51 protein-coding genes and 2 pseudogenes (1 of these 53 running past the window's edge) are annotated in these 56,108 nt (G+C 69.7%); 28 read left to right on the top strand and 25 right to left on the bottom strand.

Annotated elements, in window-relative coordinates:
* A protein-coding gene (locus WME85_RS40455; RefSeq protein WP_437829033.1) for a protein kinase domain-containing protein crosses the window boundary here: on the bottom strand, positions 1-1,250 show its 5' portion. It extends 259 nt beyond the left edge of the window; 1,250 of the gene's 1,509 nt are visible here — the first part of the coding sequence; the start codon lies at positions 1,248-1,250; the stop codon falls past the left edge of the window.
* Positions 1,251-1,806: 556 nt separating this feature from the next.
* On the opposite strand from WME85_RS40455, the gene WME85_RS40450 reads away from it, so the two are divergent.
* Together WME85_RS40450 and WME85_RS40445 are read left to right on the top strand one after the other, a co-directional pair.
* Positions 1,807-2,853 carry a hypothetical protein gene (locus WME85_RS40450; protein ID WP_437829030.1) on the top strand — a complete coding sequence of 349 codons (1,047 nt, stop codon included), beginning with the start codon at positions 1,807-1,809 and terminating at the stop codon, positions 2,851-2,853.
* 338 nt (positions 2,854-3,191) lie between these two features.
* Entirely contained in the window at positions 3,192-4,127 is a 936-nt protein-coding gene (locus WME85_RS40445) for a hypothetical protein (RefSeq protein ID WP_437829027.1), read from the top strand.
* Between the two features lie 115 nt (positions 4,128-4,242).
* Here WME85_RS40445 and WME85_RS40440 read toward each other — a convergent pair whose 3' ends face one another.
* Positions 4,243-4,593 carry a 4Fe-4S binding protein gene (locus tag WME85_RS40440; RefSeq protein WP_437829024.1) on the bottom strand — a complete coding sequence of 117 codons (351 nt, stop codon included), beginning with the start codon at positions 4,591-4,593 and terminating at the stop codon, positions 4,243-4,245.
* A gap of 34 nt (positions 4,594-4,627) precedes the next feature.
* Positions 4,628-5,218 (bottom strand): hypothetical protein, encoded by a 591-nt coding sequence (locus tag WME85_RS40435; protein ID WP_437829021.1) that lies wholly within the window; start codon positions 5,216-5,218, stop codon positions 4,628-4,630.
* A gap of 321 nt (positions 5,219-5,539) precedes the next feature.
* Between WME85_RS40435 and WME85_RS40430 the strand changes: the two genes are divergently transcribed.
* Complete coding sequence (locus tag WME85_RS40430; RefSeq protein ID WP_437829018.1) at positions 5,540-6,304, top strand: hypothetical protein; 765 nt, start codon at positions 5,540-5,542, stop codon at positions 6,302-6,304.
* Positions 6,305-6,347: 43 nt separating this feature from the next.
* On the opposite strand, the gene WME85_RS40425 is transcribed toward WME85_RS40430, so the two are convergent.
* Positions 6,348-6,944: a Mut7-C RNAse domain-containing protein gene (locus WME85_RS40425; protein ID WP_437829016.1), complete on the bottom strand. Its 597-nt coding sequence runs from the start codon at positions 6,942-6,944 to the stop codon at positions 6,348-6,350.
* 120 nt (positions 6,945-7,064) lie between these two features.
* Here WME85_RS40425 and WME85_RS40420 point away from each other — a divergent pair, with 120 nt between their 5' ends.
* On the top strand, positions 7,065-8,000 hold the full coding sequence (locus tag WME85_RS40420; protein ID WP_437829014.1) for a matrixin family metalloprotease: 936 nt from the start codon (positions 7,065-7,067) through the stop codon (positions 7,998-8,000).
* A 116-nt stretch (positions 8,001-8,116) separates the two neighbouring features.
* Here the strand turns inward: WME85_RS40420 and WME85_RS40415 are convergent, their stop codons facing one another.
* A complete protein-coding gene (locus WME85_RS40415) occupies positions 8,117-9,424 on the bottom strand; it encodes a PAS domain-containing protein (RefSeq protein WP_437829011.1) in 1,308 nt (435 codons plus the stop codon).
* Positions 9,425-9,444: 20 nt separating this feature from the next.
* A complete protein-coding gene (locus tag WME85_RS40410; RefSeq protein WP_437829009.1) occupies positions 9,445-10,275 on the bottom strand; it encodes a hypothetical protein in 831 nt (276 codons plus the stop codon).
* Positions 10,276-10,548: 273 nt separating this feature from the next.
* Here WME85_RS40410 and WME85_RS40405 point away from each other — a divergent pair, with 273 nt between their 5' ends.
* Together WME85_RS40405 and WME85_RS40400 are read left to right on the top strand one after the other, a co-directional pair.
* Entirely contained in the window at positions 10,549-12,168 is a 1,620-nt protein-coding gene (locus WME85_RS40405) for a glycoside hydrolase family 30 protein (RefSeq protein WP_437829006.1), read from the top strand.
* A 143-nt stretch (positions 12,169-12,311) separates the two neighbouring features.
* A complete protein-coding gene (locus WME85_RS40400) occupies positions 12,312-12,926 on the top strand; it encodes a hypothetical protein (protein WP_437829004.1) in 615 nt (204 codons plus the stop codon).
* A 5-nt stretch (positions 12,927-12,931) separates the two neighbouring features.
* Here WME85_RS40400 and WME85_RS40395 read toward each other — a convergent pair whose 3' ends face one another.
* Positions 12,932-13,495, bottom strand: a complete 564-nt coding sequence (locus WME85_RS40395; RefSeq protein ID WP_437829001.1) for a hypothetical protein — start codon at positions 13,493-13,495, stop codon at positions 12,932-12,934.
* Positions 13,496-13,790: 295 nt separating this feature from the next.
* On the opposite strand from WME85_RS40395, the gene WME85_RS40390 reads away from it, so the two are divergent.
* The 5 genes from WME85_RS40390 (at position 13,791) to WME85_RS40370 (ending at position 17,816) form a co-directional block, all read left to right on the top strand.
* Complete coding sequence (locus tag WME85_RS40390; protein WP_437828998.1) at positions 13,791-14,534, top strand: TetR/AcrR family transcriptional regulator; 744 nt, start codon at positions 13,791-13,793, stop codon at positions 14,532-14,534.
* A 14-nt stretch (positions 14,535-14,548) separates the two neighbouring features.
* Positions 14,549-14,974, top strand: a complete 426-nt coding sequence (locus WME85_RS40385) for a VOC family protein (RefSeq protein ID WP_437828995.1) — start codon at positions 14,549-14,551, stop codon at positions 14,972-14,974.
* A 21-nt stretch (positions 14,975-14,995) separates the two neighbouring features.
* Positions 14,996-15,265 carry a hypothetical protein gene (locus tag WME85_RS40380; protein WP_437828992.1) on the top strand — a complete coding sequence of 90 codons (270 nt, stop codon included), beginning with the start codon at positions 14,996-14,998 and terminating at the stop codon, positions 15,263-15,265.
* A gap of 128 nt (positions 15,266-15,393) precedes the next feature.
* Complete coding sequence (locus WME85_RS40375) at positions 15,394-16,074, top strand: sigma-70 family RNA polymerase sigma factor (protein ID WP_437828990.1); 681 nt, start codon at positions 15,394-15,396, stop codon at positions 16,072-16,074.
* Positions 16,047-17,816 carry a serine/threonine-protein kinase gene (locus WME85_RS40370; RefSeq protein WP_437828987.1) on the top strand — a complete coding sequence of 590 codons (1,770 nt, stop codon included), beginning with the start codon at positions 16,047-16,049 and terminating at the stop codon, positions 17,814-17,816. The genes WME85_RS40375 and WME85_RS40370 overlap by 28 nt, the downstream gene beginning before the upstream one ends.
* A gap of 45 nt (positions 17,817-17,861) precedes the next feature.
* Here the strand turns inward: WME85_RS40370 and WME85_RS40365 are convergent, their stop codons facing one another.
* The 3 genes from WME85_RS40365 to WME85_RS40355 form a co-directional block, all read right to left on the bottom strand.
* Positions 17,862-19,295 carry a sigma 54-interacting transcriptional regulator gene (locus WME85_RS40365; protein WP_437828984.1) on the bottom strand — a complete coding sequence of 478 codons (1,434 nt, stop codon included), beginning with the start codon at positions 19,293-19,295 and terminating at the stop codon, positions 17,862-17,864.
* 428 nt (positions 19,296-19,723) lie between these two features.
* The gene (locus tag WME85_RS40360) at positions 19,724-21,232 is read right to left on the bottom strand and encodes a PPC domain-containing protein (protein WP_437828982.1); all 1,509 of its coding nucleotides are present in this window, start codon (positions 21,230-21,232) and stop codon (positions 19,724-19,726) included.
* Positions 21,233-21,502: 270 nt separating this feature from the next.
* Positions 21,503-21,661 carry a hypothetical protein gene (locus tag WME85_RS40355; RefSeq protein WP_437828979.1) on the bottom strand — a complete coding sequence of 53 codons (159 nt, stop codon included), beginning with the start codon at positions 21,659-21,661 and terminating at the stop codon, positions 21,503-21,505.
* A gap of 176 nt (positions 21,662-21,837) precedes the next feature.
* Between WME85_RS40355 and WME85_RS40350 the strand changes: the two genes are divergently transcribed.
* On the top strand, positions 21,838-22,128 hold the full coding sequence (locus tag WME85_RS40350; protein WP_437828976.1) for an esterase/lipase family protein: 291 nt from the start codon (positions 21,838-21,840) through the stop codon (positions 22,126-22,128).
* A gap of 33 nt (positions 22,129-22,161) precedes the next feature.
* Positions 22,162-23,397 carry a formylglycine-generating enzyme family protein gene (locus tag WME85_RS40345; protein ID WP_437828974.1) on the top strand — a complete coding sequence of 412 codons (1,236 nt, stop codon included), beginning with the start codon at positions 22,162-22,164 and terminating at the stop codon, positions 23,395-23,397.
* Positions 23,398-23,567: 170 nt separating this feature from the next.
* On the opposite strand, the gene WME85_RS40340 is transcribed toward WME85_RS40345, so the two are convergent.
* From WME85_RS40340 to WME85_RS40320, 5 genes and pseudogenes are all read right to left on the bottom strand, one after another.
* Positions 23,568-23,924, bottom strand: a complete 357-nt coding sequence (locus WME85_RS40340; protein ID WP_437828971.1) for a RidA family protein — start codon at positions 23,922-23,924, stop codon at positions 23,568-23,570.
* 139 nt (positions 23,925-24,063) lie between these two features.
* On the bottom strand, positions 24,064-24,885 hold the full coding sequence (locus WME85_RS40335; protein ID WP_437828173.1) for an ExeA family protein: 822 nt from the start codon (positions 24,883-24,885) through the stop codon (positions 24,064-24,066).
* Entirely contained in the window at positions 24,872-26,263 is a 1,392-nt protein-coding gene (locus tag WME85_RS40330) for a DDE-type integrase/transposase/recombinase (protein WP_437828968.1), read from the bottom strand. The genes WME85_RS40335 and WME85_RS40330 overlap by 14 nt, the downstream gene beginning before the upstream one ends.
* 123 nt (positions 26,264-26,386) lie before the next feature.
* Entirely contained in the window at positions 26,387-26,950 is a 564-nt protein-coding gene (locus WME85_RS40325) for a DUF6431 domain-containing protein (protein WP_437828168.1), read from the bottom strand.
* 472 nt (positions 26,951-27,422) lie between these two features.
* Positions 27,423-27,566: pseudogene (locus WME85_RS40320) on the bottom strand (RidA family protein); the annotation flags it as partial.
* Positions 27,567-28,593: 1,027 nt separating this feature from the next.
* Between WME85_RS40320 and WME85_RS40315 the strand changes: the two are divergent.
* Together WME85_RS40315 and WME85_RS40310 are read left to right on the top strand one after the other, a co-directional pair.
* The gene (locus tag WME85_RS40315; RefSeq protein ID WP_437828965.1) at positions 28,594-30,018 is read left to right on the top strand and encodes an AAA family ATPase; all 1,425 of its coding nucleotides are present in this window, start codon (positions 28,594-28,596) and stop codon (positions 30,016-30,018) included.
* A 14-nt stretch (positions 30,019-30,032) separates the two neighbouring features.
* Positions 30,033-30,638, top strand: coding sequence for a hypothetical protein (locus tag WME85_RS40310; protein ID WP_437828962.1), 606 nt, complete (start codon positions 30,033-30,035; stop codon positions 30,636-30,638).
* 388 nt (positions 30,639-31,026) lie between these two features.
* On the opposite strand, the gene tnpC is transcribed toward WME85_RS40310, so the two are convergent.
* Genes tnpC through tnpA form a run of 3 tightly spaced genes read right to left on the bottom strand, consistent with a single transcriptional unit; the run spans position 31,027 to position 33,454 of the window.
* The gene (gene tnpC, locus WME85_RS40305) at positions 31,027-32,703 is read right to left on the bottom strand and encodes an IS66 family transposase (RefSeq protein WP_437828959.1); all 1,677 of its coding nucleotides are present in this window, start codon (positions 32,701-32,703) and stop codon (positions 31,027-31,029) included.
* A complete protein-coding gene (tnpB, locus tag WME85_RS40300; protein WP_437828956.1) occupies positions 32,700-33,122 on the bottom strand; it encodes an IS66 family insertion sequence element accessory protein TnpB in 423 nt (140 codons plus the stop codon). The genes tnpC and tnpB overlap by 4 nt, the downstream gene beginning before the upstream one ends.
* On the bottom strand, positions 33,116-33,454 hold the full coding sequence (tnpA, locus tag WME85_RS40295; protein ID WP_437828953.1) for an IS66 family insertion sequence element accessory protein TnpA: 339 nt from the start codon (positions 33,452-33,454) through the stop codon (positions 33,116-33,118). The genes tnpB and tnpA overlap by 7 nt, the downstream gene beginning before the upstream one ends.
* A gap of 317 nt (positions 33,455-33,771) precedes the next feature.
* On the opposite strand from tnpA, the gene WME85_RS40290 reads away from it, so the two are divergent.
* Positions 33,772-34,641: an SDR family oxidoreductase gene (locus WME85_RS40290; protein ID WP_437828950.1), complete on the top strand. Its 870-nt coding sequence runs from the start codon at positions 33,772-33,774 to the stop codon at positions 34,639-34,641.
* Between the two features lie 145 nt (positions 34,642-34,786).
* Here the strand turns inward: WME85_RS40290 and WME85_RS40285 are convergent, their stop codons facing one another.
* Complete coding sequence (locus tag WME85_RS40285; RefSeq protein WP_437828948.1) at positions 34,787-34,951, bottom strand: hypothetical protein; 165 nt, start codon at positions 34,949-34,951, stop codon at positions 34,787-34,789.
* A 596-nt stretch (positions 34,952-35,547) separates the two neighbouring features.
* On the bottom strand, positions 35,548-36,291 hold the full coding sequence (locus WME85_RS40280; protein ID WP_437828945.1) for a TVP38/TMEM64 family protein: 744 nt from the start codon (positions 36,289-36,291) through the stop codon (positions 35,548-35,550).
* Between the two features lie 298 nt (positions 36,292-36,589).
* On the opposite strand from WME85_RS40280, the gene WME85_RS40275 reads away from it, so the two are divergent.
* From WME85_RS40275 to WME85_RS40245, 7 genes are all read left to right on the top strand, one after another.
* Positions 36,590-37,846, top strand: coding sequence for a cytochrome P450 (locus WME85_RS40275; protein WP_437828942.1), 1,257 nt, complete (start codon positions 36,590-36,592; stop codon positions 37,844-37,846).
* Between the two features lie 210 nt (positions 37,847-38,056).
* Positions 38,057-40,471 (top strand): type VI secretion system Vgr family protein, encoded by a 2,415-nt coding sequence (locus WME85_RS40270; protein WP_437828939.1) that lies wholly within the window; start codon positions 38,057-38,059, stop codon positions 40,469-40,471.
* A gap of 82 nt (positions 40,472-40,553) precedes the next feature.
* The gene (locus WME85_RS40265) at positions 40,554-43,670 is read left to right on the top strand and encodes a DUF2169 family type VI secretion system accessory protein (RefSeq protein WP_437828936.1); all 3,117 of its coding nucleotides are present in this window, start codon (positions 40,554-40,556) and stop codon (positions 43,668-43,670) included.
* Complete coding sequence (locus tag WME85_RS40260; protein ID WP_437828933.1) at positions 43,663-44,754, top strand: pentapeptide repeat-containing protein; 1,092 nt, start codon at positions 43,663-43,665, stop codon at positions 44,752-44,754. Before WME85_RS40265 ends, WME85_RS40260 begins: the two co-directional genes overlap by 8 nt.
* 25 nt (positions 44,755-44,779) lie before the next feature.
* On the top strand, positions 44,780-45,412 hold the full coding sequence (locus WME85_RS40255; RefSeq protein WP_437828930.1) for a DUF3540 domain-containing protein: 633 nt from the start codon (positions 44,780-44,782) through the stop codon (positions 45,410-45,412).
* A gap of 6 nt (positions 45,413-45,418) precedes the next feature.
* Positions 45,419-45,793, top strand: coding sequence for a DUF4150 domain-containing protein (locus WME85_RS40250; protein WP_437284680.1), 375 nt, complete (start codon positions 45,419-45,421; stop codon positions 45,791-45,793).
* An 80-nt stretch (positions 45,794-45,873) separates the two neighbouring features.
* Complete coding sequence (locus WME85_RS40245) at positions 45,874-46,344, top strand: hypothetical protein (RefSeq protein ID WP_437828927.1); 471 nt, start codon at positions 45,874-45,876, stop codon at positions 46,342-46,344.
* A 35-nt stretch (positions 46,345-46,379) separates the two neighbouring features.
* On the opposite strand, the pseudogene WME85_RS40240 reads toward WME85_RS40245, so the two are convergent.
* Positions 46,380-46,511 (bottom strand): annotated as a pseudogene (locus WME85_RS40240) (SDR family oxidoreductase); the annotation flags it as partial.
* A gap of 35 nt (positions 46,512-46,546) precedes the next feature.
* Between WME85_RS40240 and WME85_RS40235 the strand changes: the two are divergent.
* Positions 46,547-46,924, top strand: a complete 378-nt coding sequence (locus tag WME85_RS40235; protein ID WP_437842495.1) for a helix-turn-helix transcriptional regulator — start codon at positions 46,547-46,549, stop codon at positions 46,922-46,924.
* 71 nt (positions 46,925-46,995) lie between these two features.
* Here WME85_RS40235 and WME85_RS40230 read toward each other — a convergent pair whose 3' ends face one another.
* From WME85_RS40230 to WME85_RS40220, 3 genes are all read right to left on the bottom strand, one after another.
* Entirely contained in the window at positions 46,996-48,189 is a 1,194-nt protein-coding gene (locus WME85_RS40230; protein ID WP_437828924.1) for a hypothetical protein, read from the bottom strand.
* A 147-nt stretch (positions 48,190-48,336) separates the two neighbouring features.
* Positions 48,337-48,699, bottom strand: a complete 363-nt coding sequence (locus WME85_RS40225) for a DUF1330 domain-containing protein (RefSeq protein ID WP_437828921.1) — start codon at positions 48,697-48,699, stop codon at positions 48,337-48,339.
* Positions 48,700-48,921, bottom strand: a complete 222-nt coding sequence (locus tag WME85_RS40220) for a hypothetical protein (RefSeq protein WP_437828919.1) — start codon at positions 48,919-48,921, stop codon at positions 48,700-48,702.
* 11 nt (positions 48,922-48,932) lie between these two features.
* Between WME85_RS40220 and WME85_RS40215 the strand changes: the two genes are divergently transcribed.
* The 3 genes from WME85_RS40215 (at position 48,933) to WME85_RS40205 (ending at position 52,504) form a co-directional block, all read left to right on the top strand.
* A complete protein-coding gene (locus WME85_RS40215; protein WP_437828916.1) occupies positions 48,933-49,847 on the top strand; it encodes a LysR family transcriptional regulator in 915 nt (304 codons plus the stop codon).
* A 298-nt stretch (positions 49,848-50,145) separates the two neighbouring features.
* Positions 50,146-51,357: a hypothetical protein gene (locus tag WME85_RS40210; protein WP_437828913.1), complete on the top strand. Its 1,212-nt coding sequence runs from the start codon at positions 50,146-50,148 to the stop codon at positions 51,355-51,357.
* A gap of 517 nt (positions 51,358-51,874) precedes the next feature.
* Positions 51,875-52,504 (top strand): DUF7674 family protein, encoded by a 630-nt coding sequence (locus tag WME85_RS40205; RefSeq protein ID WP_437828910.1) that lies wholly within the window; start codon positions 51,875-51,877, stop codon positions 52,502-52,504.
* Positions 52,505-53,576: 1,072 nt separating this feature from the next.
* Here WME85_RS40205 and WME85_RS40200 read toward each other — a convergent pair.
* Positions 53,577-54,329, bottom strand: a complete 753-nt coding sequence (locus tag WME85_RS40200; RefSeq protein ID WP_437828907.1) for an SDR family oxidoreductase — start codon at positions 54,327-54,329, stop codon at positions 53,577-53,579.
* A gap of 124 nt (positions 54,330-54,453) precedes the next feature.
* On the opposite strand from WME85_RS40200, the gene WME85_RS40195 reads away from it, so the two are divergent.
* On the top strand, positions 54,454-55,368 hold the full coding sequence (locus WME85_RS40195) for a LysR substrate-binding domain-containing protein (RefSeq protein ID WP_437828905.1): 915 nt from the start codon (positions 54,454-54,456) through the stop codon (positions 55,366-55,368).
* Positions 55,369-56,108: the final 740 nt, after the last annotated feature.

Below are 56,108 nucleotides of genomic sequence, written 5' to 3'. Positions count from 1 at the left end.
GGCGTCACGCTCGGCGGAGGCTCAGCCAGCGCCTGCGGCGCTGCCGGCGGCCCGCCCGCGGTCCGCTCCGGGGCGTGCGGCTCTGCCGGGGCGACCTCCGCGCGGCGCTGGCGATCCTCGTCGGGCGCGCTGCCCCGGCTCACGGTGGCGGTGATGCCGGCGGCGAGGAGCACCGTCGCCGCGACGGCGAGCGCCAGCAGCGCGCGCGAAGGCCTCTGCGGCACGGCCTCCTGCGCCGTCGACCCGGCGCCGGTCAGGGTCCCGGGCCTCGCCGAGCGCGGCGCCGCCGCCGGCGCGCTGACCTCCACGGCGTGCAGCGGTATCGTCCCGCTGAACTTCGGCCGGGACGAGGTCGGGTTGCCCGACGACAGCTGAAGGTCCGGGATCGACGGCGACGCCATGCCCGCGAGCCGGCGGAGCTCGCCGAGCATCTCCCCGATCGACTGGAAGCGCTGCGCCCGGTCGCGCGCCAGCGCCCGCGCGAAGAACGCGTCGGTCCCCGGCGGGAGTTCGGGCGCGAGCTGAGACGCGCTCGGCAGCGGCGCGACAAGGATGTTCGCGATCACGGCGCCGAGCTGATCGCCCTGGAAGGGCAGCTCGCCGGTGACGGCGCAGAAGAGGATGACGCCGAGCGACCAGAGATCGCTGCGCTGGTCGATGTCCTTTTCGCCCCGGACCTGCTCGGGGCTCATGTAGTGGGGCGAGCCGAGCAGCTCGCCGGTGCGCGTCACCTCGTCCTTGAGGTGGGCGCCGGTCTCCTTGACGATCCCGAAATCGAGGACCTTGACGATCTCGTCCTGCTCCTCCTCCACGCGCACGAGGAAGAGATTGGCGGGCTTGAGATCGCGGTGAACGAGGCCGGCGTCGTGCGCCCGGCGGATCGCCTTGCCCGCCTGCATCAGGAGCAGCGCGGCGTCCGCGAGGGAGAGGCGGCCGACGCGCTCGAGGCGCGTGCCCAGATCCTCGCCCTGGAGCAGCTCCATCACGAGGTACGGGGTGTCGTCGTCGATGCCATAGTCCTGAACGTAAACGACGTGTGGACTCTGCAGGCTCGCCGCGATCCTGGCCTCGCGCTCGAAGCGGGCCAGGAACGTGGATGACGCCGCATACGTCGGGGCCATGAACTTGACCGCGACGAGCGAGCCCAGGTTGACGTGCCGCGCCACCCACACCGAGCCCATCCCGCCGCGCGAGAGCGGACGCTCAAGACGGTACTTCCCACCTACGACGGAATCCGGGGCGTGATGCATGGCGATGGCTTCCTCCTGAGCGCCAAGGGAAGTGGGATGAGGGTACAGGATAGGAAAGGTTCAGGCCATGATGAGCCGGGAGATGTAGAGAGATTGTCCTTGCGCGCGCGACGTTCCGGGCACCATTGCGCTCCACACAGCGGCGCGGTGACTGGCACGTTGAGCGAGCGCCGGGAGCGGGAGCGGTGCTCCGGCGCGACCCCGAGCCGGGCAGTCGGGGGAGACCCGATCGACTCAGGCGCTGCTTCCGTCGCGCTCGCTGGACTGCGTGCGTCCGCGCCGTCCGAGGCGGCCGTTCGCCGCTGTGGAGCTCTCGAGGCGGGGCGAGCGCGAGATCCGGGGCGAGGGGGGGCCCTCGATGCAGCGATGCAGGTCCCGACCTCCGCGGCCGGCAGGCCGATGCCGCGCTGGCGCAATGCAGCACGCCGGCGTGGCCGCTCCGCGGAGGTCGCGGCGCGACCACGCCGAGGTCGAGGCGCGACGCCTGCGCGCCAGCACGAGACCGTCCGAGAGAGCTATTGCGCTCGTCTGGCCGCCGCCTAGAATCCATGATGCCATGATAAAATCTTTGCACCATTCAAGTGTTTTTGCGCTCGGGCTCGCCCTTGTCCTTGGCGGCGCGGCGTGCGGCGGCGACAGCGACGCGGGCGGCACGGGCGCGGGCGGGTCGACCGCCGGCACGGGCGGCGGAGCGACCACGGGCACGGGCAGCCCATCGACCACCGGCACGGGCGGAGGAGCGACCACGGGCGGAGGAGCGACCACGGGCACGGGCAGCCCATCGACCACCGGCACGGGCAGCACGCCGACCACGGGCACGGGCGGCGATCCCAACCCCGATCCCGCGAACGCGCGGACCTTCGACCACCGGCACGGGACGCTCGAGCAAATTCCGGGGAGCTGTGTCGACGCGCTCAAGTCGGGGGACTTCCTCTTTCATTACGCCCATCGCTCGCACGGCTCGCAGATCATCGTCGGCGCCGAGAGCATCGAGGCGCAGAGCCCTGCTCACGGCTTCGAGGCAGAGTATTGCGACGCCCCCGCCGAGACCGGCGTCTTCCGGATGTGGGACGGGATGCTCGACACCAACCTCGTCGAGGGCGATCAGTACTGGGCGACGGGGGCCGGGGTGGGCGAGCTGCGCGCCATCCTGCGCGATCACCCGGAGATCCGGTACTCGATGTGGGCGTGGTCGTTCGAGATCTCCGAGCAGACCGAGGAGAGCGTGCAGCTCTACCTGGACACGCTCGACGCGCTCGGGCAGGAGTTCCCGGAGGTCACGTTCATCTACATGACCGGCCCCGGGGACGAGGAATACAACGGCGTGAACCGCGCGAAGCGCAACCAGCAGATCCGCGACTTCTGCCGCGACCACGGGAAGATCCTCTACGACTTCGAGGACCTCGACGCCCACTGGAACGGCGAGCGGCACACCGTGCAGGTGGACGGGGTCGAGATCCCGATGGAGCACCCGCATTACGACGTGGATACGTCCGGCAACTCGGAGTATGAGTACACGCACACGACGCAGGAGAGCTGCGAGCACAAGGCCCGCGTCTTCTGGCGCATGATGGCCGAGCTCGAGGGGTGCAGCGTACAGTAAGCGTCGGGCATGGGCGCGCGCGGGCGCGCACGACGGTGCGCGACGGTGACGGCGTGGTGAGCTCCTGGTTCGCGCGCTCCTCTCGCTGTCCGCGCGCCGCGCGCCGCGCGCCGCGCGCCGGGCCATCGCGGCCAGCGCCCGGCCGCGGCGACGACCTCGCGAGCCGATGTCTTTCCTGTCGGTTAAGTCCCGGTTTCCGGCCGTGAACGCGGCTGTCTCGCGGTGCGCGCGCCTTGCGGGCCGCCTCGGGCCCATGCTACGCGCATAGCGCAAGGGCGCGCATCCCTCGCGTTTCTCTCGCGCAGGGGCGCCGCCTGGCAGCCGATCGGAGGCGGGCGATGGACAGCGCGATACCGCTCGGGAAGAAACAGATCATCGACGGCCAGCTGCGGGTCTATTACTACGGCTACTGGATCAAGGCGTACGAGGCGCCGGCCGATACGCTGCTCGCGAAGAAGCGCCTCATCGAGGCGCTGACGCGGCGCCTCTTCAACCACGTCGAGCACGGCATCAACGTCCCCGGCAGGCGGCTGGACGAGGCGCGGCGCGCCTTCGAGTCCGAGGCCGATCCGCAAAGAAAGCGCGTGAAGGGCGCGATGCTCGCGGGCGCGATCTTCAATCGGGCGGCGGATATCTTCACGAAGCTCGTGGAGATCCAGGAGCTCGGCGTCACCATCGAGCCCGACAACGCCCTCATGCGCGAGTGCGGAGAGCACCTGCTCGAGGCGCTGACGCTCGGGAAGATGGTGCTCCATCGCAGCGGGGAGGAGGGGCTCGACGAGCTCTGGGGAGAGCCGTTCAAGGCGTTCTCCTTCCCCGTCGAGGCGTTCTACAACAGCCGGTATGTGAAGATCGCGCAGAGCATGAGGGCGATCGACGGCATCCGTGACGAGATGATCTCCACCTTCGGCGGCGCGCCGATGTTCGCCGGGATGGACCGCCTGGCCCGCGAGTTCGCGCACGCGGCCAAGGTCAAGTGCGAGACGCTCCGCACCGACCCCGACATCTTCGAGGTATGGACTTCCTTCGTCGTGTCCGCGGAGAAGCTCGCCGCCTTCCAGCCGCAGCTCGGCCCGGACGCCTCGCCCGCCGAGCGGGAGCAGGCGGCGCGGGGCGTGGAGCTCATCGTCCGCGGCAAGAACGTGATCTCGTACATCACCCGCGCGCGCGTGCCGATGCCCAAGACCACCTGTGAGCTCGTCGAGCGGTACGGGCGCTACCGCGCCACGTACAGCGCCGCGCCCGCGTCCGGGCCCGCGCGCAGCGTCGCTTGAGCCGCCCGCGCGACCCTTGCCGGGCGGCGTCAGGCCCTGCAAGCGTCGGCCCGGGTACCCGCCGGCGCCCTGAGCCCAGGCGGGCAGGCGGCGTGCGCCCGCGGGCCGCCTGCGCTCACCCCGCCTGCGGCGCCGCCACGAGCTGGATCGCCTCCTCCGGGCAGGCGACGACGCAGAGGCCGCACGCCTGGCACTGCGCCGCGTTCGGCGTCATCGCCGTCTTCCGGCCGTGGACGAGCGACTTGAGCTTGCCGCGCAGCGACAGGGCATCGAAATCGGCGCTCGCGATGCGGGCGATCTCGAAGACCTGATAGGGGCACACCTCGACGCAATCGCCCTTCGCCTCGCACCGGTTCCGGTCCACCACGGGCCGGAAGGCGCCGGGCTCGGCCCGGCACTTCTCTCCAGGCCTGTCCGGGTGCGCGGCCGCGCGCCGCGCCTTCTCCTTGTTCAACGACTCTGCCATGTGCGTGCCTCCCGCCGCCGCCCGCGCGGGGCGCTCAGAAACAGCTCGAGCGCGCCTCGAAGCGCGCCGCGTAGTTCGACCCGAGGTTGCTGTCCCACGCGCCGTGGGACTCGGCGGCCACCTCGATGTCCCAGGCGTTCATGTGGCCGTATTGATCGTAGGCCCAGAGGAAGAGGTCCTCCTCGGTCGCGGTCGGCTCGTTGCACACCCAGGTGCCGCTCGAGGTGGGCGGGAGCGGCGCGCCGCCGCAGATGCGCTGGCCCGAGGCGTCGGGCGGCGGCGAGCACCACCGGCAGTCGCGGGGCGCGTTGCTGACGAGGACGTAGGCGTCGCCGTGCGCGCCCGCGCTCGCCGGGAGGAACGCGTCGCTGCCGTTCAGCCGGAGATAGAGGTTGATCTCGTGGTCCGGATACAGGTCGCGCAGGTAGCCGCGGTAAGCCACGGTCAGCTTCGCGGAGTCGCTCCGGACCGGATCCTGGATGATCTCGAACGGCCCGGCGTGCGCCGTGGTGGTGGGCCCGCAGTAATCGTAGCTCGGCGGGTAATTCGACGCGGCGCCCTCGCGCGCCACCGCGGAGAGCGCGAGCGCGAGCGGGAGAGCAGCGGCGAGCGTCTTGCGGAACATGCGTGGACCTCCAGGAGCGTGTCGGCGCCGGGGCCGCGCGCAGCGCGAACGCGCGGCGGCCCGGCCATGGTGGCTACCAGCTCCGCCCACGCCGGTCAACGCGCCGCGGGCGGCGGCCGGTCAACGCGCCGAGGGCGGCGGCCGGTCAACGCGCCGCAGGCGGCGCGGGGGCGTGGCGCCGCGGCGGTCGAGCGACTCCGCCGCGGGCCGGCGCGCCGCTTCCAGCCGAGCTCGCGAGCCGCCTGCGCCCGGCTCCGCCCCCACCGGACGAGGCGGCCAGAGCCGCTCCTCTCCGGCGACCGGTCATGGCATAGTCGGCCGATGAACCGCGAACTCCTTGGCTCAGCGCTCCTCGGACTCTTCATCGCCGCCTGCGGCGACGCTGCCGTCGAGCCGCAGCCCGGGGGCGGCGGGGCCGGCGGCGAGGGCGACGCCAGCTCGACCGGCGGGGGTGGGAGCGGCGGCGGAGGGCCGGTCGCCTGCGGGGGGGAGGGGGAGAGCTGCGGCGAGGCGCAGTACTGCGATAGGGGCGAGGCGGCCGACGCGTGCGCCGGAGAGGCGCTCGGCGAGTGCGCCGCGAGGCCGAGGCCCCAGGATTGCCCCGAGGAGTGCCCGGGCGTCTGCGGGTGCGATCAGCGCCTGTATTGCAACGAGTGCCTGGCCCACGCGGCCGGGGTGAACGCGTCGAAGGACGCGTCGTGCACCAGCGCGGACTACGAGATCGGCGAGCGTGACCGCGTCTTCGTGCACAGCGCCGATCTGGAGGCGAATCGGTGCCTGACGCTCTCCCTCGCCTGGCCGGCCGAGAGCGGTCCGCGCTTCACCGGCGTCGCGCTCCCGGAGCACTGGGCCCTGCTGGATGTGTGGCTCACCGGGCAGATGCGCGATTGCACCGCGGGGCGCAGGCCGAGCGACGATGGGCTCTATGTCGTGACCGGCGCCACCGGCACGATGTCGTGGGAGTCCGAGCCGGACACCGGGATTCCGTGCGTCATCGACATGGACCTCACCGTCGCGCTCGAGGGCGAGCCGGGGACCGAGCACGTCCAGGTGACCGGGGTGATCGTCGACAATACGTGCCTGTAACGTCGGGCGGCCGAGCCGGTCGGCCGCTGGCCGGGAGCGCGCCTCACGGTGAGGGCTTCCGGCCGCCTGGCGCTGGCGCAAGCGCCGTGGCGCCCGCGTCCACGCCGACGCCCGCGCCCGCCGCGCCCGCCGCCGCGGTGGCCACGCCGGCGACGATGCCCTCCCAGTGGCTGCCCTTCCACAGGACCTTGCCGCAGCGCTCGCACCGCCAGAACTCGTCGTAGCGCTCCACCACCAGCGCCGGCACCGCGCCTCGCAAGGTGTCCTTCGGCGCGGCCGCGAGCGCGCCGCCGCACGCCATGCAGCGCGGATCCCGCACGGGCAGCCCGAGCTCCCGCAGCACGAAGCCCGCCTGCTCCATCGGCCGGAGCCCGCGGGGCACGTAGAGCCCGCGCACCGCCGCGGTGCGCAGCGGGCGCCGCTCGAATACCCCGGCGTCGGAGCTCAGCAGCACCCGGCCGGTCCGCTGCGCGAGGCGCACGAGCTCGCCGTCGTCGATGCCGTGCTCGAACGCCGCGTCGTACCCGGCGCCGCGCAGCCAGCGCGACAGGCCGCCGAGCATCGCGTCGCACAGGAAGCTCGGCCCCGCCGCCGCGTCCGTCGCCGGGCCCGCCCCGCCGCCCGCCTCATCCACGAGCACGCCCCATGCGCTCAGGATGGCGCCGGGCCCACGGGCAGCAAGGCGCCGGACGCGAAATCCCCACACCTCGCTCGCGCGCTGGTACCTTCGCCATACCGTCTCGCGACGGTGGAGGAGTCGATGTCGACGATGGGTGCGAGGTGCTCCGGCGCGGCGCTCGCGCTCGCCGTGCTGGCGAGCGCGCAGCAGGCTTTGGCCTACTGCCGCTCGAACACCTGCAAGGATACATCGCTGTGCCTGCAGGACGACCAGCCGGTCGGGTTGTGCAAGCCGCTCCGCTGGACGGGCGACTGCATCGGCTTCGCCCTCCAGCAGGACGCGTCGAGCCAGGTGTCGTACCAGGAGATGTCCGACCTGCTCGACGCCGCGTTCGGCGCGTGGCAGCAGGCGCCCTGCGGCGCGGGGACCCCTGGCATCCGCGTGCAGAACCTCGGGCCGGTGAGCTGCGGCGCCGTGGAGCTGAACGCGCGGGACGGCAAGACGAGGGTCGTCGACGGGCTCGTGCCGGGCAACGCCAACGTGGTCGTCTTCCGCGACATGGACTGGCTCGCGGCCGGCGGGCACAGCTCCGAGATGCTCGCGCTCACCACGGTGCAGTTCGACAAGAAGACCGGTGATCTCTGGGGGGCAGACATGGAGATCAACACCGATCTTTACGCCATGAGCGTCGGGGACGACTCCGCCACGCCGAGGGAGGATCTCCTCGCCATCGTCACGCACGAGGCCGGGCATTTCCTGGGGCTCGACCACACGATGGCCGGGCCAGAGGCGACCATGCACTACAGGTACGACAGGTTGGATCCGACGAACTTCCGGACGCTGCACGCGGACGACATCGCGGGCATCTGCCAGATGTACCCGCCGCGGGATCTCTCGGCCTCGGCCTGCAACCCCATCCCTCCCCATGGGTTCTCCGAGGAGTGCGCGGAGGACCAGCAGATCGGCTGCAGCGCGGCGCCGCCCGCCGCCGGCGGCCCGGGGCCGAGCGCGCCGCTCGCCGCGGTCGCGATCGGCGCGGCCGCATGGCTCCGCGCGCGCCGGCGCGGTCGGCCCTGACCGGCGGGCGTGGCCCTGACCGGCGGGCGTGGCCCTGACCGGCGGGCGTGGCCCTGACCGGCGGGCGTGGCCCTGACCGGCGGGCGTGGCCCTGACCGGCGCGCCCGGGCTGCGGGCTACGGCGCCGCGCCGCGCTGCTGGGTCCGGCGGGAGAGCGCGTAGGCGACCCCCCGCTCCAGCGTCCCCTTCGTGACGATGCCCCCGAGATCCGCCTCGAGGCCCACGAGCGCCTGCGCCACGCTCGGCCGGATCCCGGTGATCACGACCTCGGCGCCGAGGAGCCGCACGCTCCGGGCCGCGCGGACCAGCGCGTCGGTCACCTCCTCCCCCGCCTCGGGCATCCCGGTGACGTCGAGGAGGGCGATCCTGGCCTGCTGGTCCGAGATCCCGTGGAGGAGCACCTCGATGACCTGATCGGCCCGCTCGCGGGTCATGGTGCCGACGAGCGGCATGACCAGCACGCCGGCGGCGATCGGCAGGAGCGGCGTGGAGATGGACCGGAGCGTCTCCTCGCGGACGCGGAACATCTGCTCGTGCAGCCGCAGGTTCTGCTCCTCGGCCCGCACGCGCTCGGTGATGTCCGCCGACATCCCGCAGACGCCCGTGGCCTTGCCCTCGTCGTCGTGGAGCGCGAACTTGGTGGTCATGTACACGTGCGCGCCGTCGGGCATCTCCACCCGGTCCTCGAGCACGAGCGGCGCGCTGGACCCGAGGGCCTCGCGGTCCTGCGCCGCGAACCGCTCGGCCAGCTCCCTGGACACGAAATCGTGCGAGGTCCGCCCCAGGATCGCGCTCCGGGGTCTGCCGAGCGCCGCCTCGAGCTGGCGGTTCACGACGGTGTAGCGGCCCTCGGTGTCCCGCGCGTGGATGAGCAGGGGCGCGTTGTCGATGATGGTCTCCAGGAGCGTGGCGCTCTGGCGCTGCCTCGCCTCGGCCTCCTGGTGCGAGGTGACGTCGCGGGTCAGCGCCACGACGTGGCGGACCCCGGACTCGTCCCGGAGCGGCAGGTAGGTCACCTCGAGCCAGCACCGGCGGCCCTGCTGCTCGTCGATCACGTAGGGGGTCGCCGGGAGCGTGACGACCTCGCCGGCGACCGCGCGCAGGAAGGGCGCCGCGAACCCCCGCGCCACGGACTCGGGGTCCTTGAGGAGGTTGAACGCGCCCACCACGCGCGCCCGCTCGGTCTTGAACCACGCGACGCTGGCCTCGTTGATGGCCGCCAGCAGCCCGTCGGTGCGGTAGACGAAGATGGGCACCGGCAGCGCCTCGAAGAGCGCCTCGTACGAGAGGCGAGCTTCGCCCGCGGAGCCCCGCGCGCCCGGCGGCGGCGCGCCGTCGCCGAGCCGGCGCTCCAGCTCGTCCACGCGGGCCCGCAGGCGCGCGTTCTCTGCCGCGATCGGGTCGTTGCCCCCCTCTGTGCTCATGGTTCCTCCCGTGTCGGTGCTCACGCCGTCCGAGGGCGCTCGACGCGGAGCTCGGTCCAGGGTGAGGTCTGCTCGGCCAGGGTACGATAGGCGAGCGCCGCGGCGCCGACGAAGAAGAGGACGAGCGCCGCCGGGCCGACGTCGATGCCGCGGGTCGCGCCGAGACCGCCCAGGACGCTCGCATGGAACGGGAGAAACAGCCCGAGGTGCAGCGCCGCGAGCGCAGCGCCGAGCGCGAGCGCCCAGCCGCGGTGGAAGCGCGCGCGCCGGGCGTGGTGGGCGATCACCGTGTCGGAGGAGACGCAGAGGTTGCCGTGCGCCGGCGCCCGGAGCACCCACGCCTGCGCGGCGTCGCGGTACCCCTTGCCGGCGGCGCTCGGGTCGATCTCGCGGCGCACGGCGCCCGCGATGTAGATCGCGTCGCCCGGGAGGACCTCGGACACGTAGACGGGCGCGCCGCCGCGGCTCGCCGGGACGAAGGTCGTGTCGAGGGTCAGCCTGCCGCTCGCCGGCTCGACGCGCACCGCGGCGCCCGAGGGGAGCCGGAGCGAGAACGCGCGCGCCCGGGTCTGCCACGCGCCCGGCGCGGCGCCGGAGGCCTGGCTGCGGCACGAGATCTCGACCGAGATCACCGCCTCATCCGGCGCGGCGTCCTCGGCGCCCACCTCGCCGCGGAGCAGGGCGAACCCCTCGCGCATCGCGTCCGGCGAGGCCGCAGGGCCCCGCGCGTAAGCAGCGACCTGCGAGCGCCGCTGGTGGTGGAGCCAGCGCGCGATCGCGATCGCGACCGCGGCGCCCAGCGCCACCCCGGCGACCCCGTACACGATGAGGAGACTGACGACAAAACCCATCTCGCCAGCCTAGACGTGCGGCCCCGACGCGTCGAGATGGGCTGTTCGCAAGGGCCGCTCGCGCCCGGCGCCCCGGCTTCGCCCGGCGTCTCGGCTTCCGCCCATGGCGCCTCGCTCAGCTACCCGCGTGGCGGGGCGATACCCACGTTCGTGTCGGCGAGGACCACTCCCGGGGCGCGCGAACGCCCAGGAGCGGCTCATCGCGGACGCGCTCGAGCCCGGCCGCTCGCGAGGGACCCCGCGCGCGCCTCCCTGAAGTAGCATCGCGTCGCCATGCGCAAGACGACACGCCTCGAAGCCGCACGCTCCTCCCTGAAGTATCGCGCTCTCGTCGCGTCGCTCGCCGCGCTCACCGCGGCCGTGTCGTGCTCTCCGAGCGCTCCGGGCCCTTCCGTGGACGCCGCGGCGGCGGGGAGCGGCGGCCAGGGGGGAAGCGGAGTCAGCGCGACCGCGGGCACGGGGGGCGGATCGTCGAGCGCCGGCGCGCCGGGTGGGAGCGGGGGCTCGGGGGGGAGCGGGGGCTCACCGAGCGAGCCACGCCCCACGGTGACCGCCGCTCCGGGCACGGAGCTCGTCAGGATCGACACCAGCGTGCTCCACCAATCGTTCGAGGGCTGGGGCACGAGCCTGTGCTGGTGGGCCCATCACGTGGGCGGATGGGCGGAAGCGAAGCGCAATGCCGTGGTCGAGGCGGTCGTCGATCCGGTGAGCGGCCTCGGCTACAACATCTTCCGCTACAACATCGGTGGAGGGGAGAACCCGTCCCACGAGCACATGGAGAAGCACCGCGAGATGCCGGGGTTCCAGGGCGCCGACGGGACCTTCACGTGGGAGAACGACGCCAACCAGCGCGCCGTCCTCCTGCGCATCGCGGCGCGCGGGGCGGATCTGATCTTCGAGGCGTTCTCCAACTCTCCCCCGTACTGGATGACGAGCAGCGGCTGCGCCTCGGGCAGCGGGAACGGCGGAGACAACCTCAAAGCCGACCGCTACGACGACTTCGCCCACTACCTCACGGAGGTCGTGCGCCACTACAGGGACGAGCACGCGATCACCTTTCGCACGCTGGAGCCGCTGAACGAGCCTCACGCGAACTGGTGGAAGTCGAACGGCTCCCAGGAAGGCTGCCACTTCGACCGGGCGAGCCAGGAGAAGATCATCCAGGAGGTGGCCAAGCAGCTCGCGAGCAAGGGCCTCAGCGACACGGTGGTCAGCGCATCGGACGAAAACAGCATGGATGATGCGGTCCGGAACATCGGCGCATTCAGCTCGGAGACGCTCGCTGCTTTCCAGCAGATCAACGTCCACTCCTACGCGGGCACCCAGCGCGAGGAGCTCCGGCGGCTGGCGACCGAGCTCGGAAAGCGGCTGTGGCAATCGGAGTCGGGCCCGCTCGGGCAGAGCCTGAGCGACGACACGGACGCGGCGCTGTTCATGGCGGAGCGCATCATCCGGGACCTGCGTGAGCTGAGGGCGGAGGCCTGGGTGGACTGGCAGTCGGGCGATCCGTCGCGCAGCTGGGCGAGCTTCACGCTGAACGACGGCGAGCAGTCCTACACTCCCATCAAACGCTTCTACATGCATGCTGGCTTCAGCCGTTACATCCGGCCCGGCGCGACCTTCGTCGAGGTCGACAGCGAGGACATGGTGGCCGCGGTCAGCGCCGACGGGGGCTCTCTCACGCTCGTGGTCCGCAACGGCGATCGCGACGCGAGCCGCGGCTACACGTTCGATCTCACGCGGCTCCCGACGGTCGGTCGCGCGGCGGAAGCGCACCGCACCTCGCGCACGGAGGACCTCGAGCGGCTCCCCGACACGGCGATCGAGGACTATCGCATGACGGTCACGGTGCCGGCCTTTTCCGTCACCACCTTCGTCATCCCGATGCCTTGATTTCCCCTGCGGTGCTGTCCCCCGGTGCGGGGCGGCCAGTCGAGGCCCTCTCGGGCCGGCGTCGGGCTCCTCGGAGCGGGGGCGCTCGTGAGCGCGATCGGATCGCCGGGCGCCGCGCGGCAGCTCTGCTAGAAGCAGCCTCCATGGCCGGCACCGACGCGCAACCCCCGAACAGCGACTACCTGGACCGGCTGATGCGAAGGGGCTCCTTCGAAGCGCTGTGGCCCTTGTTCGCGAAGGCGACCAGGCCCGCCAAGGAGATGACCGAGAGCTACTCTGCCCTCTGCCATCTCCGGCCCCTCTTGACGAAGGGCCGCCCATGTCGCGTCATTCACGTCGGGGACGGGGCCCACGCGAGGACCGGAGCCCTCTTCTCGCTGAAGAGCGAGGCGGACAACATCAGCGTCGATCCGCTGCTCAACGTGGCCCTGGTGGAGGCGTGGCGCGATCGCTTCGGGATTCGCCGCCTGGCGTGGCACAAGGCCAGCATCGACGACGTCGCGGATCAGCTCAACGCGCTGCCCCCGATGCCGGTGTTCGTGACGTTCGTCCACGCCCACGTGCACGTGGACAGGGTGCTCGATCGGCTGCGCTGGGACGCTGCCTTCACCCTCGCGTGTTGCTTACCCGGCCACCAGCTCACCCAGACGCGCGTACCGCTCGAGGAGGGCGTCGATCCGAGCGTGCTGTCCACGGGACGCCAGTACCAGGTGCTCGTGAACCCCAGCGCCTCGGCGTCGCGCGGCCGACCTGGATGAGGCGGCTACGGGAGCTCCCAGTCCCGCGCGTCCCCTCGGCACGCAGGCCCGCACGCTTCGCCGTTCGGATACGAGGTCTGGTACTCGGGGGTGAAGCTCCGCTCCCCGACGACGGCGCCGTCCCGCCGCACCACGACGTCCACGCGCGCGGGCGTGCCCTGGATCTTGATCCCCTGCGCGAGCTGCCCGGGGATCGGGGTGCATGACTGCGAGACGGAGTCGCCGTCCGACGTCTCCGTGCATCGCATGAATGTCTCGATCGAAACAGTGACCGTCGGGCTGCACGGGACGAACATGCCGCCTCCACCGGCCTGCGGCATGTTCGTCCAGGTATACGAGCACGACACCTGTTCACCGTCCACCGAGAGCTCCAGCGCGTACTCTCCCGCTGCCCAGCTCTTGTCCGCCGTCGTGGTGATGATGGAGAAGCTGTCGTCGCAGCCTACCTCCGTGCATTCCAGGGGCATGCAACCGTACGCGGCGGCGATCGTGGCCAGCCCGGTCACGAGCGCGACGGCTTTGCGCGCGAAGGGTCCGGGTCGAACGAGGCGAGAATTGGATCGAATCATGGGGACCATCCTCTCTCCGGCGGAAGCGCCGTGGATCGACGCGCAGGCGTAGCAACGGGCAGGCCATCGGTGCGGACGTAAAACACCGGCCTCCGGGCATCTTGCGCCGAGCGCGCCCGCGCGCCGCCGCATGACACGCGCGTCACGCCGAGGTCCGCCGACCCCTCCGGCGTCCCGGTGCTCAGCGTCCAGGCGTCAGGCCGGCGGGCCGCGCGAAAAAACGAGACCGTACAGTTTCGGAACTTGACAGTTTCGGAACTCACCGGTATCAATATCCTCACGCGGGGATGACTGCATGACCCAGAACGATGACGATGACGAGGCCGTCGACGCCGAGGCCGCACAGCCAGGGCGCAAGCGAGACCACTCTCGCGACGCAAAGATCCTCGACGCCACGCTCGAGGTCCTCGTCGAGGTGGGCGCCGCGGGCCTGACGATGGACATCGTGGCCGCGCGAGCCGGCGCCGGGAAGGCGACGATCTACCGCCGCTGGACGTCGAAGACCGAGATGGTCATCGACGCCGTCGCGCACATGAAGCGCAATCAGGTCGATCTCGAGCATCTGCCCGACACGGGCACGCTCCGCGGAGACCTGCTGGGCCTGTTCAAGCCGCAGTCGATCGAGGAAGGCGAGCGCAAGCTCAAGATCATGACGGGGCTCGCCTCGTTGCTCGCGCAAGACCAGGCGCTCGCCGAGGCAGCGAACGCCGCGGTGGTCGAGCCATGGGCCGAAGCGCACCTCGCGCTGACGCGGCGAGCGGTCGAGCGCGGCGAGATCTCGGCGTCCGCCGACATCGGCACGCTGTCCCGGGTCATCCCGTCGATGGCCGCCTACCGCACGCTGGTCCAGCGCAAGCCGATCGACCTGGCCTTCATCGTGTCGCTGGTCGACGGCGTCATCGTGCCGGCCCTCAGGGGTCAGCCCCCGGGGGCACCACCCGATCCGAGAGATCACAGACCTGTTCGCGCCACCTCACGGGCCGACGCATCCCCGTCGCCCCGAAGGGCCGCGAGCGCGCGGAAACGCTCGAAAACCTGAACCTGGAGAGAGTCATGACCTTAAGCGTTGCCAACCACCTCAACTTCCGTGGCGATGCTCGCGCAGCGCTGGAGTTCTATCAGTCCGTGTTCGGCGGCGACATCACCATCGTCACCTACAAGGACGCGCACAATGTCCAGGAGCCGTCGGAGGCGGGGCAGGTGATGTGGGGCCAGGTCACCGCCAGGAACGGCTTCCAGGTGATGGCTTACGACGTGCCTTCCCGGATGCCGTGGGACCAAGGCAAGAATGCGTTCTTCGTCTCGGTCCGCGGCGATTCGACCAATGAGATCGCCGCGCTCTGGGAGAAGCTCTCCGATGGCGCGACCGTCGCGCAGCCGCTGGCGCCGTCGGGATGGACGCCCCTCTACGGGATGCTCAAGGACCGCTTCGGCGTCACGTGGGTCATGGATGTCGCCCCGGAGTACAAGGCGCCCTGAGCCAGCGGAAGAACGCGCCGGATGAGCTCCTACTGGCGGGCGCGCTCGCCGACGGTCAGGAGGACGCGGCAGCCGGCGCGCTCGCCGCTGCGGACCTCGAAGGCGTGGGCGCCGTCGCCGGCCAGGGCCCAGTGGTCGAGCGTCAGCGGGCCGCAGCGCTGCGTCGGCGGGTCGAGCAACGCCGTGTTGCCGTGGACAGCGAAGGTCCAGGTGCAGCCGTCGCCGTCGGTGGCGGCGGCGGTGTGCGGCCCGGTGCGCTCGACGGCGATGCTGCCGAGCTGGGGCTCGTAGCTCGGCGGTAGCGGGTTGCCCTCGGCGTCGGCGCAGGCGACGGTGGCGACGTTGGTGCGGGTGACCGGATCGGGCGGGGCGTAGGCCCACGAGCCGACGAAGGCGGCGGCGGGATCGTCGTCGGCATCGTGTTCGCGATCGCCTACCGCATGCTCGGCAGCGCGGCCGACGCCGAGGACGTGGTGCAGGACGCCTACATCCGCTACCTGGCCGTGCCCGAGGCCGAGGTCGAGTCGCCGAAGGCCCTGCTCGGCACCATCGTCACGCGGCTGTGCCTCAACCTGCTGGGCTCGGCGCGCCACCGGCGCGAGACCTACGTCGGCAGCTGGCTGCCCGAGCCGACCTGGAGCGAGGCCGACGCGCTCGACGCCTCGTCACCCCTGGCCCGCTGGCAGTCGGTGTCGGTCGCGTTCCTGGTGGTGCTGGAGCAGCTCTCGCCGCTCGAGCGCGCGGTCTTCGTCCTGCACGAGCTGTTCGACTACGACTACGCCGAGATCGCGCGGGTCGTCGAGCGCACGCCCGCCGCTTGCCGCCAGCTCGGGTCTCGCGCCCGCGAGCACCTCGAGCGGCAGCGGCCGCGGTCTCCGCCCACCCCCGAGGCCCACCGCGAGCTGGTCGCGCGCTTCGCCCGCTGCGTGGGCTCGGGCGACCTGCGCGGGCTGGTCGACCTGCTCGCCCTGCGCGACCGCAAGGACGCAGCGATCCGCGTCGTCATCACGCTCGAGAGCGACGGCGGCGTGGTGCGCGCCATCCGGGCGATGGCCAACCCCGACAAGCTGCGGTGGCTCAACGCCAGCCGCGATCGGTGATCGGGCAGATCCGGCCTCGCGCGCGCCGCGAGCAGGAAATCGGCCGAGGACGACACCTGCCGTGGGGTAAATTGCCGCTCGTGGACGGCACGACGTTGAACGGCAGGTACACCCTCGGCCGATTGCTGGGCAAGGGCGGCATGGGAGCCGTGTACGAGGCCGTCGATGTCGCGCTGCAGCGCCGCGTCGCCGTGAAGGTCATCGGCCCGGAGCTCGCCCATGGCCGGTCTGCTCTGGGCCGGTTCGAGCGCGAGGCGAAGGCCGCGAGCGCCGTCCAGACCGAGCACATCGTCCGCGTGCTCGACGCCGGCGTGGACCGCGAGACGGGCTCGCCGTTCCTGGTGATGGAGCTCCTCCGCGGCGAGGATCTCGCGGAGCTCCTCGACCGCCTCGGCCCGCTGCCTCCCAGGCTCGCGCTCCGGATCGTAGCCCAGGCGTGCGTCGGCTTGCAGAAGGCGCACGCAGCCGGGGTCCTGCACCGGGACATCAAGCCGGCCAACCTGTTCCTCGCGCGCCGCGAGGAGGGCGGCGGGATCGTCGTCAAGCTGCTCGACTTCGGCGTCGCCAAGATCCGGCCAGTCCACGATCCTCGCCGAGATACGACGGGCCTCACGCGGTCTGGGCACTTGCTCGGGACGCCGCGCTACATGTCCCCCGAGCAGGCGCGCGGCATCAAGGACGTCGATCATCGGACCGACCTCTGGTCGCTCGGGGTCGTGCTCTACCGCGCGCTGGCCGGGCGTACTCCGACCGAGGACGTCGAGACGGTGGGCGATCTCATCACCGCCCTGGTCGCCGACCTGCCCGCGCCGGTCCAGACGTTCGCGCCGTGGGTCTCGCCCGAGGTCGCCGCCGCCGTCGACGGCGCGCTCCAGTACCAGCCGGCCGACAGGTATCCGAGCGCCTCGGCGATGCTCGAGGCGCTCGTGCCGCTGCTCGGCGCGGAGCCTCTCTCGCTGGACGAGAGCATGCTCGTCCCCCTGGAGCCGTCCGAGCGCCTCACCGTCGCCCCGCTGTTCGAGCCCCGGGTGAGGTCGCGCGCGGCCAGGCGGTCAGTCGTCGGCGCGGGCGTCGGCGCGGGCATCGGCGCGGGCGGCGCGGAGCGGTGGAAGGACGTTCCCACGAGCAGCACGATGGCGCTCGCGCACGAGACGACGCTCAGCCAGGATTACCGCGTCGATGAGCGACCGCCGAGCGAGCCCGCGCCGCCGCCGCCCCGGAGCCGAAAGACGTTGCCGCTCTCGGTCCTCGCGCTGCTCGCCGCGGGCCTCGGCTGGGCCGCGATGTCCCGGTCAGCCGACGCGCCCGGCGCGGCGTCCACCGGCGTGCAGCGCGCGATCCGCGGCGCGCTGGAGGCGCCCTCCGTCCAGGCCCCGGCGCCCTCGCCGGCGCCTGAGTCCTCCACCGTCGCGCGCCGGCTCAGGGTGGCGAACGCCCGCGAGGAGGCCTCGGTCGAGATCGACGGGGTGCCTGCGACCCTGAAGGACGGCACGGTGGAGCTGCCCGGGGCCCCGGGGAAGGTCCACACGGTGCGTGTCCTGAAGGGCGACGTCGAGACCGAGACGGAGGTCGTCGTGACCGACACGGGCGTCATCGTGGTCAAGCGGGAGCAGGTATCGCGCCGGGATGCCGGGAGCCAGGCGGGGACACCTCGGCCCGCAGCGACGGCGACCGCGGCGCCGGACGCGGCGCGGGCCCCCGCGGACGCGAGCAATCCGCTCATGCCTGAGCGCTTCCAGTAGCCGACCACGAGGCGGCCGCGAGGCGGGCCTCCCCGGGAGGCGCGGTCAGCGGAACTCGTCGATGTTCATGTTGTACCGCCTGATCCACCGGTGCACCTGCACGCGATCCCTCCCGAGCTCGCGCGCCACCGCGGCGACATTTCCGCGCTGCTGCACCAGGAGCTCCCGCAGCACCTTCTCGTCCGGGGAGGTCCGCGGCGGCAGCGCCCCCTTCGGCGGGTACGCTCCCTCGTCGGCCGACAGCGCCGCCTTGTCCTCCGGGATCAGCGTGGTGCGGGCAGCGTCCGCGGGCGGGGGCAGAGACGCCGAGCTCCGGGCTCCGTACGTCCTCATCCGGCTCCGGATCTCGTCGCTGAGATCCACTAGATCGAGCTCGGGGCCGCGCGCCGTGGCGGCCCAGCGCTTGATGAGCGCCTCGAGCTCTCGCACGTTGTAGGGAAAGTCGTGGTGGAGCAGGCTCGCCATGAACGCCATGCTGGGGCGCACCTCGTGCCGACCGTGGCGCCTCGCGAGCGCGACGCAGAGGGAGAAGATGTCTTCCTTGCGCTCGCGCAGGGGGGGTAGCGTGATGCTGTATTCGTTCAGGCGAGCGAACACATCGGCGCGGAAGGCGCCCTTCTGCTGGAGCGCGTCGAGATCGCGGTGGGTGGCGGCGACGATCCGCACGTCGATCGGCTCGGGCTGCGCCGCGCCGAGCGGCACGATCTCCTTCGACTGGATCACCCGGAGGAGCTTCGCCTGGGCCTCCAGCGGCATATCCCCGATCTCGTCGAGGAGGAGCGTGCCCTGGTGGGCCGCGCGGATGATGCCCATCCGGTCGCGCTCGGCGCCCGAGAACGCGCCGCGCCGGTGTCCGAAGAGCTCCCCCTCGACGAGCGCGGCGGGGATGGCCGCGCAGTTGACGGCCTGGAGCGGCCCGCGCCTGCCGCTCCAGTCGTGGAGCTGCTCGGCGAAGATCTCCTTTCCCGTCCCGCTCTCGCCGAGGATCAGCACCGACAGCTCGCTGCGCGCGATCTCGCGGAGGCGCCCGGCGAGGAGCTGGCTCTGGTACCCGCCGACGATCCGGCTCGTCGAGGGGTGCGCCCGGACCTCCCGCGACGAGTCCGGATCCTCGAAATAGGCGCCGTCGATGCGGTAGTGCGCGTAGCCCTCGACGTCGCTCTCGACGAACTTGAAGATGGCGCTGCCGATCCGGATCTCGTCGAGGTGCGCGAGGACCGCCTCCGTGACGAGCTCACCGTTGTGGATCGTGCCGTTGCGACCGCCGAGATCGGAGAGGTGCCAGACGCCCCCGCGCCGCTCGATGCGAGCGTGGTGGCGCGACGCGGTGCGCATCGGTACGTAGATGTCCGCGCTCGGATCGCGGCCGAGGACGGACCCCGACTCGGACACAGGGTACGCCGGGCGAAACTGCTCGTAGTCGGGCGCATACAGCAGCACGATGCCGGCCCCCGAGCTCGCTTGCCGGGAGGACGGCATGTAAATTTGCATCGACGCTGTAGTGCCCAGGCCCTTTATCGATGAACTCCTGTCACGGGGCATTGCACGGGTGATGCTACCAAACCTCCTCCGCGCGTCGCATGATTTCTTCCGTCCAGATCAGGCTCTCTTTCTTCCGTCCAGATCCGGCTCTCACAGAGTTGCGTGTGCGACCTGGAGCAGGTTCCCGTTCCGGGTGCGCCCGGGGAGGCGAGCGACGGCTCCCTGGTCGCAAGTGACCGCGCTAGCGCGGAGGTAGGTTGTTCCGTGGTGGGATCGAGAGGGCGAAAGGGCTCCGCCGGGAAGACAGGGAAGATCTCTCGCGGGCCATCCGTCGCCAATGGGCGATGCCACAGCGAGCGGCGGGACGGGCCGGGGGGCAGCGGCGCCGTCCCCGAGCGGGGCGCGGCGCCGCGCGCCTCGGCGCTTCAGTCGGCCGGCAGGTAGCCGAAGGTGCAGTCGTAGCTGCGGCTCGTCACGTCCTCGGCGGGCGTGCCGGCCGACACCTTGACGAGCAGCCTGTTCTCCGCGGGGCTCGCCGGGAGGTCGACCCCCGCGATGGTCAGGTCGGTCGTCTCGTTCTCGGTGGCCGTGTAGCCCTCGCCCAGCTCCGTGCCGTCGCCGTTGAGCAGCGTGACCGTGAACTCGCGCAGGCCGGAACCGTGGCGCTGCGCTCCGCAGAAGGCGGACACCTTCCAGGTCTCGTCCGCGTTCTCGGGAACCGGGATCGCGTAGTAATCGGTATCCGGGGTGATCCCATCAGCGAGCTGGCCGTCCACCGAGTAGGCGATGCCGCCCCCGCGGAGATCGAACGAAAACAGATCGCCCTCCGGCGTCGTGGCCAGATTGTTGGTCAGATCCTGGGCCTCGAGGCCGTCGATCGCCACCCGGTTGTGGAGGAGGATATAGAAGTCGTTCGCCCCCACGTCGCCTTGCGAGCGCTTGACGAAGACCAGGTACTCGGCCGCTTCGCCTACCTTGACCGGGACCTCGATGCTGCCGCCCTTCGACGGGTCGACCTTGGCGTAGGGGATGGTCAGATCCGCCGCATCGAAGACGGTGATGTCACTGACGTCCACCGTCGAGCCGCTGCCCTCGGCGCCGGACGGGGCCGAGGTGACGAGCGTCGCCCTGAGCCCTTGCTCGGCGGCGGGGGCCTCCGGCAGGGTGAACGAGTAGACGTCGACGTCCGTCGCGCTCTCGAAGCCGCCGATCAGGAACGTCGTGTAGTATCCCGTGTCGTCATCGAGGGCCTCGTAGTGGAGCGGCAGGGCCTGAGCGGCCTCGTCGTTCGGCTCCTTGTCCTCGATCAGGCTGTCATCGTCGGCAGCGGCCGGATCGAGCAGAGAGATCCTCAGCGCATAGTCGAAGTTCTCGATGTTCTCGGCGGGCGAGCAGCTGCCCTGGCCCAGCGCGGACGTGCACTCCTCGACGAGGAGGTAGTAGTCGCCGTCTGCGGGCAGGACGGTGATCAGCCGGCTGTCGTTGCCGCCCTGAGGCGGGTCGTCGTTCCGGGCGATCTGCTTGCCTTGCGCGTCGAGCAGCGAGACGACGAGATCGGGATAGGTCGGATCGGTCTCGTCTTTTTCCGGCTTCGCGTCGGTGAGGATGTACAGGGCCTGTCCTTTGGTCCCTGTGAACCTGTAGAAGTCCTGATCTGCGTCGACTGGCTCGAGCGTCGCATCGACCTGATCGCCGTCGATCTCGATCGACTCGGCCGTCTCGGTGCTGTCGTTCTGATCCGTCTCGTCGCCCCCGGAGGAGGTGGACGTGGTGACGCTGCTGCTCGTCGAGCTGGACGTCGATGAGCTCGTGGCCCCTCCGGCTCCTCCTGCGCCCCCCTGTCCGCCGACGCCGTCGTCATCTCCGCCGCAGCCCGCAGCTGTCGCCGCGATCGTGCCGAGCACGAAGAAACCCAGGAAATGAATCGATCTCATGGCACCTCCAACATCTGCTGCGCTACAGCAGAGTCTGCTGTAGCTGCATGGGAATAGTGCACCTACACTGCTGCTGGTCCTGCGCGCCACGAGAACGCACGTTTTCGTCGGGCCGAATTCTGGAGCACGCGCAACAGCGGGGTGCTGCTCCACAACGGCTCGCTGATGGGCCTGGTGAAAAGTGTCCTGTAGAGTAGGTGTCGTGCGTTTCGCCGATGTGGCCGCCGCGGACGTACAGGTGGTCGTCGAGCACGCGCGCCGCGAACGCGGTCACCGGCTCGGGAGCGCGGTGTAGTCGGAGGGCGCGGGGTCGTCGTTCGGGGTGTCCGCCGGGCCGGCGCCCTCCCTGTCGTCACCACCGCAGGCGGCGACTACCGAGACCGCGAGCACGACCGCGAGATGTTGGATCGAGGCGCTGCGCAGAGGCATTGGACAGATCCTTTCGGTGGGTGAGGCGCCACCGCGACCAGGCGGCGCTGGCGCGCGTGGCTCGGGCGGGGATGCTTCCACGAGCGTCGGAGCGGCATCCAGCGGGCGCCGCCTCCTTCGTGCTCCTGCGGGGATCAGCCTTGATGGCGCCCGCCGGCGCCGTACGTTCCGGCCCCATGAGCAAGCCGCCCATCCTGCTGGTGCACGGCATCTGGGATTCCGCGGCGCGCATCGATTGCCTGCGCGCCGGGCTTGCGGCCCGCGGCGTCGACCGCGCCCGAGCCTTCGACCTGGTCCCCAATGACGGCCGTGCGTCCATCGAGCGGCTCGCCGGCCAGCTCGACGCCGCCGTGGAGGCCGCGCTCGCCGGGGCGCCCGGCGGCGCGGTGGACGTGGTCGGCTTCAGCATGGGCGCCCTGGTGACGCGCTATTACATCCAGCGCGGCCGCGGCCCGTGTCTTATTTAGCTGGTGAGCTGCGCCTGCTTTACCATGCAGCGCATGTCGCGCGCTCTCTCCTCCTCGGTCCGCTCCTCTCTCTGCGCCCGCGTCCTGGGGACGGCTGCTCTGCACATCGGCCTCCTCGCGGTGCTCGCGGGCTGCTCGCCCAGGACTCGCGACTTCGGGGGCGCGGGTGGCGACGGCGGGCAGGGGGCCGGCGCTCCTGTGGGGGGCAGCGGCGAGCCAGCGCTCGGGGGTGGCGGCGCGGGCGGAGGAGGCGCTGGTGGTCACCCCGCTGGCGTGTGCGTGACGGACGAACAGCGGTGCTCGGACAACAGACCACAGCGTTGTGATGACCGTGGCGAGTGGAAGGACGAGGCGCCGTGCCCCGCGAGGGCGCCGGTGTGCAGCGGCGGTGCGTGCACGACGCCTCCGAGCTGCGCCGGGCTCGTGCCGACGTGCGGGCCGGCGGGCGACGAGAGCTGCTGCGCGGTGACGGCGTTGCCCGGCGGAAGGTTCAGGCGGAGCGATGACGAGAAGTATCCAGCGATGGTGAGCGCTTTCCTGCTGGATCGGTTCGAGGTGACGGTGGGGCGATTCCGTGCGTTCGTGGAGGCGTATCCCGGGAGCTTCCCCGAACGGGGAGCGGGAGCGCACCCGCGCATCCAGGCGAGCGGCTGGGATCCGAGCTGGAACATGGAGATGCCTCCGAGCGCGGCAGCGCTGAAGGAAGCTGTGCGGTGCGACGCGACCTACCAGACATGGACGGAAGAGGCTGGCGAGCACGAGCACCTGCCGATGAACTGCCTGAGCTGGTACGTCGCGTTCGCGCTTTGCGCCTGGGATGGTGGGCGGCTGCCCACGGAGGCGGAGTGGAACTATGCGGCAGCGGGTGGAGATGAGCAGCGGGCGTACCCGTGGTCGAACCCTGCCGGAGATACGACGATCGACGGGAGCTACGCGGCGTACGACTGCGCGGGGGACGGGACCGCGAGCGAGCTGTGTGCGTTCGATGATGTGCAGTACGTCGGATCCAGGTCGACGAAGGGAGATGGGAGGTGGGGACAGGCGGACCTGGCCGGCGGCCTGTGGGAGTGGATCCTGGACAGGTACGTCGACTATGGCGCCGATCCGCCATGCGACGATTGCGCCAACCTGACCGCCGGCTCGAACCGCGTGTTCCGGGGCGGGGGCTTCGGCAGCAGCGCGTCGTACCTGCGCTCTGCGTTCCGCAGCGACCACGATCCGGCGGACCGCAGCGGTTACGTCGGGGTCCGGTGCGCGAGGAACCCGTAGACCACGATGCTGAGCTCGGTGATCGCGGTGCGCCGATCCGGGCGGACACGATGCGGTGATCTCGGTGAACACGATGGCGTGGAATCCGCAAAGCTCCACCGCTCGTCCACCAGGATCCTGTGCGCCGCCAGGCTGCGCACCTTGCGATCGTGGAGCCGGGCGCCGCTGGATCAACCGGGGAGGGCGGCGGTCAGGTCCAGCTCGATCAGCTGACCGGTGAAGCCGAGCGAAGCGACCCCGAGCAGGGTGCTGGCCGAGCCGAAGGCCGGGCCGAGCGCCGAGTCGTTCAGCCGCCGCCACACCGCGTCCAGCACCTGGTTGTCGTCGCTGACCACGTAGATCACCGAGCGCACGACATCGGCGGGCCGCGCCCCGGCGGCGGCCAGGACGATCAGGGCGTTCGCCGCCACCTGGTCGGCCTGCGCGAGGTGGTTGTTACCGAGCCGCCCCGTTGATGGCGCCGTGCCCCGCCTGGCCGATGGCCATCTCGCGGCTGCTCGGCAGTGTCTCTTTCCGCCGATGGCCATCGTGGACGTTGCCCCCGGCGCCAGGCGGCGCGATGGGCATCCTGCCGGCCACCGTCGGCGCGGCGAGGCGATGGCCATCGTGGGCCTGGCGCGACACGGCCCGCGAGGCCGACGAGCCTCGCGGGCCGCGCGCTGCCGTTCAGCCGAGCGCCGAGGAGAGCGTGAGTGCCTCCGCGACGCGGGCTACCGCGTCACGGTCGACCAGCTTCCGCTTCCGGCGCGCCGATTCCCGCATCGCCGCCGAGGCGATGCGGTCGATCTCCCGCAGCGAGCCCGACGCGACCTCGTGCAGAGCGGCGAGCGACTCCCGCGAGAAGAGCTCGTGCTCGGCGCCGGCGCCCTTCAGCCGGAAGGCGACATACTCCGCCGTGTCCTCCACCGTCGCCGGCTCGATCATGAAGCGGTGATGGATGCGCGTAAGCAGCGAGCGGTGCGACCGCAGGGCCATGCGGCCCTCGAGCTCCGGAAGGCCGACAAGGATGATCGACAGGAGGGCGCGGCTGTCCCACTCGTGATTCAAGAGGATATGCAAATGCGCCATCATGTCCGGGTGCAACAGATGGGCCTCATCGAGGAGAAACACCGGATGCACCTGATCTCTTCGCAGCTCGTGGACATGCCGCTCGACCGCGAGGAACAGGTTGGCGGCGCTAGATGTCGGCTGCAGGCCGAGCGCATGGCATAGATACCGGTAGAAGTCGCGGCGGCCGAGCGTCGCATTGTGGCAGTAAGTCAGACGGAATCCTGCCTGGGGTAGCCGATGCCGTAAGGCCCTCAACACACACGTCTTCCCGACGCCGGGCTCCCCGACGAGGAGCACACTGGCACGCTCGAGGAGCGCGGCTTCGAGATCGTCGACGAGCACCTGCTTCGACGTCGGCAACCACAGCTCGGCATCCTCGAGCTCTTTGGAGAAGGGCGCGGTGCGAAGGCCGAAGAAGCTAAGCTCAGAAGATCGCATCGAGGTCCTCCTCTCCATCGGGGTCCTTCGCGTCGGCCGCCCGGGCCGCCTCGCGCACCGCCTTGTCGCGCAGCACGCCGCCTGGGTCGAAGGCGACCTGCTGCTCGGTGGGCAACGCGCCGCTCGTCGTGGAACGACGTGGCGGCCGTTTGACGTGCGCGTTGTGCACCGGGTCGACGGGGCGAAGGGGGATCCGCTGCCCCTCGATCTCGACGACCGGGGCGACTGGCTCGTCGAGCAAGCAATAGGCGACGGTCACGATGCGGCCGGCGAGGTAGCCGTGGTCGAGCTCGAAGAGCTGCCCGCGGACCGAGACGGTCGTGTCGCGGTGCACGCGCCGACGCTGCCGGATCGTGAGCGCGTCGCGCAGGCGAGTCTCGGAGAGCGCGTCGATCTCGCGCTGCCCGGGCGCGTAAACAAGCCCCGGCGCGCGCCCCATCAGGCCGGCGTGCGGGGACGCGTGGTAGTGGACATCGATGAAGGCCTGGATACGAGAGGAGATATCGTCCAGCGACGTGATCGCGCCCAGGTGGTCGAGCACCCCCTCCCGAAGCGTGCGCCAGAATCTCTCCATCTTGCCGCGCGCCTGCGGGTCGTAGGGGCGCGCGTGCAGTAGCGTGATCCCGAGGCGCGAGCAGAAGAGGCGCAAGGCGTCACCGCGATAGGTTGCGCCGTTGTCCAGGTACAGCGCGTCGGGCACGCCGTAGAGCCGGACGGCACGGACGAGCAGCCGCAACATGGTATCTTCCTTCTCGTCGCTCTCGACCGAGATGGCGACGAGGAAGCGCGATGCGTCGTCGAGCAGGGCGTGGATCCGCACGGGGATCCTTCGCCTGTCGAGATGAAGCGTCGGGCCGTGACAGACGTCGCCGTGCCAGAGCGCGTCAGGGCGCTCGGCCTGCCACTTGAGCCGGGTCGTCGGCCCCTTGCCATCGCGCTGCGGGATCTTGTCGAGTCCCTCTTGACGGTAGAGGCGACGCACGGTCGAGGCGCTGACCGTGGCGCTCAGGCGTCCGTCTTCGCGCAGCGTGCGCAGGATGAGCGGCACCGAGGCCCCGGGGTGCTCCCGCCGGATGTCGCACAGCAGCTGTCTCAACACGGGGTCGAGCTCGCGGCCGCGACCGCGATCCCGACGGGCGCGAGGGCAGAGGCCTTCGAGCCCCCGCTGGCGGTAGGCATAGAGCCAGCGCTCGAGGGTCGGCACCGCGAAGGAGCGCGTGCACGCGCTACCGGGCGGGCGCACGCGCTCCTTGGCGAGGGCGCGCAACGCTTCGACCAGATCGCCATGCTCGAGGTCGCGAGCGCAGAGCTGGCCAATGATGCCGTGGCGGAAGAGGGCGATTTCCTCCGCGTGATCTCTGGGTTTGAGGAGGTCCACGAACGGTCCTTTCCACGGGTGCGTTTCGGCGCCCCGTGGAAACCCAGTGCCCCGGATCCGTGCCGTCGTGCCCGATCCTACGGGGTGGCGTCGCCGGACCTCGCGTTTGCCTGCGAATGGCCATCACGCTGCGAGCGCGGCGCCGTGGAACGCCAGGTGAGGGGCAGGCGTGCCGGCGCTGCCCCGAGCCGACAGCGCCACGAGCTGCATCGCCGTGCGCTCGGCGACCTGCGCGCGCGTGCTGTCGGCGCCGTGACGTCCGAGCCGGGGGAAGAGCTGGCCACGGCGACTGGCGTCGATCCATCGCGACGGCGCCAGCCACCGCTCGGCCGCCGCGACGCCCAGGACCACGGCGCTGCAGACCTCGGCGCGGACGACCGGTGTGGTGGCGCCCTCGAGTCCGACGCGGGCCAGCACCCAGCCGATCGCCGCCGCGGAGTAGCGCCGCCGCGGCAGCAGCCCGCGGGGCACGACCACCACGACCGCGCCGCAGGCGGTGCAGCGGTAGCGCCGAGCCTGCACCGTAACCTGCTGGGGCGCGTCGCCCGCATCGTGTGGGCCGTACACCTGGCGCGCGCGCAGGCCGTGACCGCGCATCCCCAGCGGGCCGTTGACGGGACGGCTGGCCGCGTCGCAGCAGGGGCAGCGGGCCGGCCGCACGTGCTGAACCGTCGGGAGCACCGTCATCCAACGCTTGATGTCGACATCGGCTTGAACGATCCTGCACGGGCTCCGCTCCTCCAAGGTGATCGGAGCACGACGAGGGGAGGACGGGTCGCCACAACACGCATCCCCTCGTCGCCTATTTTGTGGCCGGCTCCGCGCCGATGCTCCGCTCCGTCGATGCCGGCCTTAGGTCAGCGGCGGCGCGGACGTGGTGCGAAGTGCAGTGGTAATTTCGGGCGTGAAGCAGGAAAGCTCAGCCACTGAGGCGCGGAGGTCGGGGATGCGAGGTTTTGTGAGAATCACGGATGCGTGACCGGAAAGTGTTGCCGATGATCGCTGGCGGGCGGCGGACCGCTGCGCCCACCCCGGCTCCTGCTCTCGGGTCCGAACCGATTCCATGATGGAGGGGCACGGGGCGATCGGCGGATATCCATCACGAACGGGGATCGAGATCGGCGGGAAGTCCACTATTGGAAGGGCGCGGTAACAGGTGGTCGCCCGTGCCGACCAGGTTGCCGTCGAGGTCGAGCGGGCACTGGCCGGCGAGGAAGGCCATCCGGCCAGCCTCGACGACCGTGACGTGGTGATAGCCGGGAGTCTTGTGGACGTCGGACGGGTTGAACTTCCCAACGCGCATCGAGGAGGAAGGAAAAAACCAAAACGAGCCGAGGATGTCAAGGGGCGAATCCGCGTGGTGGGGGAGTCGACGAGCCGCGGGATTGAACAGCCCGGATGTGGATCGGCGGGGCCGTCGTGGGGCCACTTCCTCGGCTAGGAGGGGTGGGGCATCGAGGGCCCGCCACGTGTTCCTCCGGCGTGGACGCCCGCACGCTCCTGCGTTGGTCTCTTTGACAAGGCGGGGTAGCCGTCAGGTACGATGCCTGTCCACGATGGGTGGGGGCGGCACGACGGGGTGGGCTCGGAGATCAAGGCGCTCCACGCTGAGGCGGCGGTCAGCGGTCATGGGGCCAATGACGCCGAGAGGGCCGCGGTCGATGATGCCGAGAGCTGGCCACGGGAATACGTGTTTACGCAGCGGCGGCCCATCTCCGGAGATGCCCAGATATGCCATGGCGGGCCGCGATCCACCGTCGGGAATATGGAGATAGGATGTCACGGTTCGCGGCCTGCATGCGAAACTGCGTAGATGTGTCGTGTGTCATGGTTAAGTGCGACGTTGGGCCGGCGGGCCGTGAGCCAAGACTCGAGATCACTCACTCGGACCAATTTCACGCATTCAGTTGCCGCGGTTCGCTTTGACCGTGCTACGTGGCCGACCACGCCGAGGCCGTTAGGATGCTGCTTCCATGCCACAGCGATTCGTCCTCGGTGCGGGCAAGACATCGCAGTACGCAGGGGGTTGCACTCCGTCCCAAGGGGGAGGGCCCGTTACCCCCCAAGGGGACGGTTTCAGGGCGGTCACGGGCCAGCTCCCCGTCGCTACCGCGTTGGTATTGCGGGGATGAGCTCGGCCGGGCAGGCGGGGAGCGGCGAGCCGGAAGCGGGCGACGCCTGCCCGGTCGCGACCTTGCGGAGGCAGACATCCCCGCGGTAAGCTCCGTCCCGCCTCCTGGACCGAGAACGCTGCCTGGCCGGAACCTCGCCCGTAGGGTAAGCTCCGTCACGCTCCCTGAACCGAGAACGCCGCACGCCTGGATCCCACCATGTTCTTCCGCGCTCAGAACCTTGGACCCATCCGCGATGCCGAGATCGACTTGTCGAAGGACCTCGTGGTGCTGGCGGGTCCGAACAACTCTGGCAAGACGTATATTGCGTGGAGCGTATATGGCCTCCATCGCTCCCGCCCGGCGCTGAACGTCGTCTTGGACCGCTGGGTCCGGCAGCTCCTGGAGTCTCCCGAACACGCAATAGACCTTGGAGATCTCTTCGCGCAGGGGGAGGGCGCTCTGCTCGAGAGCATCGCCACGGAGTACAAATCCAAGTTACACCTCTGCTTTGCGGCAGAGAGCACCTACTTCTCGGCCGTGAACGTGTCGCTCCGAGACGTCGATCTGCTCAAACGCAGCGGGCCGATCGCACATATCAGTGGACTGGCTGCGACCCTCGGTATCTCTGCACTTCGCACGCATGGCCCCGGCTCGACACGCATAGGCTGGACGATCCTCGTCGACGATCACTTCAAGACGTTCTTTAACGCGATGAAGGAAGGTGCGCCCACGCCCGCGGAGCTGCAGGCTGCAACCACATCCGCGCTCACCACTCTTGCGACAGAACATCGGAAAAGCCTTGAAGGCGATCTCAGCTCCGGCCTGCAAAGTTTGGTGTATTCTGTGCTGTTTCCTCACTGTACCATCTTCCCGGCAGAGCGGATCGCCGTCAACATCTTTGCTAAGGAGCTTGCCCTCAAACGCACGGAGCTGGTCGACGAGCTGGTCGACGCGGATCTCGACGACCAGAGCAGTGCGCCTCTGGAGCTCGTCAGGCGTAAGGCCGGGAGATACCCGTGGCCGATTCGCGACAGCTTAAAAACCGCAAACGATCTCGCCAATCTGAGCAAGGAGAAGGGGCCGTTCGCAGCCCTCGCCGACGAGCTCGAGAGCGCGGTGCTTGGAGGTGAGATCGCCGTCTCCGAAGCCGGAGAAATGCTGTTCTCGCTCCGAGGCGAGACGGACCGTCGCCTGCAAATGCACCTCACCGCGTCGGTGGTGAAGTCGCTCTCCAGCCTGGTCTTCTACTTTCGCTACCTCGCTCGACGCGGTGACTTCATAATCGTTGACGAACCGGAGTTGAATCTTCACCCCGACAACCAGCGCAAACTCACGCGCATTCTCGCCAAGGCCGTCGGGCTTGGTTTCAAGGTGATGATAAGCACCCACAGTGATTTCGTGCTCCGCGAGCTCAATCACCTCATCATGCTGAGCAAGCTGCCCGAAGGAGAAGCCCAGGCACTCGGCTATGACCCGAGGTTCGCACTGGATCCGAAGCGGCTCGGTGTCTATCTATTCAACGAACAGCATGCCTACCCTGTTCCCGTCGAGGAGACCGGATTTTCTATCAAGACCATCGACGATGTCGTGAGTCAGCTCAACGCCGACGAGCAGCGCCTCTACGCGCGGCTCTCTGACTGACGAGGCTATTTGTCATGCCGACCTTGCTTCAAGCTATTGGACAGATCCTGCGTCCGGGGCTCGTGCAGCGCGGCCCAATCCGTCTTGAGGAGACGGCTCCCGACAGTACCTGCGATGCCATCACGTTGCATAAAAGCGGTCAAGCGTTCGTACTGAAGCCCGACCAATGCGCCGGCGGCATCTGTCCGCGTCCCGGGTGCGCGCTCACGCTTAATGCGCCAGACCGACTGTTTCCATTGTTCCGGCTCGACATTGCCGGACTTTCGGCCATGTGCGATTATATATTGTTTTGCCAGGAAACCACAAAGGATGACTCGCGGCTCTTCGTGCTCCTCTGCGAACTGAAGTCTGAAAATGTCGGCGGCTCATGGAGGCAACTAGAGAACGGCAGGCTGCTCGCCGACTATATTTTGGCGACGGCTATCCATCACCACGCGGTCCGACCTCTACCCGCGGTCGAGCGTAGGGGATTGGTCTTCAGTCCGAAGTTCAATGTGCCGAAGGGAAGCCTTCGCAAACGGCGCTGCTCGTATTTGCAAATCCTGGACGGGTTCGCGGACATGCCATTCGCGTACTACGCATCCGGTGCGGAATATCCCTTGGAGCACTTCTGCGCGTAAGCAGACGCCCCCTCCAGCGCACCATCTCGCACCGGCGCGTGGCCGGTTTTTTCCGTCGCTCATCCCGCTTCAGGCGGTGCAGGTAAGCGACCTAACAAGGGCTCGCGAGGCTGTGCTCGGCCACGGCTTCGAGCCGGCCCCGCTTGCCGCTGAAGAGCCGGTAGATCGTGGGCGCCTGCACGCTGCGGCGGCGGCGACCGCGCGCGTCGTCAGCGCGTCGCGGCGTAAGCGCCCAGCCATCGCCATGGGCGCGACCCCTTGCGGCTCTCGCCGGGGTCGACGATGCTCGGCGGGGGGCGGCGCCTGCCCGAGGCCTGCGCGGACGCGGGCGGACACGACAGGGGGGCGAGGTGCTCGCCCCCGGCACGAAGATTGAGCTCCGCGCCATTCAGGACGCGTCGGCGTCGCCAGCGGCCGGAGCCGCGAGCGACGCTCGCGCCCACGCGTCGGGCAGCAGCTCGTCCAGTCGTTCGCGCGACCAGCCCGCCTGCAGCGTGCCGATCACGTCCGTCGCCCAGGCGAGCGGGTTGACTCCGTGCACCCGGCACGAGCCAAATACCGTGTAGCCGACGGCGAGGCGTTCAGCTCCCTTGTCCGAGCCTGCGAACAAGTAGTTTTTTCTTCCGAGCGCCACACATCTTATCCGCCGTTCGACTTCGCCGTTGTCGATCTCGAAGCGCCCATCCGTGAAGCAGCGCCGCCACGCTGCCTCCTGGTTGATGGCGTACTGCGTGGCGACGTAAAGCGGCGTACTTGGCACGAGCCGCATGTGCAGATCGTGAATCCACTGGTAGAGCTCCTCGACCACGGGGAGCGACAGCTCCTGCCGGCGCGCCAGGCGTGCCTCCGCGGACAGCGCCTCAACTTTACATGCCGCTTCGATGCGGTAGATGGCCTTGAAGTACGCAAGCGCGACAGCGGCTCGCGCATCGCCACCCTTCGCCGCCTTCTCGAACTTCGCGCGGATGTGCATCCCACAGCCGAGCCGGCGCTCCTCGGGCACGATCACCTCGCCACCGTCGTCTCCGCGCAACATCGCGCCGTACCCTGCGTAGCCATCGCCCTGCAGGTAGCCCGTGAAGCCCTGCAGCAGCGCAGCCGGATGCTTCGCTCTCCAGTCCGGTGCGTACAGGAACGCGACGAGCTCGGCTCCGACGAAGGCCCAGATATGACCTCTCTTCACCCCCGCTGGATGATCCTGATCCAGCACGCGCATCCCGGTGTCATCGGCGCGCAGGTAGCACGAGCCCAGCACGCGCTCCTGGATCCTCTTGGCCACAGGGGCAAGCACATCGAGCGCGAACGCCGACCACTCGCCCAGCGTCGACGGCGACAGCGACACGCCGAAGCGAGCGTACTGCTGCGCCTGCCGGTAGAGCGGCATCGCGTCCTCGAACTTCTCGACGATGATGCTCGCGAGCAGCCCCGGTCCCGGGCGACCCCGATCCCTCACCTTCTCGCTGTCCGCCGTCGTAACCCCCTGCTCGGGGCAGCGCGGACAGGCGAGCTTCTCCCTCTGTTCCTCGATGACCCGGAACTGCGCAGGGACGAACTCGAGAACTTCGCTCGTACGATGACCGATGCACTTCTTGTCCGCGCCGCACTGCGGGCACTTCCGCTCGGCTTCCGGAACGGGCACAACGCGCGTCTCGCGCGGCAGGTGTGCGGGAAGCGGCGAGCGCCCACGCCGTCCTTGCGGCGGCTTCGGCGGCTCAGGAGGTTGCGGCACCAGCCCTTGGTCCGGCTGCGCAGGAGCCTCCGCGCCGGGCTCTGACGAGGGCGCGGAGTCAGCGGACCCCTGCGGCACCTCGGCGCCGAGCTCGGCGAACAGCAGCATCAGCTGCTCGGTAGAGACCTTCTGGCTCTTGCGGCCGTACAGCTCGCGCAGCGCGCTGGCGAGCCTCGCCGACAGCGCGGTGTTCTTGTCGCGCAGCTGGACCAGAAGCCCGAGCACCAGCTCGATGAGCGCCGGGACCTGCCCATCGGCCGCGAGCTGCTCGAGCTTGCGCCGCACATCTGCCAGGTCGGCGGGGAGCTGTGCTTGGGACGGAGGGGGACTGGTCACGTGGCGCGCTGGATATCTATCCCGCGCGCATCCATCAAGCGTTGCTTCGACGCGTCGAGGTTTCTCACGCCGGGCCTCCAGCGCTTGCGCCGTACGGCCTGCGACAGGTCGAGCCCTTCGAGCATCAGCGACAGCTCCGCCGCCTCGACCTCGACGTGGGTCGCTCCCTTGGGCAGGTCGCGGGCGAGGTGGAATCGGCCGCGAGCGAGTTTTTTGGCAAATATGCAGTATCCGGTACGATCCCAGAACAACACACGAGCCTGGTCGCCTCGCCGATTCCTGAACACGAACAGATGCCCGCAGAGCGGGTCGGCTCCGAAGCGCTGAGCGACCAGCGCCGACAGACCATCAAAGCTCTTGCGCAGGTCGGTAGGCTCGGCCGCGACGTACACGCGCACCGACGGCGGCAGCGTCAGCACGGCATCTCCTCGGCGGCGAGCGCCAGCACGCGCTCAAGGGTGGCCGGGTCGAAGCCCGGCCGAACGCGAACCACCCGCCCATTGGGCAGCGCGATCTCGATCGGCTCCACGACGACCGGCGATACGTCGGCCACCACGTGCACCGGCAGGAAGCGCGGCGGCTCCGTCGCCGACGACGGCGGGGGCTGCGGGGGCCCGTCAGCCCGCAGCTTCCAGCGCCACCAGTACAGCTGCTTCGGCTTGTACCCCTCGCGGCGCGCGAACTTCTCGGCACTCAGCCCGCTCCGCTCCCATCGCGCCACCCTCTCGGCCCACTCCACCCTCGTCGCCATCGCTTCCTCCTTCGTCGCGATGGGAACAGGTAGCCGGCCTCCCACGGATGGTCACGATGCCCTTGGCTGGGCGCTTACGTCGCGGCCGCCTTCGGCGAGGAGCTCGGCCCCGGCCGCGATGATCCGCGCGCGCACCAGGTCGCTGCCTCCGACCTCGTCGATGACGGGGCAGCGGCCGACCCATGCCCCTTCCTACCGCGATATCGTTAGCGACGATAGCAAATTCTTGTTAGCGAAGTAAATCGATGCTAACTTGGTTCTCGTATCGTCGATAACATGGCCGCGGTGCGTGCGGCCGCGACCAAGGAAGAGGTCCCATGATCATCGTCACCGGAGCGACGGGCCAGCTCGGCCATGGAATCGTGGAGCGCCTGCTCGAGCGCGTCGACGCGGGCCACATCGGCGTCAGCGTGCGCGATCCGAAGAAGGCAGAGGATCTCGCCGCGCGCGGGGTGCGCGTCCGGCGCGGCGACTTCGACGACGCCGCGAGCCTTCGCGACGCGTTCGAGGGCGCGTCGCAGGTGCTGATCGTGTCGTCGAACGCCCGCGCGTCGGGCGGCGACCCGATCGCCCAGCACCGCACGGCCCTCGCCGCCGCGCGCGAGGTCGGCGCCCGGCGGGTCCTCTACACCAGCCACATGGGCGCGAGCGCGACGTCGGCGTTCCCGCCGATGCACGACCACGCGGCGACCGCGCCCCTGCTCGAGGCCGCGGGGACGCCGTTCACGTCGCTTCGCCACGGCTTCTACGCCGCGACCGCGGTCGAGCAGGTGCGCCGCGCCCTCGCGAGCGGAGAGCTCGTCGCGCCGGAGGACGGCAAGGTCTCGTGGACGGCGCGCGAGGACCTCGCCGAGGCCGACGCGATCGTCCTCGCCTCGGAGGCGACCCGCTTCGAGGGGTCGACCCCGGACCTCACCGGCTCGGAGGCGCTCGATCTCGCCGACCTGGCCGCGATCGCATCCGACCTCACGGGCCGCGCGATCAAGCGCGTCACCGTGTCCGACGACGCGTACCGCGCGAGCCTCGCCGCGAGGGGCTTGCCGGAGCGCATCCAGGACCTGACCCTCGGCCTGTTCGTCGCCAGCCGACAGGGGGAGTTCGCGCGCGTCGATCCGACGCTGGAGCAGCTCCTCGGGCGTCCTCCGCGCCGGGTGCGCGAGCTCCTGGCCCGCGCGCTCCAGCGCTGACCCGCAGGGGTCGTGTCCCCCGCATAGCCTGTAGGCATCGGCCGAGGCGTGCATCGCCCGCGTGACCGCGCTTTGATCGCCGCCGAATGCGCTGCTGACGCGATACGTCAGAGCGACCGATCGGTCATATCCCTGCGAGGTGTCGTCAGCGCCCGTCCGAGCGGTCCACGACGAGCGCCCCGGTCTGTACATAGCGCTGGTAGACGACACGCAGCTCCGCGTCGTTGAGCCCCCGCCCGTCGCTGCCGAGGATGTAGAGCCCGCACCCCGGGTCGCGGTAGACGTTCGCCTGGAACTCCTCCCAGCTCAAATCGGTGTCTTCGTTCGGCGTGGATTCGTCAGCCTCGGAATCGGATGAAGAGGAGGGATCCGCGCTGCCGCAACCGGCGAACACCAGCGCCATCACGGGCGCACAGAGGAGGATGGACAGGGAGCGCGCGATGCGGCTCCTGGGCAGACGCCCCGAAGACGAACCTTGAGCCATTGGAACACCTTTCGCAGTCCGGTCACACGTTGCGTGCAACCAAGAGGATCTCGCCGGCGGCGATTCGACATCCAGCGCCGCCAGCATCTCGCATGATGACACAGGAAGCGAGCAACATGGAAGTCCGATGCGTGGGCTGGAGCGCGCTCCGGCGCGCGTCGAGCTGTGCTTACAGACGGCGCCTGTGTATCCGGCTCCCGGCTCCTTCGCTCTGGTTCCTTCATGGGGCAGCGCGGAGGCAAGAGAGGCATCGTTGCTTGGCATTGGCTTGCCGAGCGCGGCTCTGGTTCCGCGGAGGCGGCGTCGCCCCCGCTGTCTCCTCTGTTCCTCGGAGGCGGAGCCGCCCTCGACCGTCGGCTCGCGGCACGCCGCTCGGCCAGCTCCCAGGTCCGAGATGAGCTTCCCTGGCGCGCGACGAGGACCTAGCGGGGCGCCCCTCGCGCCTGCGCCGCCCGGCGCCAGCGCTCGGGGAGGCGGACGAGCAGCATCGCGAGCCCGGGGAGCAGCACGACGCCCGCGAACAGCAGCAGCACCGACGTGAGCCGCGCCGCGGAGGCGCCCACGGCCGCGTAGGTCGCCGAGATGCCCAGGTTGGCCAGGGCGGTGACCGTGAAGAACGCGCCGCGGGGCATGCGGCCCGCGCCGGCGAAGATGACCGAGGCCTCCGAGAGCACCGGCACGCCGCGGAAGAGCAGCAAGAACCAGACGCCGTGCCGCGCCGCGGCCCCCTTCAGGCGCGCCAGCTCCGCCTCGCCCACCATCCGCTTCAGCGCCGGCGCGCCGGCCCGCGCGCCGAGCCAGTACCCGAGCGCGGCGCCCGCCGTCATGCCCGCCCAGGAGACCGCCGTCCCGCGCCAGAAGCCGAGGAGCCCGCCCGCGGCCGTGCTCACGAAGCTGGACGGCACCGGCAGCACCACGTCGCCCGCGAGCAGCCCTCCCAGCACGAGCGCCGTCGCGGCGCCGGACGGGGGCGACGCGAGCAGCCCCCGGGCCGCCGCCTCGAGGCGGTCGGCGAACAGGAAGAACGGCACGAGGATGGCCGCGAGGAGCAGGCCAGAGAAGACAGCCCACCCCGGCCAGGAGCGCCGCGCGCGCGCCGGCGCGCCGGGGACGGGCGAGGGGCCGGGGGGTGGGGTCGATCCAGGACCAGAAGAAGATACCGCCATGCAGCGCTCCGGGGCCGTGGGAGGCCGGCCCGGCGCGGGGTGGAGCCGCGCCGGCCAGCGCCCGAGTATAGGTCGCCTGGGAGAGCGCAGGCCCGAGGCGCGCGGTCCCGAGGCCTCCGGTCGCGGCTCGCGGTCCCGAAGCTCGCGGTCCCGAAGCTCGCGGTTCCGAAGCTCCCGGCCTCGAGGCTCTAGGTGGCGGGCTCAGCAATGAATAGGCTCCAGGGGAACCGGCCGGCCGGGCTCACCGGCGCCGGGATCGAGCTTCTTCACCGCTTCGCCCACGCAGGAGAGCTTCAGCATGACCGACCCCGACGCGCTGCGCGCCGCCCTCGCCGCGGAGAACCTCTTCGGCGCCGAGCACATCGCCGATCCGTACCCGCTCTACGCCGAGGCCCGCCGCGGCGCCCCCGTCTTCTTCAACGCGTCCGCGAGCTGCTGGATGGTCACGCGCCCCGAGGACATCGCAGCGGTGCTGCGCGACACGGAGCGGTTCTCATCGAGGTACCTGATGAGCCCGAGGACGCCGCTCGCGCCGGAGATCGCGGCCCTGCTCGGGGACCCCGAGGCGCGGCTGCCGACGCTCCTCACGACCGACCCGCCCGACCACACGAGGCTCCGCGGCCTGCTCGGCAGGGGCTTCTCCGCGCAGCAGATCGCCACGATGGAGCCGCAGGTCCGGGCGCTCGCCGACGCGCTGATCGACGACGTCGTCGCCGACGGCAGCGCCGACCTGATCTCGCGCTTCGCGTTCCCGTTCACCTCGATCGTGATCGGCGACATGATGGGCATGCCGCGCGCCGACATCGCCCGGCTGAAGCGCTGGTCCGACGACTGGATCCGGCTCGTGTGGAACGTGGAGCCCGCCGAGCAGCTGGTCGAGGCGGCGAGGGGGCTGCTCGAGTTCCAGCGCTACTTCGCCGAGGTGATCGCGGAGCGCCGGCGCCGCCCGGGCGACGATCTGCTCTCGGCCCTGATCCAGGAGCGCGCCGACGACGAGGCGCAGCTCAGCGAGGAGGAGCTGATCGCCGTGCCGATGCAGCTCATCATGGCCGGGCACGAGACGACGCTCCACCTGATCGGCAACGCGCTGGTGCTGCTGCTGGAGCACCCGGCGCACCTCGCCGCGGCGCGCGAGGCCCCGGGCGTCCTCGGGCGCATCGTCGAGGAGGCGCTGCGGATCGACGCGCCAGTGCTCTGGATCTCGCGCCGGACGACGACCGAGGTCGAGCTGGGCGGGGCGACGCTGCCGGCGGGCGCGACGGTCCAGCTCGCCGTCTGCTCGGCCAACCGCGCGGAGAGCCTCTTCGGCGAGCCGGCGACCTTCGACCCCTGCCGTCCGAACGCCGATCGTCACCTCAGCTTCGGCCGCGGCACCCACTTCTGCCTGGGCGCGCCGCTCGCCCGGCTGGAGGCCCGCGTCGCGCTCGAGCGGCTGCTCGCGCGCCTGCCGCGCCTGCGCCTCGATCCGGAGCAGCCGCCGGAGCGGGCCCAGGCGATCGGGTTCCGCGGCTACCGGCGCGTGACGGCGCGCTGGGACGCTCCGCCCCGGCCGTGAGCCCGGGAGGGCAGGGGAGCGAGCGCCCCTCGGACGCGGAGCACCGCCGCGGCGCGACTGGGCCTCGGCGGAGATTTTCGCTCTGGTTGTCGGTTTCGTCCTGGACGACAGCAATAAGCAGGCGTCCCGACACAAAGTCGACGCAAAGGCTCGCCAAGCTGAGCAGCGCGTTCTTGTGCCTGCCCCTGTCCATCCCACGTAAGGCTCACCATGTCCGACATGTTCGTCGTCCAATCGGGCGCCCTCCCCTCTTCCACCAAGCTCGTGGCGTTCCATGGCACCGAGGGGATCTCGAAGCTCTATCGCTTCGAGCTCTACCTGATAACGACCCACGACGTCGGCCATGAGATCGACATGGCCGCGGCGGTGGGCCAGCCGGTGACCGTCTCGCTGGAGCGGAGCGACGGCGGCGAGCGCTTCGTTCGAAGCGGCGTGATTGGCAGCATCGAGCTCATCAACGACTTCGCCGGTCGGTGCGTCTTCCGGGCGACCATGGTCCCGCGCCTCCAGCTGCTCACCCTGTCGGTCCACAGCCGTATCTTCAGCGAGAAGGCGCTCCCGGAGATCCTCCAGAGCGTCCTTCAACAAGGCGGCGTGGCGGACTGCTCGCTGCAGCTCCGGGGCGCCTATCGCCCCGAAGAGCATGTCTGCCAGTACCGCGAGAGCGATTATGCCTTCATCGCCCGGTGGATGGAGCGCGAAGGCATCTACTATTACTTCGAGCACGGGGAGGGCGGCGAGACGCTCGTGCTGACCGACGACAAGTCGGCGCATCAGCCCCATGGCAGCAAGCCCGTTCGCTATTACCCGCAGCCCAGCGCCAACACGGCGAGGGACACCATCCGCGCGTTCACCTGCCGGCACGGCGCCGTGCCCGGGGCGGTCCGCCTCAAGGACTATGATTACGCGAACCCGGCCGTGCCGGTCGCCGGGCAGGCGTCGGTCTCCGCCAACGGCTTCGGCGAGGTCAGCCTGTACGGCGCGCGGTTCTTCTCGCCGGGCGACGGGGAGCGGCTGGCGCGGATCAAGGCCGAGAGCCTCTCCGCGGCCGGCGTCGTCTACCAGGCGACGGGCGCGGCGGTGACGCTGCTCCCCGGGTTCACCTTCGAGCTCGAGGACCACCCGCGGGCCGCGTTCAACACGCAGTATCTCGTCACCGAGGTCGAGCACTGGGCCAATCAGGCCCCGGAGGTGCCCGAGCTCCAGGGGCTCACGCCCTGGCAGGATAACTATCGCGTCGAGGCCAGGGCCATCGCCGCGACGGCGCAGTTCCGCGCGCCGCAGGTCACCGAGTGGCCGCGCATCTACGGCACCGAGCCCGCGGTCGTCGACGGCGCGGCGGTCAGCGAGTACGCCCAGATCGACAGCCATGGTCGCTACCGGGTCAAGTTTCACTTCGACGAGAGCGACCTGACCGGGGGCAAGGCGTCGACCTGGGTCCGGATGCTCCAGCCTCATGGCGGCGGCATCGAGGGCTTCCACTTCCCGCTGCGCGCCGGCACGGAGGTCATGTGCGCCTTCGCGGGAGGCGATCCCGACAGGCCGGCCATCGTCGGGGTCGCGCCCAACGCGCTGACGCCGAGCCCGGTCACCTCGGGGAACAACACGCGGAACGTGCTCCAGACGGGCGGACGGAACCGGCTCGAGCTGGAGGACCAGGCCGGGCAAGAGCGGATCACCCTGTCGACGCCCTACGACAACACCTACATCCGGATGGGGGCGCCCAACGCCGGCGCGTCGTATGAGGTCAAGACGCAGGGCCACGCCTACACGTGGATCGGAGGCTCCTCCGAGAACATCGTGACCGGCAACCGGACGGCGATCACCGTGGGTATCTCCGAGAGCATCGTCGGAGGCTTCGCCTTGAGCATCATCGGGGGATACTCCGGGAGCTTCGTCGCTGGATACTCGCAGAACGTGATCCTGGGCTATCGCGACACGCGCATCATCGGCAACGAGAAGACGAGGGTCTACGGAAAGCGAGATACCTTCATCGGGAAGAGCCGGAACACGAAGATCGTCGGCGACGACACGTCCTTGCTCATGGCCAATCGCAGTGTCACCATCAGGGGCAACAGTGGTCTGGTCGTCTCGGGGAACCGCACCACCCGGATCGTGGGGAACGACAGGGGCACGGTCCAAGGTTCGCGAACGAGCCATGTGCTCGGAGATAGCGACTCGAAAGTCTGGCGCAACAGCACGAAAGAGATCCTGGGCACGAAGAAGAACCGAATCGTCGGTCGCGTCACCTCCGACCTGCTCGCAGGGCAAAAAACCACCGTTCACGCGGGGGGGACCGAGGCGACGATCAGGGGTGGCGTCACCACCGAGATCTTCGGCACGAGGAAAACCACGGTCACCGGGCGGAGCGAAAGCACCATCAATGGCCCCGCCGAAAGCACAGTGACCGGTCTTTACAAGACCAAGATCGGGTCGCGCGTCGAGGTCATCAACGGAACGAAATACGAGAATATCAAGGGGCTGGCATTCAAGAGAGCTCCTAACGAGATCAAGGAATTGAAGCTTTCGACCATCAGGGCAAAGGGTTACAACGCCGCACACGAGATCATGAAGATCAAGACCCACCTCGGGCTCTCGAACGCGGATTTGCACATCCTGAAGTGATCCACCTGGCGCGTGTGGAACAGGCTCCCGCTCGGCGCTGAGCCATGCGACCCATCGAGCCCGCTACCCTGGATTTCGTCGGATGAAAATCGTCAAGCCCATGCGTCTCGGGGTGGTGCCCAGGGTCTTCATGAACCAGCGCACCCCGCACCTCCTGATCACCGCCTTCGTCGGCTTCTCCTATGAAAAGCCGGCCCGGCTGCTCTACGAGCCGACGGCCTGGACGATGGCCACGGAGGAGCTCGGCAAGGATGGCCTCTTCGACGAGTTCAACCCCAAGACCCGGGGCGAGCTCCTCGTCACGGGCCGCTGCTATCCGCCGGGGCGCGTCGCTCGCCCCGCGAGCTCGGTCCGCGTCCAGCTCGGATCCATCGACAAGAACCTCTATGTCATCGGCGACCGGACGTGGGGGCTGCTCGGCATGTCGGACCCGACGCCTTTCACCGAGATGCCGGTCACCTGGCGCAACGCCTTTGGCGGAGAGGGGTTCGCCAGGAACCCGCTGGGCAAGGGCCACGGCGACAGGAGCGCAGCGCTGCCCAACATCGAGTCGCCCAGGCACCTGATCCGCGCGCGCGGCGACCGCCCGGCGCCCGCCGGCCTCGACGGGTACGACGTCACCTGGCCCCAGAGGTTCTCCAAGATCGGCACCTGCGATACAGCGTGGCGCGAGGAGTGCTTCCCTGGTTTTGCGCGGGATATGGACCCGACGCTGTTCAACATGGCCCCGGACGATCAGCAGATCGACGGGTTCTTCCGGGGCGACGAGACCTTCGTGGTCGAGAACATGCACCCCGACAAGCCCCGGATCGAGGGCGCCCTCCCCGGGGTCGCGAGCCGGTGCTTCCTCTGTCTCAAGACGAGCGACGGGGTGGAGATCCGCGAGCCCGCCATGAAGCTCGACACGGTGCGCCTGTTCCCGCACCGCGAGCGGGGAGTCGTCCTCTTCCGCGGCGGCATCGAGGTCGCCGAGGACGACGCGAAGGACGTGGTGGCCGTGCTGGTCGCCTGCGAGGCCATGGGCGCTCCCAGGCCCGCCGCGTATTACCATGAGTACCTGGCCCCCCGGCTTGGCCTCCGGAACCCCGATCTCCCGGACGACGAGGATGACGTGCTCATGCCCGAGCCCGAGGATCCGGAGGCGCCGCCGCTGCCCGATGACAGGCTCTCGGGGCTCGCGTCGAGGCTCAGACGGCAGGGGTTTCTGGGAGGTACTCCGGATCGTGCCGTCAGAGGCGCGGCCGCGGCCAGCGCGGCCGCGGCCGGAGTCGCCGCCACCGGCGTCCGCGGAGCCGGAGCAGAGAGGGACCCCGACATCGAAGAGATGGAGGCCGACCTCGCCGGGATGGGGATCGACCCCGAGCACCTCGGCGCCGCGGCCAACGAGGCCCAGGCGGATCCGGCCATGGACCTCCCGGAGGGCAGGGAGGAAGAGGAGAGCCTCGCGTGGTCCGAGCCCGAGTCCGAGGCGCACCACGACGCCGACCCGGAGCCGATCGAGCCTGCGGACGCGACGACGGCCCCCGATCTGGCAGACGACGCGGAGGACGCGGACGACGCCGAGATGCTTCGCCAGCAGGATGCGATCCTGAAGCTGGCCAAGAAGCGGATGCGAGACCAGGGCATCGATCCCGAGGCCTATCTCTCCCAGCAAGGCCCCACCGAGGACCCCGAGCCCCTCGATGAATCCGAGGAGGCCGCGGTCAGCTTGGTCGAGAGCCAGATCGCCGGCCGAGCGTTGAAGAGTGAAGGAGTGGACGTCGGTGCGCTGCTCGCGGAAGCGCGCCGGCGCGCCGCCGACCAGCCGGGCGAGATCTCGGTGTTGGAGACGCGCGAGCGCTTGCGGCAAGCGATGCAGCGCGAGGGCGTCGCACCGGACAAAGCCGAAGAGTTCCTGTCGACGGTGGACTGGCAAGGGCTCGAGGACGAGCCCCAGGCCGACCTCGACGACGACATCCCCGACGAGGCGTTCGAGGCCGCCCGCGCCCAGCCGGAGGAGCCAGCCGGAGACACCTTTCCAGAGGACGACTCCGCTGAGTTTGCGGAGGACGAGGCCGCTGAGTTTGCCGAGGACGACGCTCCTGAATTCGCGGCGGGACTGGGCGAGAAGGCCTCGTTGCGCGCCGAGTGGGGCGAAGAGGGACGACTGCTCGCGCACCTCTTGCCGGCCTCGGCGCGCCTCGACAGCGAAGAAGCGCTGCGATTTCGCCACGAGGTCGAGGCCGGGCACAAGGACGGGCGGAGCTTTGCGGGGTGCGACCTCACGGGCGCCGACCTCTCTCATCTCGACCTGGCGGGAATCGACCTCTCGGGCGCCATCCTCGAGTCGGCCTTTCTCAGCGGGAGCAACCTGCGAAAGGCGAATCTCACAGGAGCCATCCTGGCGCACGCGAACCTGGAGGGCGCGGATCTCACGGAGGCCAAGCTCGATGGGGCCAATCTCGGCGCCGCGTGCCTGCGGGACGTGAAGGCCCGCGGAGGCGTCGATTTCGGCGAGGCCGTGCTCGTCAAGGCCGACCTCTGGGGAGCGGACCTGTCCGGGGCCAAGCTCTCGGGCGCCGACCTCTCCGAGGCCGATCTCCGCGACACCAACCTGGAGGGCGTCGTCGCAGAGAAGGCGACCTTCCAGAACGTGGACCTCACGGGAGCGCGCCTCCTGGGCGCGCGGCTCTCGGGGTCCACGTTCAACGAGGTGAACGTGACCGAGGTCGACTTCACCGGCGTCGACCTGAGCTCCGCAACCTTCATCGCCGCCGAGGGCGACGGCGCCGTCTTCCGGGACGTCGTGGCCAGGGACCTCGCGAGCGTGAAGGGCTCGTCCTTCGCGGGCGCGGACTTCAGCGGTGCGACGCTCACCGGCGCGAACTTCATGGGGACGCGCCTCCGCGGCAGCGACTTCTCCAACGCCGACCTGCGCGGCGCGCTGCTCGACGAGGCGGACCTGACCGAGGCGACCCTGGATGGCGCGAGCCTCGTCGAGGCGATGCTGACCCGGACCAACCTGACCGGGGCGTCGCTCTACGCCGCGGACCTGAGGCAAAGCGTCATGAACAGCGCGTGCGTTCGTGGGGCCATCTTCGAGAAGGCCAACCTGTTCGGCGTGTGCGCCGACAGGATGATCGGAGACAACGACACGAGCTTCGAGGGCGCCAACCTCAAGCGACTTCGGGTGATCCCGGCCGAGAAGCAGCATGGATAGAGAAGCGCTGCGCAAGTTGATCGAAGAGGGAGAGGCCGTCTCGGAGCTGGATCTGTCGGGCCTCGACCTCTCGGGCCTCGACCTCTCCGGCGGCATCTTCGAGGATGTCCGTTTCGCCAGCGCCAACCTGGCCGGCGCCAAGGTGCGCGAGGCGATCTTCCACCGCTGTGACCTGGCCGGCGCGAACCTGAAGGGGCTGGATTTTCACCTTGGCACCGCCATGGACTGCACGTTCGCGGGGGCTGCGCTCGCCGACGCCTCGCTTGTCGGAGCGAACCTCTCGCACGTGGACCTCGAAGCGGCCGATCTGACCGGAGCGGACCTCTCGTCGGCCGGCATCGAGTACGCCAGCCTCAAGAGCACCCGGTTGGTCCGCGCCAACCTGACCGACGCCTCCCTGTTTCAGACCGAGAACGCAGGCGCGGATTTCTCCCACGCCAACCTGACCAAGGCGGTCCTGTTCCGTCAGGACCTGTCCCAGGCCGTCCTCGCGGGCGTTACCCTCACGGAAGCGATCCTCGTCGAGGTGCGGATGGGGCCCAAGGACTTCCGGCGGATGGACCTCAGCAGCGCGCAATTCACCAACGCCGACCTGCACGGTTGCGACTTTTCCGGGGCCACGCTGACGCAATGCAGCTTCAAGGGCGCCGACCTGACCGGGGCCAAGCTGGATGGGGTCATCGCCCACATGGCCGTCTTTGTCGAGGCGACCCTGGCGAACGCGAGCCTCGCCCAGGCCGACCTGACCCAGGCGCTCTTCGTCGACGCGCGCGTGGGCGCCGCGAACTTCTCGGGCGCGCGGCTCGAGACGAGCGTCTGGCACCGGGCGAGCTGCCCGGGTACCCGCTTCTGCCGGGCGGACCTGAGCTATGCAGACCTCTCCCACGCCGACGTGTCCTTCGCCGATTTCTCCGACGCGACGCTGGCGCGCGCGCGGCTGCACCGCGTGACGGACAAGGGCACGATCTGGCCGCCGAGCAAGGCGCTGGCGCACGGCGACGACGAGGAGCTCAAGGAAGCAGAAGACTGGCAGGCCAACGTCCTCGGGAGGCCTGCCGGCGGTCAACGCACCCCTCACTCATGAGGAAACCATGCAGAGCGTAGCAAGGATGAGAAAGGTCGAGCGGGCAGCCTACGGTGAACACGGCGCCGTGCTCCGCGTCGATGGCGCCGCGTACATCGTCGAGACCGACGATGGCGAGGTCCGCGCGAGGCGCGCGACGAGCTGTCTGCTGGAGCCCGCCACCGGAGACCTGGTGCTCCTCGCCGTCGTGAATGGCGCGCGTTACATCCTCGCCGTCCTCGAGCGTGAGGAGGGCGCGCCCTCGCACCTCGTCTCCGAAGGAGACCTCCAGATCCGCTTGCAGCGCGGCTCGCTGGGCCTCTCAGCGCCGGACGGCGTGCACGTGGCGTCCGGCAAGGACCTCTCGATGGCCGCGTCGACCTTCCGTGTCCAGGCCAGGGAGGGGCACGTCGCGCTGGGGCTGCTCTCGTTCGTCAGCGAGGTGGCTCGCGCGGAGGTCGACCGGGCCAAGCTGATCGGCCGGAGCCTCGACGCTCAGCTCGAGCGGCTGATGCAGAGGGTGAAGCGCTCCTACCGCATCGTGGAAGAGGCCGACCATGTGCGCGCCCAGCGCATCGACTATGCGGCCAAGGGCGGCCTCGCCATGCACGGCGAGAACGCCAAGATCACCGCGTCGCACGTCGTGAAGATCGACGCCGATCAGATCCAGGTAGGGTGACCGGACATGTGCTTTGCCATCACCTCGGGCGGTGGGATCGACTTCGGAGTCCCGGACGTCTGCTTGCCGGGGCCCATCCCGTACCCGAACACAGCAAATCGATGCATGGGGACGTCCGTCGCCTACAAGGTGATCCTGGGGAGGGGCGCCGCCCATACCATCGCGACCATCATCCCCATCTCCATGGGCGATAACCCTGGGATCCTCGGCGGCGTGGTCTCCCGTCGCAACATGGGCCCCTCGCGGCGGCTCGTCCCCTATCCCAAGCTGTTGCTCCAGAACAAACCGGCGGTGCGGCTCGGCGCCACGGGCCTCCAGAACCAGATCAACATCAACGGGACGAACATCGTCCCGAGCCAGCCCAAGGTCCTGCTCCTCTGAGGTCCGCGCGGTCATCCGCGAGCGCCGTCCGCGAGAGCGACCCCGACCCTGCGCTGCTCTGCCCGTTGAGAGACACAAGCATGGCCATCAATGAGCACGCCCGCATCCGCCTGGCGATCATCCAGAGAAAATACGGCCCGCGCCTCGCCCGGGACGCGAGCGGCCCTGACGTGCCCGACCGGCGCGAGCGCTTCAACGCCGATTTCCGGCGGATCCTGGCCGACATCGTCGTGCCCACGCTCAAGGCCATCGGCGACGAGCTCGCCGCGTCGGGCCATGGCTACCGGGTCGAGCAGGACGTGGGCGAACAGACCCCCAGCCTCGAGTTTCACGTCCTGCTCCGGGGCGTACCGGCGGACGCCAACAACCTGATCCGCCTCTTCTCCAGGGCGGACGCCGAGGGCGATGGCGAGGTGATCGCCGAGGTCAACGTGGCCCAGACCCTGACCGAGCTCACGCGGTTCCGGGTGCTGTCTCGGATCACGCAGGACGTCGCGGAGCAGATGTGCGTGGACGCCATCGAGCACATCTTCGCCTGCAACGCTCGCTGAGCGCCGTTCGGCGGCGCGTCCACACAGCGGCCGTGTCAGGCCGCGACGAGCCCGCCGTCGACGGGCAGGGCGACCCCGGTCACGAACGACGCTTCGTCGCTCGCCAGGAAGAGGGCCGCCCGGGCCGGCTCGATCGGGTCCGCGAACCGGCCACGAGGGCGGCGCCGAGCCCCTCGCGCTCCAGACCGCGCTCGCCGAGTCGCTGCGCTCCGTCGTCGCGCTCACCGGTCCGGGTCACGCCGAGCGCGGACGCCCGTACGCCTGGGGCGCCTCCCTGCGCCGCGCGTTCGAGCTCATCCGCGAGCGCTTCGTCACCGCGCTCTCTCTCGATGAGATCGCCCTGCACGTGGGGCTCGACCAGTTCCAGCTCATCCGTGCGTTTCGCGACCAGCTCGGCGTGACGCCGTATGCCTATGTGACGCAGCTGCGCATCGGCCGCGCCCGAGCGCTCCTCACGCGGGGCGTGCCGCCGTCCGAGATCGCCGCGCGCGTCGGCCTCTACGACCAGAGCCAGCTCAACCGGCATTTCAAGCGCATCGTCGGCGTCACGCCGGGACAGTTCGCGCGCGCCGTGGTGTGAGCGCGCCTCGCAGCGCTCGGCAGGCCCCGGCGCCGAGCCCGCGCCAGCGCCAGGCCGCCGAGGGCGCGGCCTCATGGCTGGGGGACGATCTCGTCCGTGGGGTTGCCGTCGATGTCGCCGACCACGTTGTTGGACCAATCAGCGTACGTACACGTCGCGCACGACGTCGTGTAACCCCAGTGGCTCGGGCCGAAGACGTTGTTGCGCAGGATCATGCCCTCGCCGTTCTCGGGGTAGAAGTCGTAGGCGCCGAGCGATATGAAGTTGTCGTGGACATCGTAGTTCCGCAGCGTCGAGCCATCGACGCTCTGGGTGAAGAGCACGGCCGTGATGGCTTGCCAGTAGTTCGGCACTTCGTGGCCCGTGGCGGCGTCGACGCCCGGCTCGAGTCGGTTGTGGCTGATCTCGAGCGGCCCGCTGCCCCCGTACGGAAAGACGCCGCCCGTGTGCGCGAGAGAGGGGTCCGCCAGGTGCGCGATGTAGTTGTCGTGCAACCAGCTCTGCTCGATGATGGTGTTTTGGCTACAAAGGCACATGCCACCGGTATTGGCCACGTCCACCCGGGTCAAGCGGATGGTGCACGTCGCACAGGCGTTCACGGCATGCTCGGTGAGGGCGGCGTTCGTACCTCCGAGACCGACCGGCTCGGGGCGAATGGTGGTATCGCTGATGTTCAACGTGAGCGGCGCGGACTCGTCGGCGTTGACCAGGATGCTGCGGTTGTTGGAGCCGGGCGGCGGCGCGATGATCGAGTTGGTGATGTTGACCGTGCCGTGGCAGCCAGTGCCGATGTAAATGAACGCGTGGAAATACATGTGGTCCAGATTTACAGTGCCGTCGCAATCGTACAGATCCCACTCTTTGCTCTGGTCGTCGCTGGGCCACACTTCCGTGTACCCGGGCGGCACCGGGAGCTCGGGATCGGATTGGGCGTAGGTGCCCACGCCGGGGGCGCCGACGGTGAAACGATCGGGGTAGCCCATGGTGCTTGGCGCGTCGCCGCCTCCTGCTCCACCACCGCTCCCGCCGCTCGCGCCTCCGCCGCTCGCGCCTCCGCCGCTCGCGCCTCCGCCGCTCGCGCCTCCGCCGCTCGCGCCTCCGCCGCTCGCGCCTCCGCCCCCGCTGCCTCCGCTGCCTGAAGACATGGAGGAGGAGCTGGACTTCGTCTCGCCGTCACCGCACCCTGCGAGGAGGGCGCTCAGCAAGACCACCCCCGGCAAGCTCGGTCCGAGGCCTGCTGCAGGACGATTGGCCGCTCTCTTCATGAGATCTCCTTCGCTTTCGGGGACGTCGCGTCGCTCGTGATCGGATAGCACGAGATCGAGGAGTTCACCGAGCACTTCTGGTCGCGCATCCAGGGGTGGCGCAAGCACCACGAGGAGCGCTGAGGCGCTTCGAGAGCGCAGAGCGCTTCAGCCGAGCGGGTGTGTCGGCTGGAGCACGGCTTCGCTGAGCGCGGAGAGGCGCACGGGGTCGGCGCGGTGGTACTCCGGGTCGGCGATCATGTCCGTGAACGCCCTTCGCGAGGGATACCGGACGAGGGCGACGCAATCCCAGGACTGGCCGGCCTCGGCGCAGAGCGCCGTCTTGCCGTCGCCCGCGTAGAGGATCTCGCCGCCGTGGCGGGCGAGGACGGGACGCGCGAGCGCGATGTACTCGAAGTAGCGCTCGCGGCCGCCGTCGGGGCGGAAGCGGAGGAGGTTCAGCATGACGACGGGCTTGCCGTCGTCCTCGCGGAGAAAGCGCTCGAGGTCGGAGGGGGTGATCGCAATCATCTACTTCAGCCTTTCCTTCGGGATGTCCGTGAACATGACGATGCTCTTGATGCGGTGGCTCGCGTCGATCGGGACCGCGGACCACGCCGCGAGGTGCGTCTCGCAGGCGGCGACGCGGGGTCGGCGAAGGCGGTCGGCGCTGCCGGACGGGGCGCCGGGGCGCAGCCGATCGCGAGCGCGGCGAGGAGGCCCGCCGTTGCGGCGCGCGGCGAACGCGCGCATCGTCGCGCGGCATGGCCGCGCTCGCCTTCGAGGTGTCCGTCCCGCAGCTGCGCTGCTTCCTCGCCGTCGTGGACGCGGGCTCGGTCGCCGAGGCAGGGCGCAGGCTCGGGATGTCCGCCGCGAGCGTCTCGAAGGCGATCACGCGGCTCGAGGACGGCGCCGGCGTGAGGCTCCTCCATCGCTCGACGCACGCGATCTCCCTCACCGACGCCGGCGAGGCGCTGCTCGCGCCCGCGCGCGAGGCCGTGCGCGCGGCGGAGGCCTTTGCCGAGACGGCCGCGCACGCGTCCGTTCGCGGCGATGGCGGGACCGTGCGGCTCACGGCGGCGGCTGGCATGGTCCGGCATGTCCTCGCGCCGCTCGTGGGCGAGCTCGCGCGCGTGCATCCGGATATCCGGGTCGACATCCGCGTCACGAACCGGGTGCTCGACCTCGCCGAGGGCGGGATCGATCTCGCGATCCGCTCCGGCCCGTTCGACGGCCTGCCCGGGCACGTCGCCCAGCCCTGGTTCGCCGCGCCGTGGGTGCTCTGCGCGACGCCGGGCTACCTCGCTGGCCGCGCGCGCCCCGCGTCGCTGCGCGATCTCGACGGGCACGACCTCGTCGCGTTCCGGAGCGGCAGCGGGCGCGTCTTGCCCTGGCCGCACCGGGACGGCAGCTACGAGCCGAAGGCCCGCTTCACCTTCGACGACGGTGACGCGACCTTCAGCGCGATGCTCGCCGGCGCCGGCATCGCCTGCACGCCGCTCTACCTCGCCGCGGCCTCCCTCCGGAGCGGCGCCGCGGTCGAGGTGCTCGCGCCGCTCCGCGCCGAGCCCGTCCCGATCTCGCTGCTCCGCCGCGAGCGGCGCCTGACTCCAGGCCGGCTGACGAAGCTGATCGCGTTCCTGAACACGCACGCCCCGGACCTCTCCGACTTGCTCTGAGCCCACGCCCGGACTCTGGCAGGCCGCGGCGGCGCGCTGTAGACGCGGGCGGGGAAGGGCAGTCTTGCCCTCGCGGAAACGGGAGCCCCAGCAGAGGAGCGCGGCGACGCGCCCCGAGAGCACGACGACGATCGTTGCCAGTCGCAGGGCATGTCGTTAACCCCAGCGGTCGGAAGGGAACCCAGTCGACGGCGCCGATCTCTTCTGAGCTATTTTACGTTCGATCCTCGTCGAACGCTTCGTGTGCTATAGAGGCCCGTGTTTGTACCCGATTCCGTACAATCGCCGAGGATATCCCATGAAAATCTCTTCAGAACGCTTCGGGCTCGTGGCATCAGCGTGCGCCGTGGTCGGTCTCCTCGCTCGCGGGGCCTCTGCGCAGTCGGCCCCTTCCGTGGAGACCACGTACGTCAAAGCGCCCGCGACCGATCCGGGGCGTGTGGAGGGCTGGTCACCGGGGCTGCTCCTCGGCGGCACGTTCAACCTGGCCAACAATCGCAGCGTCGTCGGGCAGGCAGACGGGACAGGCATATCCGCGGGCTTCGTTCTGGAGGGCTCCCTCGACTTCAACAAGGCCGCCCATGAGCTCCGCATGACGCTCGGGGCTGGCGCTGGCGTGACGCGCACGCCGGCCCTGGAGGCCTGGGTCAAGACGCGCGACGCGCTCGCCTTCGAGGCCATTTACCTCTACCACGTCGTGCCCTGGTTCGGGCCGTTCGGTCGCTTCGCCCTCGACACGCAGCTGTTCGCTGGCAGCGACCCGCGCTCGGCGCCGACGACCTACGCGATCACGCGTGCGGACGGGACGACCGAGGCGATCACCGGGACGCGCCTTCACCTGAGCGATCCTTTCCAGCCAGCGACGCTCAAGCAGTCGCTCGGCGTCTTCGTCCAGCCTGTCAATCGGGAGTCCGCCCTTGTGGAGGCGCGCGCCGGCGCTGGCGCGCAGGAGGTTATTGCGTCGGGTGCGCTCGCCCTGGGGGACGACGACGGGACGCCCGAGGTGGAGGTGAGCGAGCTCTCGAGCTATAACCAGCTCGGCGCCGAGGCTGTCATCGAGGCCTCAGGCGCGCTCCGTGAGAAGCAGATCACGTACAAGGCGGGCGTCGCCGTCCTCTTGCCGATCGTGTATTCGGATCTGGACGCGGGCGATGATCGCGGCGCGCTGGACCTCATGAACGTCGACATCGTCGGGGGGCTCTCCTTCAAGCTCGTGGAGTGGGCGTCCCTCGATTACCAGCTCCACGTCGTGCGCCAGCCGCAGCTCATCGACGCCTGGCAGGTGCAGAACAACATCCTGCTCACGCTCTCCTATGCCGTGGGCTCGAAGGTGCCAGCGTTGCCGCCCTGCGTGCCCTGCAGGCCGGAGCCAACCAAGGCGGAGCCCGCGACAGCCCCGGTGCCCACGCCTGCGCCTGCGCCTGCGCCGGACGCTGCGCCTGCGCCCGCACCCGACGCTGCGCCTGCGCCTGCGCCCGCGCCGGACGCTGCGCCTGCGCCGATGCAATGATTGATATACGCTAGAGCGACACAAGGTTTGAAGTCACGAGAAAAAGCGGAGATTTAACGGGGAGGCGGGGAGGCGGGGAGGCGGGGAGCGAGAGACGGCAAGAGAAAGAACTTCATTTTTTTTCTTCCTCCCCGCCTCCCCGCCTCCCTGTTAAATTCTCGGGTTTTAACGTGATCAATGTTCCGGCAAATAGACACCATGCCGCCGCGCCCACATGCCCCTCGCTTCCTTCCTGGCAACCGCCCCCTTTCCTCCGCTCGCGCCCCTTCCGCCGCACGACGCTGCGGACCTGCTCCTCCTCGTGCGAACCGCACAGGGGGCGCCCGGTGATCTCGTCTGGCCAGGGCTCTTCCCGCGACCTCCCGCCAAGCTCGCGCGGCTCTTGTTATCGTCGCGCGGGTACTTCCCGGCTCCCTCGGTCCTCGCCGCCGCGCAGAGCGCTTACCGAGCGGACGACCCTCGTGGCCCACGCGCGAAACGCTCCTACGATGCCCACGACGCATTCGCTTGTGCGCTCGTGCATCCGGACCTCGATCCGAAGGTGCGGGCGGAGCTCGTGGAAGCGACGATCGGAGACAACGCCCACGATCGTGGGTGGCGCTCGCGGCGCAAGAGCTTCGCCATCCTCCGCTGGGCAGCCACGAATGGCTACGTCGATCGCACGCTCTTGCCGGCGCCGCTCGCGGAGCGCGCAGCTCCCCCACGCTCGCCGGAGGAGCCCGCGCTCGATCCCCATCCAGAAGGCGCCGCAGCCGCGATCGCGTGTTTCGCGGCCGCCTGGCCACGCTTTCGCCAGAGGCTCCACGCCGAACGCAAACACGAATCGTGGTTCGATCACCCAGGCATCGCCGACATGGGACGACGGCACTTCCACGCACTCGCGAGCGGCTGCAAGGCGCCCTGGGTGCAAGCGGTGTTCGACGTGATCGAGCACGTGCTCGTCCACGGAGACGATGCAGCCCAGAACCTCGTCGTGGTGGGCCTGATGGAGGCCGTCCAAGGACAGGCCTACCGCGCCGGACGAGCGGGCAACCAGTACGAAGCCAAGCTCGGCCCACGCGCCGCCAAGGCGTGGGCCGACCTCATCGAAGGGTGGACGGGAGAGGGAATCCGCACACTCGATGCATGGCGGAACATCTCCAGGTGAGGGCTCCGTCAACCTCTCCAACCCCTCGAGGTCGCCCGCGCGCGCGGTGACGCCGGCGTGCGCGTTGAAGCCGGAGACCTCCGCGGCGCGCTCGTCGACGAGACCGCGCCCTCGGAGCCACGGCGTCACGCGCTTCGCGACACGCGCGACGATGCCGGGAATTTCCCGTCAACGACCGGCAGTTGATATAACGCACAAAGAGCACGATCCATTGCGCCGCCTACAAAACCAAGAGATCCAACGAGTTCACTCGGCTATGTGATATTTCGTACGCCACGCTCGACCCGGGACGCGTACGAGATTTCGGGGCACGGACGGACCGGCCACGGCCACGGATTCCACGCGTGGCCGTGGCCGATTCGGCGTGTGTCCGTGTCCCCGAGTATTTCGACCCGTGAACGGTCACGTTCCGCGATGGTGCCTTGATTCAGTCAGTCCGGGCGGTGAACGGTCACGATCAGGCACCAACGAAACGCAGCACGAGGGATTGGCGCGCTGTGCGCAGGTCCCCGGCATAAAATCGCTAGCAAGGAGATGTTTTCATGAAAACGATGATGGTGTTGGCGTCCATGTTCCTCGGACTGAGCTTGGGCTGCGGCGCCGGCGGTGAGGGCGAGCCGCTCCCTGACGAGAGCGCAGCGGAGGACATCGGGCAGGCAGAGCAAGAGGTCAACACACCGTGCTTCCAGGATTGCCAGTGCCCCCTCACGGAGCGCTGCGACTTGACCCGCTACTACTGCGAGTCTTATGCAGTATGGGGTGGTGACACCAGTCCCATCAAATGCGTCAATGATTGTCAATGTCAGACATGGTATTCCCCGGGGTACTACTGTAACATGGATTCAGGCAGCTACGGTCACTGCGCGGTACGTCCCTGGTGACATCACTGCGTCAAGGCGAGCCAGGTGACCACGGCTGAACGATCCGAGGTCGATCGCTCCTCCTCATCGTGTCAGTACCGCCATCTCGAGGTGAAACGGCCAGTCCAGGAGGAGCGGGCGCGCCGGTCGGCGTCGGCGTATCTCCCTGCGACAGGCTGACCGTCGTGCCGCCCCCACCGCGCGCCGGGCGCTCAGACCTGCGCCATGCCGCCGTCGACGAAGAGCTCGGCGCCGTTGGTGAAGCTGCTGTCATCGGAGGCGAGGAAGACGGCGGCCTTGGCCACCTCTTCCGGCAGGCCGAGCCGCCCGAGGGGGATGCTGGCCACGAGGCTCGCCTTGAACTGCTGCGCCTGCTCCTCGGTCGCGCCGAGCCCGTGCAGCCCTGGGGTGTCGATCGGCCCCGGGCTGATCACGTTGACGCGGATGCCGCGGTCCTTCAGGTCGAGCGCCCAGGTGCGCGCGAAGCTCCGCACCGCGGCCTTGGTCGCGCTGTAGACGCTGAACGCAGGGGATCCGGTGGAGGCCGCCGTCGAGCCGGTGAGGATGATCGACGCCCCGTCGCGCAGCAGCGGCAGCGCCTTCTGGACCGTGAACAGCGTCCCCTTGACGTTGATGGCGAAGGTCCTGTCGAAATGCTCCTCGGTGATCGCGCCGAGCGGGGCGAACTCGCCGCCGCCGGCGTTGGCGAACAGGACGTCGATGGGGGCGCCTTGCTGCTTCACCACCTCGAAGAGGCGATCGAGATCGGCGAGGCTGGAGACGTCGCTCCGGACGCCGGTGGCCCTCTCGCCGATCTCCTTCACGGCCGCGTCGAGCTCCGCCTGCCGCCGCCCGGTGAGGAAGACGCGCGCGCCCTCCGCCCCGAACCGCTTCGCCGTCGCGAGGCCGATCCCCGTGGTGCCGCCCGTGACAACCGCTACCTTCCCCTGGAGTTTGTTGCTCATGGTGTCCGTCCCTTGATCGCGGCGCTCAACGTCGCCGGCCCCCTGGATCTAGAGCCGAAGCGGGGGGCGGCCAGCCGGCGATCGTGGCACGCTGCGTTCCGCTAGCGGAACGAAGAGATCACCGATGCAGGATCTGAACGACTTCTTCTTCTTCGCCGAGGTCGTGGCGAACGGCGGGTTCGCGAAGGCGGGGCGCGCGCTGCGGCAGCCGAAATCGAAGCTCAGCCGGCGGATAGCTCAGCTCGAGGCGCGGCTCGGCGTTCGCCTCATCGAGCGCTCGTCCCGCCGCTTCAGCGTCACCGAGGTGGGCCAGGCGTTCTATGAGCGCTGCCGATCCGTCATGAGCGAGGTGGCGCTGGCGGAGGCGATCGTCGCCGAGGCGCAAGGCGAGCCGCAGGGGCTCGTCCGACTGAGCTGCCCCACGGGCATGATGGAGCTGGTCAGGCCCATCCTGCCCTCTTTCATGGAGCGCTACCCGCGTGTCGCCCTGCAGGTCATCCCCACCAATCGGCGCGTCGATCTGATCGAGGAGCGAATCGACATCGCGCTCCGGGTGCGCACGAAGCTCGACACCGACGCCGCGCTCACCCGGAAGACGCTCGCGAAGAGCCGCCGGCTCCTCGTCGCGAGCCCCGCGCTCGCGCGTCGCCTGGGCGGCGCGCCGGAGATCGCCGCGCTCGCCTCCGTGCCGACCCTCAGCCCGAGCGAGCAGGCCGGCGAGGATGCGTGGGAGCTCGTCGGGCCCGGCGGGCAAACGCGTGTCGTGCGTCACGCGCCGCGCCTCTCGTGCGGCGATTTCGCCGCCCTGCGAGAGGCGGCCATCGCAGGGCTGGGCGTGGCGTTGTTACCCGATCACATCGCTGCGGCGGACCTGAGGGCTGGTAAGCTCGTCCGCGTCTTCCCCGAGTGGTACGTGACCGAGGGCATCGTCCACCTCGTGTTCACCTCGCGCCGCGGCTTACCGCCCGCGGTCCGGGCGCTGATCGAGCACCTCGCGAGCCACATCCATGACGACGTGATGAAGGAGGGTATCGACTGAGGATGCTGTCGCCCCGAAGGGCTCCCGCCGGGGTCGATCGTCCAGGCAGCCCGTACCGAGCAGCGCCATCGCCACGCTGGAAAGCCCTCACCTGGCCTCTCCCCCCGGGGAGCGGGACGTCGGCGCAACGCAGGAGCAGACCGCGTGTTGCAAGAGACGTACCGTATGACATCTCCAGGAGACCGGACCGGGAGCGCCCCACCGGCCCCCCATGCCCCACCAGGCCACAACGGTACCCATGGACTGGAAAGCAAGGTTTCGACTTGCCCGATGCGCATGGGACACACATAACATGCACATCGGTGGCGACGGTCACCCTATCACCATTTGAACGCCGATCCGAGCCAGGAAGCTGAGTATGTTAAATTCGAAGCCAGTCGTGCTCGCGGAGTTGTTATCCCCGAGCACCGGATGCGGGCATGTTCGGACGTCGAGTACGACCCTTCCGATGGGGAAAACATATCAACAGGGCCGAAGGGCACTCAGGTCGAGCGTGGTTGACTGAGGTGCTTCCAGAAGCGGCAGGTGATCATGGTGAATGATCTCGGCGTCGCTCGATCTTCCGGCCCACAAGCAGCGTGGTGCCGGCATGAACAAGAAGAACGACAAATTCTCTCACAAAGTTCGTGACAACTACGATCTCTACAGGGAGATCGACAGCGATGAGCCGAGGCGACCGTTCGGCTTGAGGGCGATCGCTCGAGCGATGGCTGCATTAGGTCCTACTGCCGCCATCACGG

The organism is Sorangium sp. So ce1153, from assembly GCF_051521595.1.
Classification (GTDB): domain Bacteria; phylum Myxococcota_A; class Polyangia; order Polyangiales; family Polyangiaceae; genus Sorangium.
The sequence above is the reverse complement of the archived record's forward strand: the minus strand, read 5'-3'. Positions and strand labels throughout refer to the sequence as shown.

Coding starts and splice junctions, on each gene's coding strand:
- WME85_RS40450 (WP_437829030.1), top strand. CDS start 1,807: ATGATAAAATCTTTGCACCATTCAAGTGTTTTTGCGCTCGGGCTCGCC.
- WME85_RS40445 (WP_437829027.1), top strand. CDS start 3,192: ATGGACAGCGCGATACCGCTCGGGAAGAAACAGATCATCGACGGCCAG.
- WME85_RS40440 (WP_437829024.1), bottom strand. CDS start 4,593: ATGGCAGAGTCGTTGAACAAGGAGAAGGCGCGGCGCGCGGCCGCGCAC.
- WME85_RS40435 (WP_437829021.1), bottom strand. CDS start 5,218: ATGTTCCGCAAGACGCTCGCCGCTGCTCTCCCGCTCGCGCTCGCGCTC.
- WME85_RS40430 (WP_437829018.1), top strand. CDS start 5,540: ATGAACCGCGAACTCCTTGGCTCAGCGCTCCTCGGACTCTTCATCGCC.
- WME85_RS40420 (WP_437829014.1), top strand. CDS start 7,065: ATGTCGACGATGGGTGCGAGGTGCTCCGGCGCGGCGCTCGCGCTCGCC.
- WME85_RS40415 (WP_437829011.1), bottom strand. CDS start 9,424: ATGAGCACAGAGGGGGGCAACGACCCGATCGCGGCAGAGAACGCGCGC.
- WME85_RS40410 (WP_437829009.1), bottom strand. CDS start 10,275: ATGGGTTTTGTCGTCAGTCTCCTCATCGTGTACGGGGTCGCCGGGGTG.
- WME85_RS40405 (WP_437829006.1), top strand. CDS start 10,549: ATGCGCAAGACGACACGCCTCGAAGCCGCACGCTCCTCCCTGAAGTAT.
- WME85_RS40400 (WP_437829004.1), top strand. CDS start 12,312: ATGGCCGGCACCGACGCGCAACCCCCGAACAGCGACTACCTGGACCGG.
- WME85_RS40395 (WP_437829001.1), bottom strand. CDS start 13,495: ATGATTCGATCCAATTCTCGCCTCGTTCGACCCGGACCCTTCGCGCGC.
- WME85_RS40390 (WP_437828998.1), top strand. CDS start 13,791: ATGACCCAGAACGATGACGATGACGAGGCCGTCGACGCCGAGGCCGCA.
- WME85_RS40385 (WP_437828995.1), top strand. CDS start 14,549: ATGACCTTAAGCGTTGCCAACCACCTCAACTTCCGTGGCGATGCTCGC.
- WME85_RS40380 (WP_437828992.1), top strand. CDS start 14,996: ATGAGCTCCTACTGGCGGGCGCGCTCGCCGACGGTCAGGAGGACGCGG.
- WME85_RS40365 (WP_437828984.1), bottom strand. CDS start 19,295: ATGCCGTCCTCCCGGCAAGCGAGCTCGGGGGCCGGCATCGTGCTGCTG.
- WME85_RS40360 (WP_437828982.1), bottom strand. CDS start 21,232: ATGAGATCGATTCATTTCCTGGGTTTCTTCGTGCTCGGCACGATCGCG.
- WME85_RS40355 (WP_437828979.1), bottom strand. CDS start 21,661: ATGCCTCTGCGCAGCGCCTCGATCCAACATCTCGCGGTCGTGCTCGCG.
- WME85_RS40350 (WP_437828976.1), top strand. CDS start 21,838: ATGAGCAAGCCGCCCATCCTGCTGGTGCACGGCATCTGGGATTCCGCG.
- WME85_RS40345 (WP_437828974.1), top strand. CDS start 22,162: ATGTCGCGCGCTCTCTCCTCCTCGGTCCGCTCCTCTCTCTGCGCCCGC.
- WME85_RS40340 (WP_437828971.1), bottom strand. CDS start 23,924: ATGGCCATCGGCGGAAAGAGACACTGCCGAGCAGCCGCGAGATGGCCA.
- WME85_RS40335 (WP_437828173.1), bottom strand. CDS start 24,885: ATGCGATCTTCTGAGCTTAGCTTCTTCGGCCTTCGCACCGCGCCCTTC.
- WME85_RS40325 (WP_437828168.1), bottom strand. CDS start 26,950: ATGACGGTGCTCCCGACGGTTCAGCACGTGCGGCCGGCCCGCTGCCCC.
- WME85_RS40315 (WP_437828965.1), top strand. CDS start 28,594: ATGTTCTTCCGCGCTCAGAACCTTGGACCCATCCGCGATGCCGAGATC.
- WME85_RS40310 (WP_437828962.1), top strand. CDS start 30,033: ATGCCGACCTTGCTTCAAGCTATTGGACAGATCCTGCGTCCGGGGCTC.
- tnpA (WP_437828953.1), bottom strand. CDS start 33,454: ATGGCGACGAGGGTGGAGTGGGCCGAGAGGGTGGCGCGATGGGAGCGG.
- WME85_RS40290 (WP_437828950.1), top strand. CDS start 33,772: ATGATCATCGTCACCGGAGCGACGGGCCAGCTCGGCCATGGAATCGTG.
- WME85_RS40280 (WP_437828945.1), bottom strand. CDS start 36,291: ATGGCGGTATCTTCTTCTGGTCCTGGATCGACCCCACCCCCCGGCCCC.
- WME85_RS40275 (WP_437828942.1), top strand. CDS start 36,590: ATGACCGACCCCGACGCGCTGCGCGCCGCCCTCGCCGCGGAGAACCTC.
- WME85_RS40270 (WP_437828939.1), top strand. CDS start 38,057: ATGTCCGACATGTTCGTCGTCCAATCGGGCGCCCTCCCCTCTTCCACC.
- WME85_RS40265 (WP_437828936.1), top strand. CDS start 40,554: ATGAAAATCGTCAAGCCCATGCGTCTCGGGGTGGTGCCCAGGGTCTTC.
- WME85_RS40260 (WP_437828933.1), top strand. CDS start 43,663: ATGGATAGAGAAGCGCTGCGCAAGTTGATCGAAGAGGGAGAGGCCGTC.
- WME85_RS40255 (WP_437828930.1), top strand. CDS start 44,780: ATGAGAAAGGTCGAGCGGGCAGCCTACGGTGAACACGGCGCCGTGCTC.
- WME85_RS40250 (WP_437284680.1), top strand. CDS start 45,419: ATGTGCTTTGCCATCACCTCGGGCGGTGGGATCGACTTCGGAGTCCCG.
- WME85_RS40245 (WP_437828927.1), top strand. CDS start 45,874: ATGGCCATCAATGAGCACGCCCGCATCCGCCTGGCGATCATCCAGAGA.
- WME85_RS40230 (WP_437828924.1), bottom strand. CDS start 48,189: ATGAAGAGAGCGGCCAATCGTCCTGCAGCAGGCCTCGGACCGAGCTTG.
- WME85_RS40225 (WP_437828921.1), bottom strand. CDS start 48,699: ATGATTGCGATCACCCCCTCCGACCTCGAGCGCTTTCTCCGCGAGGAC.
- WME85_RS40220 (WP_437828919.1), bottom strand. CDS start 48,921: ATGCGCGCGTTCGCCGCGCGCCGCAACGGCGGGCCTCCTCGCCGCGCT.
- WME85_RS40215 (WP_437828916.1), top strand. CDS start 48,933: ATGGCCGCGCTCGCCTTCGAGGTGTCCGTCCCGCAGCTGCGCTGCTTC.
- WME85_RS40210 (WP_437828913.1), top strand. CDS start 50,146: ATGAAAATCTCTTCAGAACGCTTCGGGCTCGTGGCATCAGCGTGCGCC.
- WME85_RS40200 (WP_437828907.1), bottom strand. CDS start 54,329: ATGAGCAACAAACTCCAGGGGAAGGTAGCGGTTGTCACGGGCGGCACC.
- WME85_RS40195 (WP_437828905.1), top strand. CDS start 54,454: ATGCAGGATCTGAACGACTTCTTCTTCTTCGCCGAGGTCGTGGCGAAC.